General features: G+C 66.8%; 58 protein-coding genes and 1 tRNA gene (2 of these 59 cut by a window edge). 31 read left to right on the top strand and 28 right to left on the bottom strand.

All coding sequences use genetic code 11. The features are described from left to right. Positions 1 to 369: the 3' end of a bifunctional demethylmenaquinone methyltransferase/2-methoxy-6-polyprenyl-1,4-benzoquinol methylase UbiE gene (ubiE, locus tag ACWCOP_RS02395; protein WP_478249626.1), read on the top strand. Its footprint begins 390 nt before the window's first position; 369 of the gene's 759 nt are visible here — the last part of the coding sequence; its start codon lies beyond the left edge, outside the window; its stop codon occupies positions 367 to 369. A 248-nt stretch (positions 370 to 617) separates the two neighbouring features. Here the strand turns inward: ubiE and ACWCOP_RS02390 are convergent, their stop codons facing one another. Further along, positions 618 to 1,688 carry a 5-(carboxyamino)imidazole ribonucleotide synthase gene (locus ACWCOP_RS02390; protein WP_478249625.1) on the bottom strand — a complete coding sequence of 357 codons (1,071 nt, stop codon included), beginning with the start codon at positions 1,686 to 1,688 and terminating at the stop codon, positions 618 to 620. Beyond that, the gene (gene purE / locus ACWCOP_RS02385) at positions 1,689 to 2,195 is read right to left on the bottom strand and encodes a 5-(carboxyamino)imidazole ribonucleotide mutase (protein ID WP_478249624.1); all 507 of its coding nucleotides are present in this window, start codon (positions 2,193 to 2,195) and stop codon (positions 1,689 to 1,691) included. A gap of 208 nt (positions 2,196 to 2,403) precedes the next feature. Here purE and ACWCOP_RS02380 point away from each other — a divergent pair, with 208 nt between their 5' ends. Continuing rightward, a complete protein-coding gene (locus tag ACWCOP_RS02380; protein WP_478249623.1) occupies positions 2,404 to 3,126 on the top strand; it encodes a GGDEF domain-containing protein in 723 nt (240 codons plus the stop codon). 15 nt (positions 3,127 to 3,141) lie between these two features. After that, the gene (locus tag ACWCOP_RS02375) at positions 3,142 to 3,756 is read left to right on the top strand and encodes a pyroglutamyl-peptidase I (RefSeq protein ID WP_478249622.1); all 615 of its coding nucleotides are present in this window, start codon (positions 3,142 to 3,144) and stop codon (positions 3,754 to 3,756) included. Positions 3,757 to 3,766: 10 nt separating this feature from the next. Here ACWCOP_RS02375 and ACWCOP_RS02370 read toward each other — a convergent pair whose 3' ends face one another. The 3 genes from ACWCOP_RS02370 to ACWCOP_RS02360 all read right to left on the bottom strand — a co-directional run bounded on the left by ACWCOP_RS02370 (position 3,767) and on the right by ACWCOP_RS02360 (position 5,271). After that, the gene (locus ACWCOP_RS02370; protein WP_478249621.1) at positions 3,767 to 3,976 is read right to left on the bottom strand and encodes a YdcH family protein; all 210 of its coding nucleotides are present in this window, start codon (positions 3,974 to 3,976) and stop codon (positions 3,767 to 3,769) included. Positions 3,977 to 4,114: 138 nt separating this feature from the next. Next, entirely contained in the window at positions 4,115 to 4,639 is a 525-nt protein-coding gene (locus ACWCOP_RS02365) for a TIGR02444 family protein (protein ID WP_478249620.1), read from the bottom strand. Continuing rightward, positions 4,636 to 5,271: a UbiX family flavin prenyltransferase gene (locus ACWCOP_RS02360; RefSeq protein ID WP_478249619.1), complete on the bottom strand. Its 636-nt coding sequence runs from the start codon at positions 5,269 to 5,271 to the stop codon at positions 4,636 to 4,638. Before ACWCOP_RS02360 ends, ACWCOP_RS02365 begins: the two co-directional genes overlap by 4 nt. A 110-nt stretch (positions 5,272 to 5,381) precedes the next feature. Between ACWCOP_RS02360 and ACWCOP_RS02355 the strand changes: the two genes are divergently transcribed. The 3 genes from ACWCOP_RS02355 to ACWCOP_RS02345 all read left to right on the top strand — a co-directional run bounded on the left by ACWCOP_RS02355 (position 5,382) and on the right by ACWCOP_RS02345 (position 7,483). Next, entirely contained in the window at positions 5,382 to 5,552 is a 171-nt protein-coding gene (locus tag ACWCOP_RS02355; protein ID WP_478249618.1) for a YdcH family protein, read from the top strand. Positions 5,553 to 5,692: 140 nt separating this feature from the next. Further along, positions 5,693 to 6,562, top strand: coding sequence for a tetratricopeptide repeat protein (locus ACWCOP_RS02350; protein WP_478249617.1), 870 nt, complete (start codon positions 5,693 to 5,695; stop codon positions 6,560 to 6,562). Positions 6,563 to 6,664: 102 nt separating this feature from the next. Next, entirely contained in the window at positions 6,665 to 7,483 is an 819-nt protein-coding gene (locus tag ACWCOP_RS02345; RefSeq protein WP_478249616.1) for an SDR family NAD(P)-dependent oxidoreductase, read from the top strand. Here the strand turns inward: ACWCOP_RS02345 and ACWCOP_RS02340 are convergent. The 5 genes from ACWCOP_RS02340 to ACWCOP_RS02320 form a co-directional block, all read right to left on the bottom strand. Next, entirely contained in the window at positions 7,480 to 7,665 is a 186-nt protein-coding gene (locus ACWCOP_RS02340; protein ID WP_478249615.1) for a hypothetical protein, read from the bottom strand. The genes ACWCOP_RS02345 and ACWCOP_RS02340 overlap by 4 nt on opposite strands. Then, the gene (locus ACWCOP_RS02335; protein ID WP_478249614.1) at positions 7,662 to 8,798 is read right to left on the bottom strand and encodes a PepSY-associated TM helix domain-containing protein; all 1,137 of its coding nucleotides are present in this window, start codon (positions 8,796 to 8,798) and stop codon (positions 7,662 to 7,664) included. Before ACWCOP_RS02335 ends, ACWCOP_RS02340 begins: the two co-directional genes overlap by 4 nt. An 11-nt stretch (positions 8,799 to 8,809) precedes the next feature. After that, positions 8,810 to 10,981, bottom strand: a complete 2,172-nt coding sequence (locus ACWCOP_RS02330) for a TonB-dependent receptor (RefSeq protein WP_478249613.1) — start codon at positions 10,979 to 10,981, stop codon at positions 8,810 to 8,812. A gap of 193 nt (positions 10,982 to 11,174) precedes the next feature. Beyond that, a complete protein-coding gene (locus tag ACWCOP_RS02325) occupies positions 11,175 to 11,819 on the bottom strand; it encodes a DUF1013 domain-containing protein (protein ID WP_478249611.1) in 645 nt (214 codons plus the stop codon). A gap of 184 nt (positions 11,820 to 12,003) precedes the next feature. Then, positions 12,004 to 12,981 carry an NAD(P)H-quinone oxidoreductase gene (locus ACWCOP_RS02320; protein ID WP_478249610.1) on the bottom strand — a complete coding sequence of 326 codons (978 nt, stop codon included), beginning with the start codon at positions 12,979 to 12,981 and terminating at the stop codon, positions 12,004 to 12,006. A 70-nt stretch (positions 12,982 to 13,051) separates the two neighbouring features. On the opposite strand from ACWCOP_RS02320, the gene ACWCOP_RS02315 reads away from it, so the two are divergent. Beyond that, positions 13,052 to 13,243: a DUF1192 family protein gene (locus tag ACWCOP_RS02315; protein ID WP_478249609.1), complete on the top strand. Its 192-nt coding sequence runs from the start codon at positions 13,052 to 13,054 to the stop codon at positions 13,241 to 13,243. A gap of 107 nt (positions 13,244 to 13,350) precedes the next feature. Further along, positions 13,351 to 13,875: a protease adaptor protein RcdA gene (gene rcdA, locus ACWCOP_RS02310; protein WP_478249608.1), complete on the top strand. Its 525-nt coding sequence runs from the start codon at positions 13,351 to 13,353 to the stop codon at positions 13,873 to 13,875. Between the two features lie 322 nt (positions 13,876 to 14,197). Here rcdA and rpmE read toward each other — a convergent pair whose 3' ends face one another. Next, complete coding sequence (gene rpmE, locus ACWCOP_RS02305; RefSeq protein ID WP_478249607.1) at positions 14,198 to 14,419, bottom strand: 50S ribosomal protein L31; 222 nt, start codon at positions 14,417 to 14,419, stop codon at positions 14,198 to 14,200. 291 nt (positions 14,420 to 14,710) lie between these two features. On the opposite strand from rpmE, the gene ACWCOP_RS02300 reads away from it, so the two are divergent. The 3 genes from ACWCOP_RS02300 to ACWCOP_RS02290 all read left to right on the top strand — a co-directional run bounded on the left by ACWCOP_RS02300 (position 14,711) and on the right by ACWCOP_RS02290 (position 16,727). Continuing rightward, positions 14,711 to 15,214, top strand: coding sequence for a glycoside hydrolase family 108 protein (locus ACWCOP_RS02300; protein WP_478249606.1), 504 nt, complete (start codon positions 14,711 to 14,713; stop codon positions 15,212 to 15,214). 152 nt (positions 15,215 to 15,366) lie between these two features. Next, positions 15,367 to 15,933, top strand: a complete 567-nt coding sequence (efp, locus tag ACWCOP_RS02295; RefSeq protein ID WP_478249605.1) for an elongation factor P — start codon at positions 15,367 to 15,369, stop codon at positions 15,931 to 15,933. A 20-nt stretch (positions 15,934 to 15,953) separates the two neighbouring features. Next, complete coding sequence (locus tag ACWCOP_RS02290) at positions 15,954 to 16,727, top strand: inositol monophosphatase family protein (RefSeq protein WP_478250639.1); 774 nt, start codon at positions 15,954 to 15,956, stop codon at positions 16,725 to 16,727. A gap of 90 nt (positions 16,728 to 16,817) precedes the next feature. Here ACWCOP_RS02290 and ACWCOP_RS02285 read toward each other — a convergent pair whose 3' ends face one another. The 3 genes from ACWCOP_RS02285 to ACWCOP_RS02275 form a co-directional block, all read right to left on the bottom strand. Beyond that, positions 16,818 to 17,291 carry a pseudoazurin gene (locus ACWCOP_RS02285; protein ID WP_478249604.1) on the bottom strand — a complete coding sequence of 158 codons (474 nt, stop codon included), beginning with the start codon at positions 17,289 to 17,291 and terminating at the stop codon, positions 16,818 to 16,820. 149 nt (positions 17,292 to 17,440) lie between these two features. Beyond that, positions 17,441 to 18,247 carry a hypothetical protein gene (locus tag ACWCOP_RS02280; RefSeq protein ID WP_478249603.1) on the bottom strand — a complete coding sequence of 269 codons (807 nt, stop codon included), beginning with the start codon at positions 18,245 to 18,247 and terminating at the stop codon, positions 17,441 to 17,443. Positions 18,248 to 18,258: 11 nt separating this feature from the next. Continuing rightward, on the bottom strand, positions 18,259 to 19,134 hold the full coding sequence (locus ACWCOP_RS02275) for a class I SAM-dependent methyltransferase (protein WP_478249602.1): 876 nt from the start codon (positions 19,132 to 19,134) through the stop codon (positions 18,259 to 18,261). Between the two features lie 160 nt (positions 19,135 to 19,294). Here ACWCOP_RS02275 and ACWCOP_RS02270 point away from each other — a divergent pair, with 160 nt between their 5' ends. Together ACWCOP_RS02270 and ACWCOP_RS02265 are read left to right on the top strand one after the other, a co-directional pair. Continuing rightward, a complete protein-coding gene (locus ACWCOP_RS02270) occupies positions 19,295 to 20,347 on the top strand; it encodes a hypothetical protein (RefSeq protein WP_478249601.1) in 1,053 nt (350 codons plus the stop codon). 3 nt (positions 20,348 to 20,350) lie between these two features. Then, on the top strand, positions 20,351 to 21,367 hold the full coding sequence (locus tag ACWCOP_RS02265) for a peptidoglycan -binding protein (protein ID WP_478249600.1): 1,017 nt from the start codon (positions 20,351 to 20,353) through the stop codon (positions 21,365 to 21,367). A 287-nt stretch (positions 21,368 to 21,654) separates the two neighbouring features. Here ACWCOP_RS02265 and rpmB read toward each other — a convergent pair whose 3' ends face one another. Next, a complete protein-coding gene (gene rpmB, locus ACWCOP_RS02260; protein ID WP_478249599.1) occupies positions 21,655 to 21,948 on the bottom strand; it encodes a 50S ribosomal protein L28 in 294 nt (97 codons plus the stop codon). A gap of 246 nt (positions 21,949 to 22,194) precedes the next feature. Between rpmB and ACWCOP_RS02255 the strand changes: the two genes are divergently transcribed. From ACWCOP_RS02255 to ACWCOP_RS02220, 8 genes are all read left to right on the top strand, one after another. Then, a complete protein-coding gene (locus ACWCOP_RS02255) occupies positions 22,195 to 23,091 on the top strand; it encodes a DUF3108 domain-containing protein (RefSeq protein ID WP_478249598.1) in 897 nt (298 codons plus the stop codon). Between the two features lie 77 nt (positions 23,092 to 23,168). Next, the gene (locus ACWCOP_RS02250) at positions 23,169 to 25,940 is read left to right on the top strand and encodes a helicase-related protein (RefSeq protein ID WP_478249597.1); all 2,772 of its coding nucleotides are present in this window, start codon (positions 23,169 to 23,171) and stop codon (positions 25,938 to 25,940) included. Continuing rightward, positions 25,937 to 26,254, top strand: coding sequence for an RNA-binding S4 domain-containing protein (locus tag ACWCOP_RS02245; protein ID WP_478249596.1), 318 nt, complete (start codon positions 25,937 to 25,939; stop codon positions 26,252 to 26,254). Before ACWCOP_RS02250 ends, ACWCOP_RS02245 begins: the two co-directional genes overlap by 4 nt. Positions 26,255 to 26,271: 17 nt before the next feature. Continuing rightward, the gene (locus ACWCOP_RS02240) at positions 26,272 to 26,724 is read left to right on the top strand and encodes a tellurite resistance TerB family protein (RefSeq protein WP_478249595.1); all 453 of its coding nucleotides are present in this window, start codon (positions 26,272 to 26,274) and stop codon (positions 26,722 to 26,724) included. 63 nt (positions 26,725 to 26,787) lie between these two features. Continuing rightward, a complete protein-coding gene (locus ACWCOP_RS02235; RefSeq protein ID WP_478249594.1) occupies positions 26,788 to 27,738 on the top strand; it encodes an alpha/beta hydrolase in 951 nt (316 codons plus the stop codon). A 34-nt stretch (positions 27,739 to 27,772) separates the two neighbouring features. Further along, positions 27,773 to 29,215 (top strand): protein adenylyltransferase SelO family protein, encoded by a 1,443-nt coding sequence (locus ACWCOP_RS02230; protein ID WP_478249593.1) that lies wholly within the window; start codon positions 27,773 to 27,775, stop codon positions 29,213 to 29,215. After that, complete coding sequence (gene pgeF, locus ACWCOP_RS02225) at positions 29,212 to 30,000, top strand: peptidoglycan editing factor PgeF (protein ID WP_478249592.1); 789 nt, start codon at positions 29,212 to 29,214, stop codon at positions 29,998 to 30,000. The genes ACWCOP_RS02230 and pgeF overlap by 4 nt, the downstream gene beginning before the upstream one ends. A gap of 59 nt (positions 30,001 to 30,059) precedes the next feature. Further along, entirely contained in the window at positions 30,060 to 31,637 is a 1,578-nt protein-coding gene (locus ACWCOP_RS02220; protein WP_478249591.1) for an EAL domain-containing protein, read from the top strand. A 27-nt stretch (positions 31,638 to 31,664) separates the two neighbouring features. On the opposite strand, the gene ACWCOP_RS02215 is transcribed toward ACWCOP_RS02220, so the two are convergent. From ACWCOP_RS02215 to ACWCOP_RS02200, 4 genes are all read right to left on the bottom strand, one after another. Further along, the gene (locus ACWCOP_RS02215; RefSeq protein WP_478249590.1) at positions 31,665 to 32,816 is read right to left on the bottom strand and encodes an acetate/propionate family kinase; all 1,152 of its coding nucleotides are present in this window, start codon (positions 32,814 to 32,816) and stop codon (positions 31,665 to 31,667) included. A 10-nt stretch (positions 32,817 to 32,826) separates the two neighbouring features. Beyond that, positions 32,827 to 34,245: a bifunctional enoyl-CoA hydratase/phosphate acetyltransferase gene (locus ACWCOP_RS02210; RefSeq protein WP_478249589.1), complete on the bottom strand. Its 1,419-nt coding sequence runs from the start codon at positions 34,243 to 34,245 to the stop codon at positions 32,827 to 32,829. A gap of 24 nt (positions 34,246 to 34,269) precedes the next feature. Then, the gene (locus ACWCOP_RS02205) at positions 34,270 to 35,064 is read right to left on the bottom strand and encodes an SDR family NAD(P)-dependent oxidoreductase (RefSeq protein ID WP_478249588.1); all 795 of its coding nucleotides are present in this window, start codon (positions 35,062 to 35,064) and stop codon (positions 34,270 to 34,272) included. Between the two features lie 100 nt (positions 35,065 to 35,164). Then, complete coding sequence (locus tag ACWCOP_RS02200; protein WP_478249587.1) at positions 35,165 to 35,584, bottom strand: response regulator; 420 nt, start codon at positions 35,582 to 35,584, stop codon at positions 35,165 to 35,167. A gap of 153 nt (positions 35,585 to 35,737) precedes the next feature. Between ACWCOP_RS02200 and ACWCOP_RS02195 the strand changes: the two genes are divergently transcribed. Then, positions 35,738 to 35,814: transfer RNA gene (locus tag ACWCOP_RS02195), tRNA-Arg, on the top strand. A 282-nt stretch (positions 35,815 to 36,096) separates the two neighbouring features. Here the strand turns inward: ACWCOP_RS02195 and ACWCOP_RS02190 are convergent. Then, positions 36,097 to 37,146, bottom strand: a complete 1,050-nt coding sequence (locus ACWCOP_RS02190) for a phytase (protein WP_478249586.1) — start codon at positions 37,144 to 37,146, stop codon at positions 36,097 to 36,099. Positions 37,147 to 37,238: 92 nt separating this feature from the next. Then, positions 37,239 to 39,536 (bottom strand): TonB-dependent receptor plug domain-containing protein, encoded by a 2,298-nt coding sequence (locus ACWCOP_RS02185; RefSeq protein ID WP_478249585.1) that lies wholly within the window; start codon positions 39,534 to 39,536, stop codon positions 37,239 to 37,241. Positions 39,537 to 39,709: 173 nt separating this feature from the next. On the opposite strand from ACWCOP_RS02185, the gene ACWCOP_RS02180 reads away from it, so the two are divergent. The 6 genes from ACWCOP_RS02180 to ACWCOP_RS02155 all read left to right on the top strand — a co-directional run bounded on the left by ACWCOP_RS02180 (position 39,710) and on the right by ACWCOP_RS02155 (position 43,774). Then, positions 39,710 to 40,099: a hypothetical protein gene (locus ACWCOP_RS02180; protein WP_478249584.1), complete on the top strand. Its 390-nt coding sequence runs from the start codon at positions 39,710 to 39,712 to the stop codon at positions 40,097 to 40,099. 38 nt (positions 40,100 to 40,137) lie between these two features. Then, positions 40,138 to 40,776 carry a hypothetical protein gene (locus ACWCOP_RS02175; protein ID WP_478249583.1) on the top strand — a complete coding sequence of 213 codons (639 nt, stop codon included), beginning with the start codon at positions 40,138 to 40,140 and terminating at the stop codon, positions 40,774 to 40,776. A 20-nt stretch (positions 40,777 to 40,796) separates the two neighbouring features. Beyond that, positions 40,797 to 41,243, top strand: coding sequence for a heavy-metal-associated domain-containing protein (locus tag ACWCOP_RS02170; protein ID WP_478249582.1), 447 nt, complete (start codon positions 40,797 to 40,799; stop codon positions 41,241 to 41,243). Then, on the top strand, positions 41,244 to 41,624 hold the full coding sequence (locus ACWCOP_RS02165) for a hypothetical protein (protein WP_478249581.1): 381 nt from the start codon (positions 41,244 to 41,246) through the stop codon (positions 41,622 to 41,624). It begins immediately after the preceding gene. Positions 41,625 to 41,770: 146 nt separating this feature from the next. Further along, positions 41,771 to 42,724, top strand: a complete 954-nt coding sequence (locus ACWCOP_RS02160) for an SUMF1/EgtB/PvdO family nonheme iron enzyme (protein ID WP_478249580.1) — start codon at positions 41,771 to 41,773, stop codon at positions 42,722 to 42,724. A gap of 213 nt (positions 42,725 to 42,937) precedes the next feature. Beyond that, positions 42,938 to 43,774 (top strand): thermonuclease family protein, encoded by an 837-nt coding sequence (locus tag ACWCOP_RS02155; RefSeq protein ID WP_478249579.1) that lies wholly within the window; start codon positions 42,938 to 42,940, stop codon positions 43,772 to 43,774. Between the two features lie 4 nt (positions 43,775 to 43,778). Here the strand turns inward: ACWCOP_RS02155 and ACWCOP_RS02150 are convergent, their stop codons facing one another. The 6 genes from ACWCOP_RS02150 to ACWCOP_RS02125 form a co-directional block, all read right to left on the bottom strand. Then, positions 43,779 to 44,672 carry an RNA polymerase factor sigma-32 gene (locus tag ACWCOP_RS02150; protein ID WP_478249578.1) on the bottom strand — a complete coding sequence of 298 codons (894 nt, stop codon included), beginning with the start codon at positions 44,670 to 44,672 and terminating at the stop codon, positions 43,779 to 43,781. Between the two features lie 174 nt (positions 44,673 to 44,846). Then, the gene (locus ACWCOP_RS02145) at positions 44,847 to 45,365 is read right to left on the bottom strand and encodes a CarD family transcriptional regulator (RefSeq protein ID WP_478249577.1); all 519 of its coding nucleotides are present in this window, start codon (positions 45,363 to 45,365) and stop codon (positions 44,847 to 44,849) included. A gap of 338 nt (positions 45,366 to 45,703) precedes the next feature. After that, positions 45,704 to 46,036, bottom strand: a complete 333-nt coding sequence (gene fdxA, locus ACWCOP_RS02140; RefSeq protein WP_478249576.1) for a ferredoxin FdxA — start codon at positions 46,034 to 46,036, stop codon at positions 45,704 to 45,706. 79 nt (positions 46,037 to 46,115) lie between these two features. Then, positions 46,116 to 46,346 carry a hypothetical protein gene (locus ACWCOP_RS02135; RefSeq protein ID WP_478249575.1) on the bottom strand — a complete coding sequence of 77 codons (231 nt, stop codon included), beginning with the start codon at positions 46,344 to 46,346 and terminating at the stop codon, positions 46,116 to 46,118. Positions 46,347 to 46,456: 110 nt separating this feature from the next. After that, on the bottom strand, positions 46,457 to 47,050 hold the full coding sequence (locus ACWCOP_RS02130; protein WP_478249574.1) for a DUF924 family protein: 594 nt from the start codon (positions 47,048 to 47,050) through the stop codon (positions 46,457 to 46,459). Then, complete coding sequence (locus tag ACWCOP_RS02125) at positions 47,047 to 48,864, bottom strand: long-chain-acyl-CoA synthetase (protein ID WP_478249573.1); 1,818 nt, start codon at positions 48,862 to 48,864, stop codon at positions 47,047 to 47,049. The genes ACWCOP_RS02130 and ACWCOP_RS02125 overlap by 4 nt, the downstream gene beginning before the upstream one ends. A gap of 238 nt (positions 48,865 to 49,102) precedes the next feature. Between ACWCOP_RS02125 and ACWCOP_RS02120 the strand changes: the two genes are divergently transcribed. The 3 genes from ACWCOP_RS02120 (at position 49,103) to cydC (ending at position 53,326) form a co-directional block, all read left to right on the top strand. Beyond that, positions 49,103 to 49,735 (top strand): helix-turn-helix transcriptional regulator, encoded by a 633-nt coding sequence (locus ACWCOP_RS02120; protein ID WP_478249572.1) that lies wholly within the window; start codon positions 49,103 to 49,105, stop codon positions 49,733 to 49,735. A 160-nt stretch (positions 49,736 to 49,895) separates the two neighbouring features. After that, positions 49,896 to 51,584, top strand: a complete 1,689-nt coding sequence (gene cydD / locus ACWCOP_RS02115) for a thiol reductant ABC exporter subunit CydD (protein ID WP_478249571.1) — start codon at positions 49,896 to 49,898, stop codon at positions 51,582 to 51,584. Next, a complete protein-coding gene (cydC, locus tag ACWCOP_RS02110) occupies positions 51,581 to 53,326 on the top strand; it encodes a thiol reductant ABC exporter subunit CydC (RefSeq protein WP_478249570.1) in 1,746 nt (581 codons plus the stop codon). Before cydD ends, cydC begins: the two co-directional genes overlap by 4 nt. Here the strand turns inward: cydC and ACWCOP_RS02105 are convergent. Further along, on the bottom strand, positions 53,323 to 53,529 hold the 3' portion of the coding sequence (locus ACWCOP_RS02105; protein WP_478249569.1) for a hypothetical protein. Its footprint extends 12 nt past the window's final position; only the last 207 of its 219 coding nucleotides appear in the window; its start codon lies beyond the right edge, outside the window; its stop codon occupies positions 53,323 to 53,325. The genes cydC and ACWCOP_RS02105 overlap by 4 nt on opposite strands.

Genomic DNA, 53,529 nt, shown 5'->3' with positions numbered 1-53,529 from the left:
GACGACGCAAGCGCGGACGCAGTCACCATCGGCTTCGGCATCCGCAACGTCACCGACCGGGTGAAAGCACTAGGCGAAATGCGCCGGGTGCTGAAACGCGGCGGGCGCTTCGTGTGCCTGGAATTCTCCCGGCCCACCACGCGGATGCTGGAAAAGATCTACGACGCCTGGTCGTTCAACGCGATCCCGGTGCTCGGCGAGAAGATCGCCAAGGATCGAGACAGTTATCAGTATCTGGTGGAGTCCATCCGCCGCTTCCCGCACCAGTCGGCCTTCGCCGCCGAACTGGAAGAGGCCGGGTTCAAGCAGGTGAAGGTGGACAATCTTTCCGGCGGGATCGCCGCGATCCACACCGGCTGGAAGCTTTAGACCCGCCGGTTTGCTGCAGCTTCTCAGCGCGACGCCCGCGCCTTTTCAGGTGAAAATTCTGCAGTTTTTCAGGCGCAGCATTTCTCTGCGATGTAGATTAAAAATTCATGGTTTCCAAATAGCTGGATGACGCTTGATGGCGCACGCCTGAAGCGGCTCTCCAGCTTCGGTTCTACGAAAAATGCTGCAGGCCTCAAAGCCGGTTTCGTGGGCGCAGCAAAGCTGGCGCCCGCACGCCGACGATCGCCCTAGCCGCGCTCGATGATGTTCACATGGCCCATCTTGCGGCCGTCGCGCGTCTCGCGCTTGGCGTAGAGATGGAGCACGGCTCCGGGCTCGGTGAGCCAGCGCTCCCAGTCGTCGGCGTCCGACCCGATCAGATTGATCATGCGCGCCGGCGCCAGGGGCGCGGGATCGCCCAGCGGCCAGCCGGCCACTGCGCGCATGTGCTGCTCGAACTGATCGGTGAGGCAGGAATCCTGGGTCCAGTGCCCGGTATTGTGCACGCGCGGTGCGATCTCGTTGACCAGAAGCCGGCCGTCCTCCAGCGCGAAGAGCTCCACCGCCAGCACGCCCACATAATCGAGCGCCTTCAGAAGCGCGTTCACGATGCGCAGCGCCTCGGCGCGAAGCGCGTCATCGGCTTCGGCCGGCGCGATCGTCTCACGAAGGATGCCGTCGGCGTGCCGGTTCTCGCTCAAAGGAAAGGCTTCAATCACGCCGTCCACCGAGCGGGCCGCGAGGATGGACAGCTCGCGCTCGAACGGGGCGAAAGCCTCCAGGATCGCGGCGCGCGCGCCAATGGCCTCAAAGGCGGCTTCGGCGTCTTCCACGCGGCGCACCACCTGCTGGCCTTTGCCGTCATAGCCAAAGCGGCGGGTCTTCAGGATGGAGGGCACGCCCAGCGCCAGGACCGCCGCGCGCGCGTCGGCGGGGGTGTTCACGGCGCGAAACGCAACGGTGGGCGCGCCGTGATCGTTAAGGAAGGTCTTTTCGGTGAGCCGGTCCTGCGCCGCCTGCAGCGCGTTGGCGCCGGGCCGCAGCGGCGCGTACCGAGCTGCTTCCAGGGCGGTCTCCAGCGGCACGTTTTCAAACTCGTAGGTGACCGCGTCGACGCTCTCTGCAAACCGCGCCACGGCGGCGAGATCGTCATAATCAGCGGTGATGGTTTCAGCCGCGACCCGGCTCGCCGGGCAGTCGGGCTCGGGGTCAAAGATCACCACGTCCAGGCCCAGGCGCGCGCCAGCGAGCGCCAGCATGCGCCCCAGCTGTCCGCCGCCGAGAACACCGATACGCGAGCAGGGCGTCAGGCGGGTCATCTAGTCCTCGACGGTGTCGGGAACGGACTCCGTGAGCGCGGCGCGATAGGCTCTCACCCGCTCCATCAGCGCAGGATCGCTCAGTCCGAGGATAGAGGCGGCCAGGATCGCGGCGTTCTTCGCGCCGGCCTCGCCGATGGCCAGCGTGCCCACCGGAACGCCGCCGGGCATCTGGACGATGGAGAGGAGGCTGTCGAGGCCGGAGAGCGCCTTTGACTGAACCGGGACGCCCAGCACGGGCAGATGGGTCATGGAGGCGACCATGCCGGGAAGGTGCGCCGCACCGCCGGCCCCCGCGATGATCACCTGCACGCCGCGAGCAGCGGCTGCCTTTGAGAACTCCACCAGCCGGTCGGGGGTGCGGTGGGCGCTCACCACACGCGTCTCATAGCCCGCGCCGAGCTGATCAAGCAGATCGGCGGCGTGCTTCATGGTGGGCCAGTCGGACCTGGAGCCCATGACGATGGCGACAGGCTCGGCGGCGATGAGGTTGGCGCTTTCAGCCATGGGTCTGACACCCCTCCGGCGCTGGAAAGCGCGGCACATTACGCGCGGCGGGCGCGGCGTCAAGAAAAAGCAGTGTTTGCGCCACTGTTTGCAGGCCGCGCCCGAGCGCCGCCTGAAGGCTAGAGGCCCGGGCCGGCCGCCTGAACCCTTCTTTAACCCCCGCGCGCCATGGTTAGCGGAGCGTTCACCATGGCGAAGGAGACGCCCCATGCGCATTCGGTCCGGCGATCCGGTCGGCGCGGCGGCACGGCGCGAGCCGGCCGGGCGTGCAAACGACGCGGGCTCGGCCTCCGCCGCGTCGAAGGCCGGCGCCCCGCGCGACACCGCCTCCATCATGGGCGTGCCGGAATCAGAACTGACGCCGAACGTGCAGCGCGCCCTTCTCACCTTGATGGGAGAAGTGGATCAGATGCGCAAGGAGACAGAGTCCCTGCGCGCGAAAATCCGCGATCTTGAAACCCTGGCCGACCGTGACGTCTTCCTGCCCGTGCTTAATCGCCGCGCCTTCCTGCGCGAGGTGTCCAAGGCGCTGTCGCTGGCCGAACGCCACGATGCGCCGAGCGCGCTGGTGTATTTCGACCTCAACGGCTTTAAACAGATCAACGACACCCACGGCCACGCGGCAGGCGATGCAGCGCTTGAGAAAGTCGCCGAGCTTCTGGTCGCCCATGTGCGCGAAACCGACGCCGTGGGCCGTCTGGGCGGCGACGAGTTCGGCGTCGTGCTCACCCTGACACCCGCCTACGCCGCCGAGCACAAGGCCGCCGAACTCGCTCAAGCCATCGCCGATACGCCGATCCTCTACGAGGGCGAGGCGCTGCGCCTTGGCGCGGCCTGGGGCGTGCGGGCGCTGGAACGCGGCCTAGCCGTGGAGACCGCCATGGCCGAGGCCGACAAGGCCATGTACGCGCGCAAAATCCGCGCCGCATAAGTGCCCGGCGCCCTATTGACCGGCTTTGGCCCGTTTCCCGGCGCACCGGTCAATCCCACTGAAGCCGTCATCGCCAAGGCCGCCGCGCCGGACCGGATGCGAACCCTTGTGCTGAGCACGCAGTACGACGCCGTGCCGGGCGCTCTGGATGCTGCGGCGCGGGACAAGCCGGATGTGGTGGTGATGACGGGTCTCGCCGCAGCCGCCGAGCGGGTGCGCATCGAGCTTCTGGCCCGCAATCAAGTCCCACCCGGACGCCCCGATGCGTCAGGCGAGGCCTTTGACGGCGGCGTGATCGAGCACGGCGGGCCGCAGGCGCTTGAAACCACCGCTGACCTACCCGCCCTCTTCGCCGCATTGGCGCGGGCGGACGTGGAGTATGAGATCAGCCGGGATGCAGGCGGCTATGTCTGCAATTTTGCTTACTTCCACGCCCTGAGGCGGTTTGCGGCGGCCCGAATTGTCTTCGTCCACCTGCCGCTCACCGAGACCGCGTTCGCAGCCTCCATACGCGCCGGACCTGGCTACGGACTTGGCGATGGGCCGGCGCAACAGCGCATCCTACCCGAAGCCGAAGCGGTGCGGGCGGTGAGCGCGATTCTGTCTTCCCAGCTGGGCCAGCCGGGCTAGCCGAGCGAATCTATGCAATGATGTCGGGGTTCAGCATGTCTTCCAGCTGGAAGATCTGATCCTTCAGGACCAGCTTGCGCCGCTTCAGGCGCATCACCTTGAGCTGATCGACGACGCCGCACATGGTCAGAGCGCCGACCTCGTCATCGAGGGAGCGGTGTTCACGCTGCAGCTCTTCCAAGCGGCGCTTGAGCGCCGTTTCGTCGAATTGACCGTCCATGGGCCGTTTCGCCTCCAACCGTCTGCAGCGCTCGCCGCCTCGCCGTCAGGGCGGAAGAGCGCGCACGATATCAGATACAAATACACACGCCGGCTGCGTGTCGCGACGGCGCGCAGAACCAGCTTTCCGGTGGGGATATTACACGTTTTCCACGGCCGAGAAAACGGTCTCGATAAAGTCACCTACCGGCGCGTCCGGCCCGCACCGTGACGCGTAGGCGTCCAGGCGGCTTCGGCACAGGCTGGCCACATCGCCGCCGGACAGCGGCGGACAGGCCGGAGACAGGTCCGCCAGCGCCAGCTGCTGGAGGCGTTCGCCCTCCAGTTCGGCGGCGAGCACTTGTTTGCGAAACGCTGCGGCGGCGTCCGGCGCGATGAAGTCCGGCGCCGGCTTCAGCCCGTCTCGCGCCTCGCGCAGGGGCTGGACGACGCGGGCGCGCCACAGGGCGCCCAGTTCAATCGCCTGGCCCAGCGCCGCGCCGGGATCGCGTCCGGTGATCACCGTCCAGACAATCCAGAGCGCAATGTTCACGTCCAGGCCAGCCTCCTGCAGCGCGAGGCAGGCGTCCTTCACGCCTGGGCGCGAATAGAGCGCGGTGGAGAAGCTCCAGAAGCCGGGCTTGGCGCCGCGATCGGCGGTGTCGGTGCGCGCGGGCGGGCTCATTCGTTACGCTCGCGCTTGGCGCCGCGCGCCGCACCGGGGCGCCGGCCCAGCTCCAGATCCTCGCCCCAGCGCCGCGTCGGCGTCCAGTCCAGCCCGAAAAGGTCCAGCGCGCGCCCCACGCTCTGATCCACCATCTCTTCAAGGCTTTTCGGGCGGGCGTAGAACGCCGGCAGGGGCGGCATGATGATCGCCCCCATCTCGGTGAGCTGGGTCATGGTGCGCAAATGGCCCAGATGGAACGGGGTCTCGCGCACCATCAGCACCAGGCGCCGGCGCTCCTTCAGGCAGACATCGGCGGCGCGGGTGAGCAGCGAGCCGGTCACGCCGGTGGCGATCTCGCTCATGGTGCGCACCGAGCACGGCGCCACCAGCATGCCCAGCGTCCGAAAGCTCCCCGACGCGATGGGCGCGCCCACATCGGGCATCTTGTAGGCGAATTCGGCGCGGCTGGAGAGCTCGGACGGTTTCAGCCCGGTCTCATAGGACAGGGTCATCTCCGCGGCCTTGGACGCCACGAGGTGGCGTTCCACCCCCAGCTCGGCCAGCGCGTCCAGGACGCGCAGCGCATAGACCGAGCCGGACGCTCCCGACACCCCGACGATTAGCCGAGCCGGTTCAACCGCTTCTCTCATATCGTGTTCACGATGAGTCAAAATAGTCCGTACTCCGGATCGTTTTGTGAATTTACAGGCGCCCGCAAGTGGTGGTTCAATCCTAGGCCCATTCAACAAGGGAGGCACATATGGCCGCTGAAGCACGCATTCGTGAGCTAGACGCCCGTCACCAGGCCCTGGACGTTCAAATCTCAGACGCGATGAAATCGCCCGCTTCAGACACGCTTCAAGTGGCCAGCCTCAAAAAACAAAAGCTCAGGCTTAAAGAGCAGATAGATCAGTTGCGGCGACGACAATAAGCCCGCGATCAATCCGGCGGAAGGCGGGCGCATGTGCGCCCGCCTTTTTCGTTTTGGGAACCCTCTCGCGGTTCGCACCATTGCCGAACACGGTGCGACGCACCATCGTTAGCGACCTGACCCACCGCCTGGAGCCCGACATGGCGCTTGCCCGCATTCTTGTACGCTTCGCCGCCCTCGCCGGTCTGGCCGCGCTCGCCCTTGGCGGCCCGGCGCAGGCCCAGCCCCAGCGCCTGTGCCCCGACGGCTACGCCGCGCTGCAGGCGGGCGAACCGGAGGCCGCCGTCACCGCATTCGAGGCCTGCCTCTCCCGGCAGCTCTATGACTGGCCGGTGGAGGCCGAACTGCGCGCCCGGCTCGGCGCGGCGCAGCTGGCCCTGGGCGAAGGTGAGGCGGCGCTTCTGAGCTATAATCAGGTCTTCGCCCTGGTGCAGAGCAATGGCGGCGATGGGGATAATCCCCTCATACGCCGCAACCGGGCGATGGCCTACATGCAGCTGGATCGGGCGCAGGAGGCGCTGGAAGACATTGAAAGCGCGCTGAGAGCGGCGCCGGATGACTCCTTCACCCAGCTTCTGGCCGGCTCCGCCTATCTTGATCTGGACCGTCCCGAGGAGGCTGTCGCCGCCTTCGACACCGCGCTGCGCAGCGAGCCCGAATATCTCTCGGCCTGGATCGGGCGGTCAGCCGCTTTTGTGGAAATGGGCCTCGACGACCAGGCCGTGTCCGACGGCCGCGAGGCGGTATCCATCGCGCCGGAGGACGGCGGGGCCCTCAACGCCCTGTGCTGGGCGCTGGTGCAGGCGGGCCGCGCTGCGGACGGGCTGGAGATCTGCGACGCGGCGGTGGAGGCGGAACCGGAATCGGGACCCATCGTCCATTCGCGCGCCGCAGCGCTGGAGCAACTCGGCCGCAATGAAGAGGCCGCGCAGCTTTACGCCCGCGCCCATGAGCTCGCCCCGGACGATCCGGAGATCACCGCCGATTACGAGCGCGTCCACGGCGGCTGAGCAAGCCGAGCCAGCTTTCCACCATCAAGAACGGTTCTCCCGTTTACATGGGCGGCCGCGAAGCGTTTGATCGCGACCCGACAACCGGCAGCGGAGACCCTCATGCCGTCATCTGATCGCGTCGCCATCATCACTGGGGGAGCCCGGGGCATCGGCGCCGCCTGCGCGCGCCGTTTCGTGGAGGAAGGCCTTCGCGTCGTCATCGCCGACAAGAACGAGAAGGTCGGCGAAGCGCTGGCCAAGGATCTCGACGGCGGCAAGGATCGGGTCTTTTTTGTTCAGTGCGACATCTCCGACAAGCTGGCCGTCGCCAATCTCATGGCCGAAACCCGCTCGGCCTTCGACCGCGTGGACGTGCTGGTCAACAACGCCGCCGTGCTCGCCAAGGGCGACATCCTTGATTTGTCGGTGGATGATTTCGACCAGGTCCTCGCCGTCAATCTGCGCGGCGCCTTTCTGGTGGCCCGCGCCTGCGCCAAGCAGATGGTCGAGCAGATCGAGGCCGAAGGCTCGCGCGCAGAGGAATGCCGCAAGCGCTACGCCATCGTGAACATGAGCTCGGTCAACGCCGTGGTCTCCATCCCTGACCAGCTCGCCTATTCGGCCAGCAAGGGCGCGCTCAATCAGATGACCAAGGCCATGGCCCTCGCCCTGGCGCCCTGGGGCGTGCGCGTGAACGCGGTGGGCCCCGGCTCCATCAACACCGATATCCTGAAATCCATCGCCGACGACAAGGCGGCCATGAAGCGCATCCTGTCGCGCACGCCGCTGGCGCGCCTGGGCGATCCCGATGAGATCGCCGGCGTCACCTGGTTTCTCGCCTCCTCCGACGCGAGCTACGTCACCGGCGAATGCATCTACGCCGACGGCGGCCGCCTGGCTCTGAACTATGTAATGAAGCCTGAGGATTACGAGGATTAGGTTCGGCGCAGGCGCGCCCAGACGACAGCCCCCACAGGGACCGCGAGAGCCAGCCAGCCCGCAATGTCCACGGCGCCGTCAGCGATCAACGCGATGATCAGTCCGAACAGGCTGATACCGGCGATGAGGCCCGGCCAGGCGAAGACGGCGCCGGCGCTGCGGCGATCGGTGCGGGCGCTCATGCGCGCACCCCAGACAGCTCGACCGAGCGGCGCCGCGCGGCGCCGAAGCGGCGCGCCGCCCAAAGATAGAGGCCGGTGACCAGCACCGCGATGGCGGCCAGGTCCAGCAGCGCCCAGAGGATCTTCAGGGGCAGGCCGGCGTAATCGCCAAAGTGAAGAGGCCGGGACAGGCCCAGCGCCTTCACATACCAGGGCATGGTGCGCAGCCCTGCGAAATCTCCGGTTCGCGCGTCCACCAGCACCGGCGTGATGAGATTTTCGGTCAGCGGCGTATCGCCGTGCAGGAAGATCGCATAATGGCGGCTGGTGGAGAAAGTCCCGCCTGGGAACGCCACGAATTGCAGCGTCATGTCCGGCGCTTCGGCGACAGCCCGGCGCACCGCGGCGTCCAGCGACGCCATTTCGCCCGGCGCCGGCGCAGGCCCGGCCTCCGCGCCGGACACCAGATCGGCCAGGGCGGTGTCGCGCCAATAGCCGAAAATCTGGTCGTCCAGCGTGTTGATCACCCCGGTTCCGCCCACCACCAGCACCCAGGCGAAGGTCACCGCGCCCAGCAGATTATGGTAGTCGAGGGTCTTGATCCGCGCCGATTTTTCAAGCCGCAGCACGCCGAAAGCGTGCTTGCGCATGAAGGGCAGGTAGAGCACGGCGCCGGAGATCACCGCGGCGATAAACACCACCCCCATGGCGCCCAGAAACAGCTTTCCGGGCATGCCCAGAAACATGTCGGTGTGCAGCTGCAGCAGGAAATCCATGATCCCGCCGGCGTCGTTCGGCGGCGAGACGATATCCCCGCTGGTGCGGTCGAAGCGTTCGAAATGCATCGCCCCGCCTGGCGCATCCGGCGCCGGCCCGGTGGTGACGTTCACCACCGGGCGGTCGGTGTCGAAGCTCATGAAGAGCGGAACCTCGCCCGGCCGGTTCTCCAGCGCGCGGTCCAGAATGGCGTCCAGATCGAGCATCGGCGCGCCGGGATTCGCCGGGGTGAATTCGGACGGGTTCAGCGCCGCCTCGAACTCGTCATGGAAGATGATCGGCAGACCGGTGACGCACAGCATCAAAAGGAAAAGCGTGCACACCAGGCTGGTCCAGGTGTGCACGCCGCTCCACAACTTGATCGCTCGGGTCTGCATCAAGCGCCCCCTTAGAAGTCCGTGGTGACCGACAGGCGCACCGAGCGCGGCTCGCCCTGGACCAGGTAATTGGCGCCGGGGAAGCCGCCGGTGGAGGCCCAGTATTCGTCGTTCAGCAGATTCTCCACCCGCGCGCGCAGGGTCACCGGCTGGCCGCTCGCCTCGAACCCGTAGCGCAGGCCGGCGTCAAAGCGGGTCCATGCGGGAAGTTCTCGGGTGTTGGCGGTGTTTATGTACTGCGCTCCGGTGTGCAGAACGCGGCCCTCCGCCGTCAGTCCGGCGATCCACGGCAGATCCCACTCGGCGTTCACATTGAGCTGGAATTCCGGCACGCCGATGGGCGCATTGCCTTCATCCACGCCGCCTTGCGTGCGGGCGAGTTCCGGCTCCAGCACGGTCGCCCCGCCGATCAGGCGAACGCCCTCGGCGGGTTCGCCGAACACGGTGAGCTCCAGACCGCGCACGCGCTGCTCGCCCGACGCGGTGAACACGTCTCCCACCACAATGGCGTTGGGTTTGGACAGCTCGAACACGCTGAGCGTGGCGCCGAATGCGCCGCCGTTATACTTCACGCCCGCTTCGATCTGGTCGCTGCGGAACGGGGCGAGGACATCGCCGGCATTGGCGATGGGCGTGCCGCCGGAATTGGCCGGCGCGATCTGGCCCGGCTGCAGGCTCTCGGCGTAGTTGGCGTAGACCGACACCGTCTCCGCCGCACGCCACACGAGGCCGAAGGCGGGCGTCACCGCCTCATCCTGATAGCCCGACAGCGCGGCGCCGGTGTTGTAATCAAAGCTGCGCGTCTCGATGGACTGATGGCGCAGGCCCGCGATCGCGATCACGGCGCCGTCCAGGAAGGTCATCTGGTCGGCGATGGCGAAGCTGGAATTGTCCACCTCTTCGGTGGTCAGCGGATCGGACAGATCGCCGCCCACGAAGAAGTCCGCCGCCGGCGGCGTCACCGCGAACGGATCGTAGAGATCGCCTGCGAACCCGGCGAAGCTGGAGAAAGCGTAGGCGTTCTTCGACTCAAGGCTGATCGCCGAAGCCGAGACGATCAGCCGGTGATCCACCGCGCCGGTGGCGAAGTCTGCGCGCAGACCGGCGTCGGCGCTGATCACCGTGTCCTCACGCGTATTGTCGAATCGGTAGGCGCTGGTAGTCCCGTCCAGGGCGGCGGTGGGGTTGGCGAGCACGTTCGCCTCCTCGCCCGCGCGGCCGCCCACGGCGACCCAGCCGGAGACCGTGTCGGTCACGTCCATCTCGGCGCGCACAACGCCGAACAGCTGCTCCTCGTCGGTGAAGGTCCACGGCTGGGCGTAATTGGTCTCAGGCTCCGGCACGGCGGGCACGCCGGCGCCAGGCGTCACCTGGGGCCGCGGTTGGTCGATGCGGTGATCCTGATAGCCGAGATCGGCGGAGAAGCGCACGCGCTCACCGTCGTAATCGGTCCCCAGTGAAACGAGGCCAAGCGAGCGGTCCTGATCATTGATGGCGGTCTCGCCGTCGCGCAGGGCGGCGTTGGCCCGCGCGCCGAACGCGTCATCGGCGCCGAAGCGGCGCGCCATATCCAGCGCGGCGTAGCCATGGCCAGTGGATTCATAGCCCAGCGTGAGGCGGTTCAGATCGTCCTGCGGCGCGCGCTTGGGAACGAGGTTGAAGGCGCCGCCGACGCCGCTGCCGCCCGGCGCCGCGCCGTTGAGGAAGGCGTTGGCGCCGCGGAACACCTCCACGCGTTCGATGAGCTCTGCAGACACGTACTGGCGCGGCAGGATGCCGTAGACGCCGTTATAGGTCATGTCGTCGGAATAGACCGGGAAGCCGCGCACCACATAGAGCTCCTGGAAATTCCCGAAGCCCTTGGCCAGGCGCACCTGAGGGTCGTTGGCCAGCACGTCGCCCACGCTGCGGGCCTGCTGATCCGCGATCAGCTGCGCGGTGTAGGCCGTCCCCGCGAACGGCGAGTCCATCATGTCGATATTTCCGAACAGGCCGGTGCGCGCGCCCCGCGCCACCTGGCCGCCCGCATACGCGCCGGCGAGGTCCACCTGCGACCCGGTGACGACGATCACGTCGGAAACGCCGGCGCCGGCCGTCTCCTCCGACGCGTCCTGGGCGATCGCCGGCGCGCCGGCGAGCAGCGCCGCCAGTCCGGCGGTGAGGGTGAGAGCGGCCTTGGTCATGATGTCCTCGCAAAATACGGCGGCGCAACACGCCGCTTGAGACTGAGGTTGCGAGCTATTCGCATAAAGGGCCGCAGACCGCAATGGGCGATGGCGCCGCAGGTTCGCCCCGCGCCCGCGCGCCCGGGCCATAAAAAAAGCCCGGCTGAGACAGCCGGGCTTTTCACAGTCGCCGAACGCCCGAAGGCGAAGCCTAGTCCTTCTTGCCGAACAGCTCGTCCAGCGTGGTGGGCGCGTTGGAGGTTTCGCGATCCTCGGCGGGCTTCAGCGTATCCACTTCCTTCTCGATGGCGCCGTCGTCCTCCATTTGCTTGCGGCGCTCGGAGGCTTTGGAGACCAGAGCGTCCAGATCGACCTGGGTGCACAGGCCCAGCGAGACCGGGTCGGTCGGCTTGATGTTCTGCGCGTTCCAGTGGCTGCGCTCGCGCACGGCCTGGATCGTGGTCTTGGTGGTGCCCACCAGCTTGGAGATCTGCGCGTCGGTCAGCTCGGGGTGATTGCGCACCAGCCAGGCGATGGCGTCCGGGCGGTTCTGACGGCGCGACAGCGGGGTGTAGCGCGGACCCTTTCGCTTGGTCTCCTGGAACTCGGCGTATTTCGGCTTGGAGGCTTCCATGCGGTAGGCGGCGCTTTTCTCCGCCTTGTCCAGCTCCTCACGGGCCAGCTGCCCGGAGGCCACCGGATCGGATCCGCGCACGCCGGCCGCCACGTCGCCGTCGGCGATGCCCTTGATCTCCAGATGGTGCAGACCGGTGAAGTCGGCGATCTGCTCAAAGGTCAGAGCGGTGTTGTCCACCAGCCAGACCGCAGTCGCCTTCGGCATCAGAATTTCGGCCATGATCCATTCCTCGTCACAAAATAAGAAAAGCCCGGCGCGGTCGCCGGGCTTGTCCGTGGAACCGACCCTTGCCTCACCATCGGTTCAGCAAAGGATTTCACGTTCTGTATACATGTATGGCCTCGCGCTGGAAATACCCGCCGGGCTCTGACGGCAGCGCCGGGCGGCCCTGACCGTCGGAGCCTCAGGGCGTCAGCAGGATCTTGCCGGAATGGACCATGGAGTCCATGCGCTCATGGGCTTTGACGACCTCGTCCAGGGTGAAGCGCGAATCGATCACCGGACGCACGGCGCCGGCGTTTATCCACGGCCAGACCTTGCTCTTCACCGCGTCGGCGATGGCGGCTTTATCCGCGTCGGAGCGCGGGCGCAGGGTGGAGCCGGTAAGGGTCTGGCGCTTGACCATGAGCATCGTCAGATCGACCTCCACCCGCGCGCCCTTGAGGAAAGCGATCGTGGAAATGCGCCCGTCGGTCCTGAGCACGTTCAGGTTCTTCTGCACATATTCGCCCGCCACCATGTCGAGGATCACGTCCGCGCCGCCGGCCGCTTTCACCTCGGCCTCCCAGTCGCCGGTCTTGTAGTTCACCGCCAGATCCGCACCGAGCGCGCGGGCCAGCGCGCATTTCTCGTCGGTCCCGGCGGTGGTCATCACCATCGCGCCATGGGCCTTGGCCATCTGGATCGCCGTGGTTCCGATTCCGCTGGTTCCGCCATGGACGAGAAAGTGCTCGCCCGGCGCGAGACGCGCGCGGTCAAACACGTTCACCCACACCGTGAAGACGGTTTCGGGAAGCCCGCCCGCATCCACAAGATCGACCCCTTCAGGCGCGGCGATCACCGAGCCGGCCTGCGCCCGCGCAATGTCGGCGTAGCCGCCTCCGGCCACCAGGGCGACGACCTTTTCTCCGGCCCTGAACGGCGCGCCTTCGCCGGCTTCGCGCACCGTGCCGGAGACTTCAAGGCCCAGGCCCTCCGGCGCACCCTTGGGCGGCGGATAGAACCCCATGCGCTCAAAGACGTCAGGCCGATTCACCCCCGCCGCGGCGACGTCGATGAGCACTTCGCCCGGCCCCGCCGGAGCCAGGGTGCGCTCCTCGATGCGCAAAGCGTCCGGACCGCCGGGCTGCGGCGCGGTCACGATTCGGGTGCGATGGGCCATGGGTGGGGGACTCCTTGAAGCATATGGTTTATCGTGAACCTCTTGTGCCATGAGAGACGAGGCGAAGGCCATGTTTCACGACGAACCGATGCGCAAACCCGACGCTGTGATCACGCCCGGCGAGGATTTGTCCCTTATGGGGATCGAGCAACTGGCCGAGCGCCGGCGCGTTCTGGAGCATGAAATCGAGCGCATCGACGCCTTGACCGAGCAGAAAAAGGCCGGGCTCGCCTCGGCGGAGAGCATCTTCAAGAAACCCTGACCGTGTGGCCCCTTGCTTGCACCCGCCCGGTGCGACCCGTCCGCATCCGGGACAATCTCCGGGGCGGACGGCCTGAAACAAGAAACCGATATAGAACGGATGACGCGATGAGCCCGGTGAACCCGATAAAAGGCACGCCCGATATCGAAACCCGCGTGGCCGATTTTGCGGGCTCGGAAATGTTCCGCCGCCTGTTTCGCGAAGGCATGGATCTTGTGGAGGAGACCGCGACCTATCTTGACGGTCCCGGCCGCGACGACGCCAAGCGGCTTGGCCGCACCGGCGCCTTGTCCTACGCCGCCGACTCCATGGCGTTGACCACACAGCTCATGCAGTGCGCCAGCTGGCTTTTGACCCAGCGCGCGGTGTCTGAAGGCGACATGAAGCCGGGCGAAGCCGCAGAGGCGCGCTACCGGCTCACCGCCCCGAAACTCAAGGACGCCGTCTGGCCGGCCGGCGACGATCCCTGCCCGCCGCGCCTGGGTGATCTGGCGCTGCGCGCACGCACGCTTCACGAGCGCCTGTCCCGGCTCGACCGCTCGCTGTTCGAAGCCGAGACCGAATCCGCCCGGCCGCCGGAAAACCCCGTCGCCGGACAGCTCGACCGCCTGAATCAGGCGTTTGGCGGCTAGCCGCCTTCAGCTTTCTTCTGGCGTCGTCCGGTAAGGCTGTCATGGGGCGCAGAGGATCATTGGCATAGAGACCAGACGCAGGCTTGCAGCCCGGCTCACGCCGGAGCTGTTCTGGGAAATCTCCGGCTCAGGGCATCTGATGCAGGATGACGGCTCCGAAGCGATCATGGCCGCGCTGGCGCATCCCCGACCGCTTGCTGTCTGACATGCAAACCCCCGGAATGAAAAACGCCCGCAGTCGAGGGGAGACTGCGGGCGTTCCTCTAAAGGCTTCGACGGAGCTGGGCTCTCGCCGTTCGATCGAGGGGGGATCGAACGGTTTTTAAACGCCGAAACCTTTGAACTTGTCTTTGAAGCGCGACACGCGGCCGGCGCGGTCGAGCAGGGTCTGCGTTCCGCCGGTCCAGGCGGGGTGGGTGCGCGGGTCGATGTCCAGATTGATGACATCGCCTTCCTTGCCGTGGGTCGAGCGCGTCTTGAAACGGCTGCCGTCGGTCATCACCACTTCGATGAAGTGATAGTCCGGGTGGATGTCCTGTCGCATGGCGCGTCGCCCTCTTGAACGTCTGCGGGCGGCTGCTGTGGCGGACCGCCCGCTGAAGTAATCCTGCCTAATTTGAGGCGCGGTGTATACACGCGCGTGATCGCCGGTTCAAGCCGGGATTCACACCCTGAGACTCTTCAACATGTTAGCCCCTGAGCGGCGGCCTGAATCCTGTGGATATCCTGCGCAGACGCCGCGTCCGCACGCTCACGCCCGCGAAGATCTCCTCACCATCCTGCATGTGGGGTATGCTGATATTCGTCTCTGGCGCGAGCAAGAAGGAGCCCTGCCATGCTGGACCGCGCGCTCAAGACCGTCCTCAAATGGGAGGGCGGCTATGTGAACCACCCCCAGGATCCCGGCGGGGCCACCAATATGGGGATCACCCTGAAGACCCTGGAGGGCTGGCGGGGCGCGCCGGTCACGCCTGAAGACGTGAAGGCCCTCACCCATGACGAGGCCGAAGCGATCTACAAGGCGCGCTACTGGGCTTCATGCCGGTGCGAGGCCTTCGAGTTTCCGGTGGCGCTGATGGTGTTCGACGCCGCGGTCAATCACGGGGCGGGCCGGGCCGCCAAATTGTTGCAGGAGGCGCTGGGCGTGACGGTGGACGGAGCGATCGGCCCGGTGACCCTGGGCGCGGCGCAGGCCAAGAACCCTGCGGCGCTGGCCACCGAGATCGCGGCGCGCCGCATGGTGCTTTACGGCTCTCTCAAGACGTTTCGGACGTTCGGCCTGGGCTGGTCGCGCCGCCTGATGGACGTGCTCGGCGAGGCGCTGACGCCGGAACGCTAGACTTTCCGGGCAAGGGGGCCGCCGGGGCGGCTCGCGCGCAGCCCCGCTTGCCGTTGGGCGGAGGCGCTGTTACATGGGCGCGAAACTCCCCGGCGCCCCGGATTGCAAGGGCGCGCCCGGCGCCGCGCGCGCCGCTTCAAGGACATCATTCGATGAAGATCAACGGCAACGAGATCAAGCCGGGCAACGTGATCAAGCACCAGGAGACGCTCTGGGTCGCGGTCAAGGCCGACCACGTCAAGCCGGGCAAGGGCGGCGCCTTTGCTCAGGTGGAGCTGAAAAACCTGCTGGACGGGCGCAAGCTCAACGAACGCTTCCGCTCCGCCGACAAGGTGGAGAAGGTGCGCCTGGAGCAGAAGGACTTCCAGTATCTCTACCCCGAGGGCGAGATGCTGGTCTTCATGGACACCGAGACCTACGAGCAGATCTCGCTGCAGACCGAGTTCGTCGGGGCCGAGCGCGCCGCATATCTCAATGACGGCATGATGGTCACGCTCGAGTTTTATGAAGAAAAGCCCATCGGCATCGACCTGCCCACCTATGTCGAGCTTGAAGTGATCGAGACCGAGCCGGTGGTGAAAGGTCAGACCGCCGCCAACTCCTACAAGCCGGCCCTGCTGTCTGGAAATATCCGCTCCTCGGTGCCGCCCTTCGTGGGCGTCGGCGAGCGGGTGGTGGTGGCCACCGAGGACGGCGCATACGTGCGACGGGCTGAATAGTGGCTCAGGTTTCCGCCCTGATGCAGGTGATGACCGCCGCGGCCCGCAAGGCCGGGCGCAAGCTGGCGCGTGATTTCAACGAAATCGAAAATCTGCAGGTCTCGCGCAAAGGCCCCGCCGACTTCGTCACCAACGCCGACATGAAGGCTGAAGAGACCGTCTTTGAAGAGCTGTCCAAGGCGCGTCCGGGCTATGGCTTCCTCATGGAGGAGCGCGGCGTGGTGGAGGGCACCGACAAGTCCCACCGCTGGATCGTCGACCCGCTGGACGGCACGCTGAACTTCATGCACGCCCAGCCCCATTTCGCGGTCTCCATCGCCCTGGAGCGCGAAGGCGAGCTGATCGCCGGCGTCACCTATAACCCGGCCACCGACGAGCTGTTCCACGCCGAAAAGGGCCGCGGCGCCTATGTCAACGACCGCCGGCTGCGCGTATCGGAACGGCGCAGCTTCCAGGAGGCCGTGATCGGTTGCGGCGCGCCGTTCTTCGGCAAGAAGGGCCATGCACGCTTTCTGAAGGAATTGCACCAGGTGATGCCCATGTGCGCGGGCATCCGTCGCAACGGGTCTGCGGCGCTGGATCTCGCCTATGTGGCGGCCGGCCGCTTTGACGGGTTCTGGGAACGCGATCTGAAATCCTGGGACATCGCCGCGGGCATCGTCATGGTGCGCGAAGCTGGAGGGTTCGCCGGGTCCATCGAGAACACTGGCGACGTGCTGGAGACCGGCGATATCGCCGCCGGCAACGAACACATTCTCGCAGAACTGAAAACCAGACTCGCCAAGGCGGCTTAGGCCTCCAAGGCGGACACGCAGGGTTTGTGAACCGGGGCGAGCGGGCTTGGACCGCCCGTCCCGGTTCGACACCGCATCAGCGGCTGGGCGCTAGCGGCTGGCGTCGTCGCCGCCGGACTGATCGGCTGCGGCCTGCTCCAACAGCGCTTCGAACCGGTCGCGGGCGCGGCCCGGATGACGCACCGAGCGCGCCTCGTCCAGATTGGCCGCCTCGCCGTCCCCGACCTTGATCAGGGCCACCATGCCGGCGCCGTAGTGCGGCATGCATTTCACACCGTAGACGCCCTCCTCGGTGACGGTGAAGCTGACATCCTGGTTCATGCGGCCCGCAAAGCCTTCAACGCCTTCAGGCAGCATGCCGTCGATGGACTGGGCGTTATGGGCGCCCATGGCGTTCACGAAGGTGACGGTATCGCCGGGCTGAACTTCCAGATAGGCCGGTTCGAAGACCATGGGCTGGCCGTCCGAGCCGGCGTTGAGCATCTGAATTTCATGGTCCTCGGCAAAGGCGGCCGGGGTGAGCGCAAGCACGCCAAGCGCAGCGGAAAGAAGTAGATTTTTCATGGGACTATCCTGTTTGCTCCAGACGCAGGCCCGATCCGGACCGCGTCGTTCATGGACAGGGACATAGCCGCAGCGCGCCGCACTTCACTGCGTCAAAACGGCTGCGGCGAGCTGTCTCACCGGGGGCTGTCCGGCCGCACCCCGCTCGGTCAGCGCAGCCAGTATTCCTTGACCGGCAACGCCGTCTCGGGGTGGCCGTACTCCAGTTTCAGAAGTACGGCGGCCGGCCCGGAGCGTTTGGCGAAACGCCGCCAGCGATTTCTCAGGAACTGCGCCGCCGCGTACGTGCCTGACGCATGAACGCCGGCCAGGATATAGATATAGCCGGTGCGATCCTGGCTGAAGTGGTTGTTCAGGCGCATTACAAGCGCGTACTCGACATCATAATCGGAGCGGTATTCGACCCCGTCCGCTGCATCGCGAAACAGGATCCGGCCCTTGGTGTCTTCGTTCTCCTCTTGGAGGACCGTTTCGATCAGAAGCTCGTCGGGATGAGCGGAACGAAAAACCTTCATCAGGCTGGCCACATGGAAATTCGCCGTCTGCGCGCCCACCAGGATGCCGGTTCGTCCTTCCCAGTTGATCTTCTCATCATCGGGAACGACCTGAAGCGGGCGTTTGAAAAACCGCGCCAGCAGGTCGGAAATCAGCATGCCGCCCAGTATGTCCTCCTTGGCGAAGGTCTCGTCGGGCCCGTACAGCTCCGTGGTCTCGCCAGCGGGGCTGCGCCGCGCGAAGCGGGCCACAGCGCGGTCGCACGGTTTACAGCTCCAGAGAGGGACGCTGATGAAAAACCGCTCCGGCTTGGTGACGTTGCGCCCGAAGGCGCGTTTCAGCGTTCGGAACACCAGGAAGCGCCGCGCGAAGGTCCAGCTGGCTGCGAGCAGCGTCGTTGCAATCCAGAACCCGGATTCGCGCAGCATCCCAAGCAGGAGATCTTCGATATGCAGCACCATGCCCCCCCGGCCTAGGCGTGGATGACGTGCAGCACATCGGCCATGGCCGGTCGCCCGTCCTGGTAAACGTGGACGCTGTACACCAGACTGTCCACCTCCACGCCATCGGGGAGCCCGTCCAGAACGGGTTGGTCAAGGTCGCGAAGCACCGCCGGAAGTGACGTAAAATCCGCGCCGGGCGGTTGGGACATGAGAAAGCTCCTGACCGGCAAGACGCCGGTGCGCGGAGCGTTGGCGGCCTCGTCGAACGCGTGGGGGGCGAGATGGGTGCGAAACCGGTCATGCGTGGGCGGCAGGCCCGGCCGGACCTCGTGAAAGAGATCGCTCTCGCCGTCCCAGGACCTTGCGAACGGCAGGCTGCGCGCGGCGGGAAACGCCACCGGTACGGCGACCGCCAGGCGCCCGCCCGGCGAAAGGCGCTTGTAGAGGCTGGACACGATTGCGCGGGCCCGGTCACGCGCCACATGCCCCAGGACCTGGCAGGCCAGGATCACGTCGAAGGTCATGGCCGGCGGCGCGGCGTCGATCAGATCGACGCCGCCTGCGCTGACACGGGTTCGAAGCCGCTCCGGCGCCCGGGCGCGGGCGGCGGCCGCCCGGTCGGGATCCGGATCCAGAGCGGCGAGCACCGCATCCTGGGCTCCCGCAGGGCATTCGGCGAACAGATCGAAATTCGCCCCGACGCCGCACCCGAAGTCGAGCGCGGTGCGCCAAGGGCGGTCGATGGCGGCGGCGATGACGGCGCGCTCCCGATCCCGCTTGCCGGGGTCCTGCTTGTGTTCGGACGGTTCGGTGATCAGCTCCGACAGGGGATAGGCGTAACGTCCCGGAGCCGCAGCTTGAGTGAAATACCGGTCGATCACATCTGTTGCGTCCCTGGCGGCCATGCCCGCGATCCCTTAAGTCGGTGACGCTGCGCAGGCTACCATAGCGGCGCGAAGAGGCCAGAGCCTCCTGCCTCATTCCGGCCAACACCCTTGCGTTTGATGGCGTCAGAGGCCAAGCCTTGGGGCTTGCACGCTCACACATCTCAAGGGGATTTGCGCCATGACCGGTAACGACGCCGACGCGCCACGCGCCCGAAAGACGCGCTTCACCGGGCCCGGCCAGTATATCCTGTGGATGGGCGTCTTCCTGGGCGCCGTGACCCTCATGGCGGCGCTGCTGAACCAGCCCCTGATTGCGGCGTTCGAGGCCAACCCGGCGATCAACGGCGTGATTCTGGGCGTCCTCTTGATCGGCATCGTCTACACCTTCGCCCAGGCCCTCGCGATCGGGCCCAGCGCGCGCTGGCTGGTGCGCCTGCATGACGCCGAGCATCCCGGCGCGCTGCCCACCCCGCCCTCGCTCATCGCCCCCATGGCGGCGCTGCTCACCGATGCGGCGGACGGGCGTTCGCGCCTGTCGGCGGCGTCGGCGCGGGTAGTGCTGGACTCCGTCGCTGCGCGCATGGCCGAGAGCGGCGCCTTCACACGCTATTTCGGTCGGCTGCTGATCTTCCTGGGGCTGCTGGGCACGTTCTACGGCCTGCTTCTGGTGGTGTCGGATGTGGGCGACGCGGTGCGCGCGGTGTCCGACAGCGCGTCGGGCTCCGGCGAGGAGCAGGCCACCGCTCTGATGAGCGCCATCGAGCAGCCGATCTCCGGCATGGGCACCGCCTTCGCCTCCTCGCTCTTCGGTCTGGCCGGATCGCTGATCATCGGCTTTCTGGAGCTGCAGGCGAGCCGGGCGCAGAACCGCTTCTACAACGAGGTGGAGGAATGGCTCTCCACGATCTCGCGCCTCACCGCCGCCGGCCCCGCCGGCGCGGCGTCCAGCGATGACGGCGCCGGCGGCGCCTATGTGGGCGCGCTGTTGGAGCAGAGCGCCGAGGCGCTGGACCGGCTCTCCCACAATCTGGAGCGCCATACCCGCCAGCTTGAAACCATCATGACGCGGTTCGCCGACGAAGCCTCGGAGAGCCAGCGCGAAAGCGCGCGCATGCTCAGAGACGAGATCAAGGTTCTGGTGCGCGCCCTGGAGGCCCAGGCGCGCCTCAATCGCGAGCGCGGGGACCGGCCGGACAATTCCGGGCCGCCGCCCCCGGGCCGGGAGCGCTAGGCCATGGCGCTGCCTCGCCACCTCGCCTTCTCCCAGAGCGATTCCGGCGATTACTGGCCGGGCTTCGTGGATGCGCTCGCGACGCTCCTGCTGGTGATCGTGTTCCTGCTGGCGGTGTTCACGGCGGGCCAGTTCGCCCTGTCCCAGGCCCTCACTGGCCGTGACGAGCAGCTGGCGGCCCTGAACGCCCAGCTGGCGACGCTGGCCGAAGAGCTGAACCTCGCCCAGAGCGAAAACCAGACCCTGTCGCTGCGCGTGGACGGGCTGGAAAGCCAAAACGCCGCGCTCACCGAGCAGAATGACGCACTTTCAAGCCAAATCGCAGGCCTTGAAGCGGGCCTCGCCGCCGCCCAGGCGAGCCTCACTGAAGAAGAGACCCTCAACGAGGAAGCCCAGGCGACGATCGCGCTTTTGAACAATCAGATGGCGGCTTTGCGCGAGGAACTCGCCCGGCTGAACGAAACCCTAAACGCCAGCGAGGCGCGTGAGGCGGAGCTGGAGGCCGAAGTGGTCAATCTCGGCCGGCGCCTGAACGCCGCGCTCGCCAGCGAAGTGGCGCGCCTAGCGCGCTATCGCTCGGAGTTTTTCGGCCGCCTGCTGGAGATCTTGGGCGATCGGTCCGGCGTGCGCGTGGTGGGCGACCGCTTCGTGTTCGAAACCGACGTGCTGTTCGGCTCCGGCTCGGCGACCCTGTCGGACAGCGGCCGCAGCTCGCTGGATCCCATCGCCGACGCCATCATCCAGCTGACCGAAGAAATTCCCGCCGATATCGACTGGGTGCTGCGCGTGGACGGCCATACCGACCCGGTGCCGCCGGGGCCGAGCCTCCCCTTCGCCTCCAATTGGGAGCTGTCCACCGCGCGCGCGCTCTCGGTGATCGAATACCTCATCGACCGCGGCGTGCCGCCCCGGCGCCTTCTGGCGGCCGGCTTCGGCGACAACTACCCCATCGCCGAGGGCCGCACCGCCGACGCCAACGCCCGCAACCGCCGGATCGAGTTGAAGCTGACGGATCGGTAGAGCGGTGGCGTATGTGATCGCCTTGGCCGGTTTCTTCACCGCTGGATGAGCGCCGGCCAGAATCTCGGCGGTCTGTCCTCCCCCTTGATGGGGGAGGTGTCCGGCGCAGGCGGACGGAGGGGGGACGCGGCCACCGCCGAGCTTCCCGGGGCCTGCCGGCCCGTTCGCTTCGCTTCAATCGATCCCCCGGATCGATTGATCTGCTGCGCAGACCGCTGCTCAGCCCCCAACGAAAAAGGCCCGCCGTTTCCGGCGGGCGCGTTCGTGTTCCGATCCGGAAGCGACGCTTACGCGGCGGCTTCGGCCTGGGCTTTCTTCAGCTCACGCTTCACCTTGAGCGCCGCCGCGGAAAGATTGTCGTCGCGCGCTTTCAGCAGGAAGGGATCGAGCCCACCCACATGATCGACGCTGCGCAGCGCCTTGGCGGCGACGCGGAATTTGAAGGCGCGGCCCAGCGTTTCCGACGCCAGGGTGACCTGGCACAGATTCGGCAGGAAGCGGCGCTTCGTCTTGTTATTGGCGTGGGAAACATTGTTTCCCGAGACCGGGCCCGTGCCCGTAAGTTCGCAGCGGCGCGACATGGCTTCCACCTTGATTCTGTCAGTCGTAAAAACCGGTGAGCGGCCGCGCGTCGGGCGAACCCTGGCGGCGCAAGAGCGGGCGATATACCCGAGCGGCGCACCCCCGTCAAGGCGCCGCGCCCTTATCCGGCCATATCCAGCTGCAAGAAGTCGCGCCCGGGACAGCATGAATCCAGAGCGTTCATCTTGCAGCCAGATGCGTTCGTGTCCCATATCGGTATGGTGTGCAAACGGGAAACCCCGCTTATGACGTTGAACGCTTTTCTTCGCGCCGGTGCGCTCGGCGCCGGCCTCGCCGCCCTGGCGCTGACGCTGGCGCAAGGCGCGAGCGCCCAGCCCGCGCCCGATGGTCCGGTCACGTCCAATGGCCCGGCAGCGCAGATCGAGCCGCCTGCCGAGCTGTTCGTGGAATATACCGGCGCGGTGTATTTCCTGTCGGTCGCCAACATCTCGCTGTCGGCGCGATTTTCCGAAGTGGACTATTCCGCCGCCGCCACCTTCCAGAGCGCGGGCCTGCTGCGCTGGTTTGACGACACCAATATCGAGGCCAACGCCATCGGCTATCGCGGCGAAGCCGGGCTCATCCCCTATCGCTACGAGCATATCAACTACGCCAGCGACAAGGGCCGCCTGGTGGGCATTGATTTTACCGATAATGTCGCCATGCCCGACGTGAACCCGCCCTTCGGCTCCATGGGCCAGCCCCCGGCCACCGACGCGGAGCGCGCCGGCGCGCTGGATCCCATCACGGTGATGCTGGGCCTGACGCTGGCCATGCCCGGCGACCGGGATACGCCGTGCACCGGAACCCTGCCGGTCTTCGACGGCAAGTCACGCTATGATCTGCGCTTTGAGAACGCCGGTATGGAGCAGGTGCGCACCCGCGCCTGGCGCGGCGAGGCGGTGCGGTGCCGGGCCTATGTGGAGCCGGTCTCCGGCTATGATCCCGGCGATCGCCCCACCGAGGAAGAAATCGCGCGGCCGGCCCATATCTGGCTGGCGCCCATCAACGACGTCTATGTGCCGGTGCGCTTTCGCGCCGCCACCCAGATCGGCGACATCAACGTCACCGCCACGCGCATCACGGTGGGCGGGCCCGCGTCCGGCGCTTCTCCCGCTGGCGCCGACTCCTCGAACGACTGAGTCTTTCACCGCGCAAGTCTTATAAGCGCGGCGGTTTCGGCCTATCTTGGATGAAATTCCAGGCGAGGGCCTGAGCCATGACCAGACCCAGCGCCGGGCGCGTCATCGCCGTGCTCGGCCCGACAAACACTGGCAAGACCCATCTGGCGCTTGAGCGCATGATGGCGCGCGCCTCCGGTGTGATGGGCCTGCCGCTGCGGCTGCTGGCGCGCGAGCTTTACGACAAGGTGGTCAAGGCCAAGGGCGTCCATGCGGTCGCGCTGATCACCGGCGAGGAAAAGATCCGCCCGCCAAGCGCGCGCTATTTCCTGTGCACGGTGGAGGCGATGCCCATGGAGCTGCGCCCCGCCTTTCTGGCGGTGGACGAGATCCAACTGGCTTCAGATCCCGACCGCGGCCACATCTTCACCGACCGGCTGCTCCATGCGCGCGGAACCGAAGAAACCATGTTCATGGGCGCGGGCACCATGCGCCCGCTTTTGCGCCGCCTGGTTCCCGAAGCCGAGATCGACGAGCGCGAGCGGTTTTCCGTGCTCACCTACGCCGGCTCGAAAAAGCTCTCCAAGCTGCCGCGGCGCTCGGCCGTCGTGGCGTTCTCGGCCGAGGACGTCTACTCCATCGCCGAGCTGGTGCGCCGCCAGCGCGGCGGCGCCGCCGTGGTGATGGGCGCCCTGTCGCCCCGCACCCGCAATTCCCAGGTCGAGCTCTACCAGTCCGGCGAGGTGGATTTCCTCATCGCCACCGACGCCATCGGCATGGGCTTGAACATGGATGTGGACCATGTGGCCTTCGCCGCGCTGAACAAGTTCGACGGCCGTAAACGCCGCAAGCTCTTCCCCCACGAGATCGGCCAGATCGCGGGGCGCGCGGGGCGCTTCCGGTCCGACGGCACGTTCGGCGAAACCGCCGACGCCAAGCCCATCGAGGCCGACGTGATCGACCGGGTGGAGAACCATGAGTTCGCACCGGTGGACCGGCTGACCTGGCGCAATAGCGAACTGGATCTCTCCAGCCTTCACAATCTGCGCATCACCCTGAACATGCCCTCGCCCGATCCGGTTCTGGAGCGGGTGCGCTACGCCATCGACGAGGAGGTGCTCGACATCGTCGCGCGCGACGCCGAGTTGAAGGAGCGCATCAAGTCCAGGGCCGGGCTGACCCGCCTGTGGGACGTGTGCCGCACGCCGGACTTTCGAAAAACCACGATCGACGACCACGCAAGGCTGATCAAGACCGTGTTCGGCCATCTCACCTCCGGCGACGGCTTTCTGCCCGACAGCTGGCTGGACGCCCAGATCACGCGGCTCGCCAAGACGTCCGGCGATGTGGACGCGCTGTCCCAGCGCCTCGCCCATGTGCGCACCTGGGCCTATGCCGCCCATCGCAGCGATTGGACCAAAGAGCCGGAATACTGGCAGGACCGCACCCGCGAGGTGGAGGACCAGCTCTCCGACGCCCTGCACGAGCGGCTCACCGCGCGCTTCATCGACCGGCGCACCAGCGCCCTGATGAAAGGTCTGCGCGAGCAGGCCGACATGGAGGCGGGGCTCGCCGCCAACGGCGAGGTGACCGTGGAGGGTCATTTCGTGGGCCGGCTGTCCGGCTTCACCTTCAAGGCCGACACAGAAGGCGGGCCGCTGGCGCGCCGGGCGGTGGCCAACGCCGCGCTGAAAGCGGTACGCCCGGAGGTGAACCGGCGCCTGGGCCGGCTTGCAAAGGCGGAGGACGCCGAGCTCACGCTGGCCGATGACGGCGCGATCTTCTGGTCCGACGACAAAATCGCCTACATGGAGGCGGGCCCGGACCCGTTCGCGCCGGGCGCCCGCCTTATCGGCGGCGAGCTGGGCGCAGGCGAGGCCGTGGCGCGCGCCGAGCGGCGGCTGGAGCGCTTCATCGCCCAGGAGGCCGAGACCGCGCTGAAACCGCTGCTGACGCTGCGGCGCAAGGTCAATGGCGCGAAAGGCCTTGATGGTCTGGCGCGCGGGATCGGCTACCGCCTGGTGGAGGGCTTCGGCGCCGCGCCGCGCAGCGCCCTGGCCCAGGACATCGCCCAACTCTCCGTGGCCGAGCGCCGCCAGCTGAAGAGCGCCGGCGTGCGCATCGGCGAGCATTCGGTGTTTCTACCCGCCCTGGTGAAGCCGCGCCCGGCGCGCCTCTCCTCTTTGTTGAAAGCCGCCCATGCCGGCGCGGTGGACACCGCCCTGCTGCCTGAACCCGGCCTCACCAGTCTTGAGGTCGAGCCGGGGCGCACCGAAGCCGATTACGGCTCGGCGGGCTTTCAGCGCTGCGGACCGCGGGCGGTGCGCCTGGACATGCTGGAACGCCTGGCCGATCTCATCCGCGAAGCCCGTGACCCGGCGCAAAAACACGCCTTTGCGCCCTCCAAAGCCATGATGAGCCTTCTCGGCTGCTCGGAGGAGGAGCTGAAAGCCGTCCTGCGGGCGCTGGGATACAAGCGCGTGCGCAAGGCCGCCGGTCCTGGAGACGGCGCTGGAGACGGCGCCGGAACCGACGCCCAGGCCGAGCTGTGGGGCGGGCGGGCGCGGTCGCTGAAACCCCAAAGCGCGCCAACCCCGGCGGCGGCGCCTGTCGACACGCCGTTTGCGATCCTCGCCCACCTTCCCGTGGCGCGCCCCGCGCCGGCGTCACAGACCGCCAAAGCGCCCGGCCGCGCCCGGCGCCGCACGCAAGGTCAGTCGCAGACCCCCGCGGCTGCGACCCCGGCGACGCAGACCAGCCCGACGCCCGATCCCGCAAAAGCGGACGCCGCGTCCGGTCCGGCCCGCAAAAAGCAGCGCCGGCGCCGGCGCAGAAGCAAAGGCTCCACGCCGTCCGGAGACGTCTCTTGAAGCGGCGCGAGCCCGAACCCCCGCAATCGGAAAGCCAGCGCTGTGATCTCTGGCTGTTTCGCACGCGCCTGTTCAAGACACGCTCCGGCGCGGGCGCTTTCATCGAGGGCGGCAAGGTGCGCCTGGAGCGCGGCGGTCAGGTTCTGCGTTTGAAAAAGGCGAGCGCGCTGGTGCGCCCGGGCGACCGTCTGGTCTATATCCGGTTCGAGACGCTGGTGCGCGTCACTGTCGAGGGCCTGGGCGAACGCCGCGGGCCGCCGGCGGAGGCGCGCACGCTCTATAGGATGGAAGACGCCGCTTCAAAGGCGCAATGAAAGGACGAACCCCGCCCATGTTCGATGCGATCAAGAAGATGTTCTCCGGCGACAAAGGAGAGGCGGGCGGCTCCGCCGATCCGAGTCCGGAAGTCGCCGCCGCCGTGCTGATGGTTCAGGCCGCCCTCGCCGACCGCGATTTTTCAAAGGCCGAGCGCGAAAAGATCGGCCTCATCCTTCGTGAAGGCTTCCGCCTGGAGCCGGCCCGCGCCGAGGCGGTTCTGGCCGAGGCCGAAGAGATCGCCGAAACCGCCGTGGGCCATCACCGCTACACCAATGTCGTGAAATCGCTGTCGCTGGAGAAGCGCAAGGTCTTCATGACCTATCTCTGGATGGTGGCGCTGGCTGACGGAAAGAAGGACGACACCGAGGATTCGCTGCTGCGCCGTCTGTCGCCCCTGCTGGCGCTGTCAGACCGCGACCGGACCGATGCGCGTGATGACGCCGAGCGTCTGGCGGCGAACGAGTGAAATTTCTGCGGCGCGTGCGGCTGCGCGCTTGCGAAGCGGCGCGCGGCGCATGATCTTGGCGCCATGAGTGATCAAACCAATCCCTTCGACCAATGGTTCAAGTCCTCCGGCCTCGCCGATCTGTTCGACGCCGCCAAGACGACGCCGAGCCTGCGCGACGCAGTGGGCAAGGCGCGTGACCTGGTGGAGGCGCCCGCCGTGCCGGTGGAGGGGCGCATCGACATCCATATCGCAGGCGGCGAAGGGCCGATTCCGGCGCGCATCTATGTGCCCTACGGCGCCGATCCTGCGCCGGCGCCGGGGCTGATTTTCTACCATGGCGGCGGGTTCACCATCGGCTCGCTGGACACCTATGATCCGCTCTGCCAGCGCCTGGCGGCGGTGTCGGGCGTGCGCATCTGCTCGGTGGGCTACCGCCTGGCGCCCGAGCACCCCTACCCGGCCGCCGTCGATGACGCCATCGCAAGCTTCGATGCGGCGCTGGGCGGCGCGCTCACCAGCTACGGCTTCGACAAGACACGCCTGGCCGTGGGCGGAGACAGCGCCGGCGGCAATCTGGCGGCCACCCTTGCGCGCGAACGCCGCGATCAGGTGATCTTCCAGCTTCTGCTCTATCCGGTGCTGCAGCTGGTGCAGGTGAAGAAGGACCGGCCGCGCTGGCAGGAAGGGCCCATGCTCTCCACCGCCACGCTGGAGGAGATCAAGAAGCGCTACCTCAAGGGCGCCGATCCCAGCGATGTGCGGGTTTCGCCCTTGCTGGCCGGCGATCTGAAGGGCCTGCCGCCGGCCTTCATGCTGGCCGCCGAGTTTGATCCGCTGCTGGAGGAGGGCGAGGCCTACGCCTCCAAGCTCGCTGCGTTCGGCGTGCCGGTGGAGCGCAAGGTCTACTCCGCCGCACCCCACGGCTTTTTGAACCTGTCGCGGATCATGCCCCAGTGCATCACCGCGCTTGAAGACGCCGCCAGGGCCCTGGCCAAAGGCGTCACCCGCCCCGCACGATCAACGCCGGCCTGACCGGCCCGCCCCCCGCTTCATGGAAAGGGACGCCATGACCGCGCCCTATCGCCCCGATCCGCAATTTTCAAAGCTTGGCGACACGTTCTCAACGCCAGTGGACCCGGCCGATTTTCCTACCGCCGGACCAGTCTGGTGGAATGAACGCTGGGCGCGCGAGGTGGGGCTGGAGCTCGATGAAACCGCGCGTCAGACGCATTTTCATCGCTTTGATCCGCTTGCCGGCAATCAGGCCCGACCGCGCGCGGTGAAGTATCACGGCCACCAGTTCCGGGTGTATAATCCCGAGATCGGCGACGGGCGCGGCTTCCTGTTCGGTCAAGTACGCGACAGCCATGACCGCTTGCTGGATTTCGGCACCAAGGGTTCGGGCCAGACCCCGTTCTCGCGCGCCGGAGACGGCCGGCTGACCTTGAAGGGCGCCGTGCGCGAAATCCTCGCCGCTGAAATGCTGGAGGCGCTGGGCGTCTATACCAGCAAGATTTTCTCGATCTTTGAAACCGGTGAGCAGCTCCATCGCGGCGACGAGCCCTCGCCCACAAGGTCGGCCGTGATGACCCGGCTGCAGCACTCCCACATGCGCTTCGGCGTGTTTCAGCGCCACGCCTATCACGACGACGCGGACGCCCTTGAAACGCTCATCGATTACAGCCTGGAACACCTTCTGCCTGAAGCCGATCACGGAAACGGCGACAAGGCCGCCGCGCTGCTGGACGCGGTGGCGCGCAACTCGGCGCGCCTGTCCGCGCAATGGATGGCGGCGGGCTTCGTACACGGTGTTCTGAATACGGACAATCTGGTGGTCACCGGCGAAAGCTTTGATTACGGCCCCTGGCGCTTCCTGCCCCATTTCGAGCCGGGCTTCACCGCCGCCTATTTTGATCATAGCGGGCTCTACGCCTATGCCCGCCAGCCCGAGGCGGTGTTCTGGGCGCTGCAGCAGCTGGCTGGCGCGCTGTCGGTGGTGGGCGACAAAGAGGCGCTGATCGAGGCGCTGTCGGCCTATCCAGACCACTACAAGCGCGAAATCCGCACCGCCTTCCTGGCGCGTCTGGGCGTCGCCGAGACCGACGAGGAGGCGGACGGCGCGCTGGTGACCCAGCTTCTCGATTTCATGAAGGCGAGCGAGATCCCGTTTGAAGCCTTGTTCTTCGACTGGTTCTGCGGCCCGGCCTCGGCCACGCGCGCCGACGCCAGCGCCCGCGCGGCGTTTTATCAGCGCGAGGATTTCGCGCCGGTGCGCCGGGCGCTGGAGGCGCGAGACCCGATCCGTCCGGAACGCCTCGCCCATCCCTATTTCGCTGAACCCGATCCGGTGCATCTAACCATCGAGGTGGTGGAAGGCCTGTGGGAGCCCATCGCCGGAGACAATGAATGGTCGGCGTTTCACGCCGTCACCGGCCGCATCGCCGAGGCGCGCGCCGCTTATGATCTGGGCCGCGGCCGCGTGGGCTTCCTGCCCGAGACCGGCGCATGAGCGATCTCGACTTCCTCACCGCGCCAGGCTTCGGTGACGGGCGTATCCGCCACGCCTTCACCACCCGCACCGGCGGGGTGAGCGACGGTCCCTATGAGAGCCTGAACCTCTCCTGGTCGCGCGGCGACGACAAGGCGCGGGTCGAGGAAAATCGCCGCCGGGCCGCGCGGGCGCTGGGCGGGGTTGATCTGGTGTTCATGAACCAGGTCCATGGCGCGACCGTGCTGAAGGTGGACGACAAACCGGAGGGACGCTGGTCGTCGGGGGAAGCCGACGCGCATATGACCGATGTTCCCGGCCTCGCCCTCGCCGCCCAGACCGCCGACTGCGTGCCCGTCCTGCTGTTTGATCCGGTCAGGCCGGCGGTGGCTGCAATCCATTCAGGCTGGCGCGGCACGGTGAAGGGCGTCATCGCCGAAACGCTGGCGGCGATGACCGCAGCCTACCAGACCCGGCCCGGCGAAGTTCACGCCGCCATCGGCCCGGCGATCAGTCCGGCCCATTACCGGGTCGGCCCCGAAGTGCTCGTACAGTTCGAGGCGCTGTTTGGTGATCTTGATGCAGGGCTCGCCGGACCGCGCGACGCTGAAGGCGGCGCCGGGCTCGACGTGGCTGAAGCCTGCCGGCGCCAGCTGATCGCCGCGGGCGTGCCCGAGCCCGCAATCACGCGGCTGGAGCACTGCACGTTTGCGCAGGCCGATCGCTTCTTCTCCTGCCGCCGCGCGGCGAAGGACGGCCATCCCGGCGCCTTTGGCGGACAGGCGGGGATCATCGCATTAGGCTAACCGGGTCTTTACCCATACACGGACAAAGTGCACGCCCTTTGGTGGCTCCCGGATCCGAAATGCCCGACGCAGCGCTTAAACGGTTTGTCGCGTTCGCGTTTTCCGCCGCCGACATCCTTATTGAGACCGATCTGGACGGCCGCGTGTCCTTCAGCGCTGGAGCGACGAGCACGTTCAAGACGCTCGCAAGCGGCCGGGAGAACCTGAGGCTGGAAACATGTTTCGCCACGGTGTCCCAGCGCGTGATCCGGACCTTCATCGAAACCGCACCCGAAGAGGGCCGCGCAGGTCCGGTGCGGGTGTGGTGCGAAGACCGGCCGATCGACCTGTCGCTCTGGCGCATGAAGGGCGCCGGGAGCCTGCAATGGACGCTGCGACTGGTGAAGGATGAAGCCCTCGTTGGCCAGTGCGCCTTTCCTATGTCGGCGCGCGAGGTTCTCGATGATGCGCTCCTGGGCGGCCGCTCCCTTGATCTGGCCTTGGTCTGGCTGGACGGCGGAGCGGATATCCGGTCAACGCTGGGCGACCGTGAGGCGGATCAATTCTTCACCAGCCTGACCGAAATCGCAAAGCTTCACGCCAAGGACAACGCTGCGGGCCGGATCCCCGGATCCGGCGACCTGATCGGTCTCGTGCCCGCCGACGACGACGCCCTAGACCAACTCGAAGCCGAGATCGACGAGATCGCAAAAGCCGGAGGCCTTGAGCGGGTGTCAGCCCGCACGCGCCGAATGCCCACGGGCGAAGGCTCCGTGGAGGACGCGCTGGAAATCTTCATGGAAGCGGCCACACGGTTTGACGAAACGGGCGTGCCGCCTCAGTACGATCTGCTCGCCGCCGCGGTGGAGAAGGCGCATCGCATCGCCCAGGCGCGGACCGACGCGGTGACGCTGACGGTCCGCAAAAAACTGTTCGAGCCGCATGTGCAACCGATCGCCGATGCGAAAACTCTCGACACGGTCGACTACGAGATGCTGATCCGGCTTCCGGGCGGCCGTTCTTTCGTGCCGGGCCTCATGGTGGCGGAGAAGGCGGGTCTCACCGAGGACCTCGACCTGGCCATGACCAAGGCGGCCCTCGATTTCCTGAAAGTCTGTCCCGACCGCCCGGATCTCAGCGTCAACCTGTCGGGCGCCTCGATTGTCACCGACGGCTTCGGCGCGCGCCTGAAGACGCTGCTGGACACCGCCCGCATCGGCCCGTCCCGGCTCTGCTTCGAGATCACCGAGACCCACGCCATCAAGGATTTCGAGCGCGCCCGGGCCGTGACCGAGGGCTTGCGCAAGCTCGGGCACACGATCGCGCTCGACGATTTCGGGTCCGGGTCTGCAGGTCTCGAATATCTGCTAAAACTACCCGTGGACCGGGTGAAGATCGACGGCGCGCTTATGCCCAGGACCAATCCCGGCGAATGGGAGCGCCAGAGATTCCAGCACTTGGCCGGCTTCGCCAAAGGCGTGAACGCGCAGCTCGTGGCCGAGTTTGTCGAACACCGCTGGCAGGCCCTGTTGCTCGCCGACGCCGGCTTCGACTTGTTGCAAGGCCATCTCATCGGGAAGGCCGAGCCGCTCAGCGATCTGGCGCGGCGCCATCCGCCCCGCACCCGGCGCGAAATGGCGACGGAGGCCTTCGGCTGACCTGTCTGCGGTGCGCGCAGCGCAGGCCTACAGCTCAGCCGCCGCAGCGCGCGCGATCACCTGTTCTTCATCGGTGGGGATCATCCAGACCCGAACGGCGGAGTCCGGCGCGCTGATCAGCGCAGGCTCGCCCCCGGCGCGCACGTTGGCGTCGGCGTCCAGTTTCACGCCGAGCCAGCCCAGCCCCTGGCAGATCGCGGCGCGCACGCCCGGCGAACGCTCGCCGATCCCGGCGGAGAAGACCAGCGCGTCCAGCCCTTCCAGCGGCGCGCACAGGGCCACGATCTCGCGCCGGCAGCGCGCGATGAAATAGGCGTAGGCGTCGCGCGTCGCCGCCGTGTCGCCGGTCTCCACCTCGCGCATGTCGCCGCTGGTCCCGCTGAGGCCTTTAAGTCCGCTCTCCTTGTAGAGAAGCCGGGTGAGAGCTTTCGCATCCAGGCCCTCTTCGGCCATGAGATACAGCAAGACGCCGGGATCGATCTGGCCGCAGCGCGTCGCCATGGGAAGTCCGTCCAGCGCTGAAAATCCCATGCTGGTGTCGCAGCTCACGCCGTCCTTCACCGCGCACAGCGAGGCGCCCGAACCCAGATGGGCGAGCACCGCCCTTTGCGGCGCGCCGCCCTCCAGCCCGGTCAGGCGCTGCGTGAGGTACTCATAGGACAGACCGTGAAACCCATAGCGGCGCACGCCCGCCTCGTAATAGCGGAGCGGCAGGGCGAAGGCGTCGGCGGTGAAGGGGTGGCTGCGGTGAAAGGCCGTGTCGAAGCAGGCGACTTGAACCGCGTCCGGCCAGGCTTTGCGCGCCGCGCGCAGGGCCGCCAGATTATGAGGCTGATGCAGGGGCGCCAGGGGCGACAGCGCCTCGATCCGGCGTTCAGTCGGCATATCCACCACAACCGGCCGGTCAAACTCGGCGCCGCCATGGACGATGCGATGGCCCACCGCGGCTATTCGCTCGTCCTCCACCGCGTCGAACGCCGCGAGGAGCGCGGCGGCGTGATCGCCCGCCTCCACCGGCATCCTGCGCTCGCTCTCGCCGTCCTTGAGGGTCAGCTCGGCCTGCGCGCCATCCACGCCCACACCCTCGATCTCGCCGGAGAGGCGGCGCGTGCGGCCCGCGTCATCAAAGACCGCAAATTTCAGCGAGCTGGAGCCGGCGTTCAGGGTGAGCAGCGCCATGGCGGCTTCCTCAATCCTCGTCGTGCGACAGGCCGGGCGCCGGCTCACCGTTCTTCAGCCAGCAGGCGTGCAGCGCGGCCACGGCGCAGGAGACAAGCCTTGAAAACGCGCTGTCGGCCCGGCTGGTGAGGATCACCGGCGCACGCGCCCCCAGCACGATCCCCGCGGTCTCGGCCCGCGCCAGAAAGGTCAACTCCTTGGCCAGCATGTTGCCGGCCTCCAGGTTCGGCGCCACCAGAATATCGGCGCGCCCGGCCACCGGGCCGGTGAGCTTCTTGATCTGAGCCGCCTCGCGGTCCACCGCATTGTCCATGGCCAGCGGTCCGTCCACCAGCCCGTGCACGATCTGGCCGCGATCAGCCATTTTCGACAGGGCCGCTGCGTCCAGGGTGGACGGCAGAGCCGGGTTCACCGTCTCAACCGCCGAAAGGATTGCCGCCCTCGGTAGTTTGAGCCCCAGCGCGCAGGCGAGATCTATGGTGTTCTGAACAATATCGGCCTTGGCCGAGAGATCCGGCGTGATATTCACCGCCGCGTCGGTGACGAACAGCAGGCCGTCCCGGCCCGGAACATCCAGAATGAAGGCGTGGGAAATACGCCGGTCGCCGCGCAGGCCATGGCTGCGGCTCAGTACGGCGCGCAGCAGCGTGTCGGTATGCAGATGACCTTTCATGACGCTGTCCGCTTCGCCGTCGGCCACCATGCGACAGGCCTTGGCGGCGGCGGCTTCGGCGTCCTCGGCCTCAACGATTTCGAAGCCGGAGAGGTCCGCATCCAGCGCCTTGGCTGCCGCCTCGATCTCTGCGCGTTTGCCAACAAGGACCGGGGTGATGAGCCCGCGCGCGGCCGCTTTCAGCGCGCCGTCCAGCGCATCCTCGCTATGGGGCTGAACCACGGCGGTGCGCGCCGGATCTATGCCGTCGCACGCTTTGAGAAGGCGATCAAAATGGGGGTGGCGACGGACCAGGAGATCCGGCAATTCATAGGCGTCAAAGCTGCGGGGGTGCTCGGGCGGGGCCACGGTGATCTCTGCGCTGAGCGCCACGCCGCCGGGTCCCTCCACACGTCCCTTCAAGGTCAGAAGGCCGTCTGACTTGGCGACGACCTCGATGCGCGCGCGCGCCGTTTCGCCCATCTTCAGGGGCGCGCCGGCCTTGCCCTTGAAGTCGGTCGCCCGCGAGCCCGGCCCCGGCAGGGTGTTTCCCACCAGCGCCGAGAGCAGGCCGGCCATGTAGGCGGTGGGGGCGTAGGCCTCGGCCACGCCGTCGCCGTCGCCGTCCAGCTCAGGCAGGTGGAGCGGATTGAGATCGCCGCTGGCGTGAGAATAGAAGACGAGGTCGTTCGCGGTCACCGTGCGGGTGAGCTCGGCGTGCTCGCCGACCTTGATCGCATCATAGCCGCGCGCCTTGGCGGTGGGGGTCTGTGTCATGACCTACCTAACGCACAGCAGCGCCTAAAGCGGGCGCCCGCCATTGGCCTCCACCAGCATGCGGCGCAGTTTGCGCATGCCGCCCACCCATTTGTCGCGTTCAGAACCCTTCATGGCGGCGTATTGCGCCGTGTTTTCATGGGTGGTCACCAGAAAGCGCCGCTCGTCCATGGCGGCGAGAAGCTTTTCGGCCACCACGCTGGCTTCGATATAGCCGGAGAGCCCTTGCGCACCGCCCTCGATGCCTTCCACCAGGGGCGTCTTCACCCCTTCCGGACACAGGCAATGGACCTGCAGACCCGCGTCGCCATGGGCGATGGCGAGATTTTCAGCAAACGACACCGCAGCCGCCTTGGTGGCCGAATAGGGCGCGTCACCGATCTGGGCGAGAAGGCCGGCGGCCGAAGCGGTGACCACGAAGATCCCGCCGCGCGTCGCCATGGATTTGGCCAGATGGCGCGCCGCATAGACGCTGGCCATGACATTGACGTCCCAGCACGCCTGCCAGGCGGCGTTGGGCGCGTCGCCCGCGCCCCAGCCCGGCCCGTCGCTGACGCCGATCCCGGCGTTGGAGATGTACACGTCCACCGGGCCCAGCGTGCGTTCGATCTTGTTGATGAAGCGCGTGAGGGCGTGTTCATCGGTGACGTCGACACGCTCACCGAACCCGCCGCAGGCCGCGCCCACACTCGCCGCGCCGTCCGCATTCATGTCGGCGACAGCAACCTTCGCGCCGGCGGCGTGGAGCGCCTGCGCCACCGCCTTGCCAATGCCGCTGGCGCCGCCTGTGACGATCGCCGTCTTGCCGGAAAAATCCATATCCGCCTCCCGCTATCAGAGCGTTTTCATACAGTGTTTGCATTCTGTAAAACTGTTTGGAGGCGAGCCTAGCGGGCGAGGCCCGAGGCGCAAGCGCCGTTCAGCGCTCGCCCAGCGCCGCCTGCAGCGTGGCGGCGACGATGGTCAGTGCGGTGCGGTATTGCTCCAGCGTCTCCGGCTTGCGAACCGACGAGACCACATTGGGAAATTCAGAGCACGCGCGCTGTATCCGAGTCGTGTCGCCGGAAAACACGATCACGGGGATTCGCGCCAGCTCTTCATTATCCAGAAGCCGGTCCAGGAGCCAGAGACCATCCTCTCCCGAGAGACGCAGATCCAGCACGATGCAATCGGGCGCAGACGCCTCGTCCTTGACCGCATCATAAGCGCCTCGGCCTTCAACGGCGCGAACAATATCCGTGGCGCCGGCCTCCTCCCGCAGCATCTTCTCAAAGAGAAACGCGTCCTGATCGTCGTCCTCGACAAGAAGGATGCGTGTTTGCGTCGGCGCGTCGGTCATGAATTCGCCCTGTAGACTGAATGCCGTCACCCAGACGCTAAACGGCCTTGCCCCCCGGCGCCAGCCCGGCCGCCATTCGAAGATGATTATTCGCATCGACCGCAGGCTGGGGCTGTGCCTCGGCGCGCCATGCTGGTATGAGCAAAACGGTGTGTCCCCGTAGCTCAGATGGATAGAGCACGGGATTCCTAATCCCGGGGCCACTGGTTCGAATCCAGTCGGGGACACCATTTTTTCTGAGCGCTCGCCTTGCTCGCGTTCGGCCCGGAAGGGCCGGCGGGCGGTCGCCCTTGCGGGCGCTGAAGCGCCCGGATTGCTTTGGCTCGCCTTGCTCGCGTTCGGCCCGGAAGGGCCGGCGGGCGGTCGCCCTTGCGGGCGCTGAAGCGCCCGGATTGCTTTGGCTCGCCTTGCTCGCGTTCGGCCCGGAAGGGCCGGCGGGCGGTCGCCCTTGCGGGCGCTGAAGCGCCCGGGGGTTCTGGAGATTCGTCAGCCCGGCCGCGACCGCGTTCCGCCTAGTCCGCGGGACGTTCCCAGCTTTCAAGGGCGGTGCGAATGGCGCCGAGGTCTGCAATCTTGAAGTTCTGGCCGCCAGTGTCCTCTTCATCGTCCTGAGCGATGAAAATTCCGTCGGGGAAGCCCGGCAGAGCCTGCGCGTGCACCGCGATCCCGTCGGTTTCGGTGGTGCGGTCGATATCGCCGCCATTGATCTCGAACCGGCCGATCAGCGCGCCGGTGTCGAGGGCGTAGACCGCATAGGCGCTGTCGCCCTGGCTGGAGACCACCAATTTGTCGCCGTGCTCTCCATCGCGCCAGATCGCCACGCCCTCGGCGTCGGCGACCAGCGCCTCGCCGTCCACCGGAGCGAACATTTCGCGCGAATCGCCGCCATCGGGCGAGGCGTCATAGGTCCAGACCCCGACATTCTCCTCGGCGATGTAGAGCGTTCCGGTTTCGTCATCGACATCGCAGCCCTCGGTGATGGTCCCGAGCGTAAAGGCGCGCACCTCTTCGGCGCGCATGGCGCCGTCCTCGAAGGTCAGGCGCTGCTGGGAGAGCCGGCCGGTGTCGTCCTCGGTGACGAAGGCGTAAAGCGCGTCGCTCGCCTGATAGAGGCAGAGGCCGTAGGGATCGTCGAAATACAGCGGCAGCACGCCGCCAGGCGCCGGCGCCACCTCGCCGGCGTCTGGATCGATGAAGAACACCGACAGAGCGATATTGGTTCGGTCGCTGGCCACGGCGATGTCCACCGTGCGCCCGCCGGCGTCGAAGCCGGTGCGAATGTCCACATTATTCATGTTGCCGGCCTGCAGGTACTGCGCGATCGAGCCGTCGAGGCGGTAGACATAGAGCCCGCTTTTCTTGTCCGTGCCAAGGATCAGCGAGTTCGCCGCGTCGTCCGCGCGCCACAGCGCCGGATCGTCCGCAGCATCGCCGGCGCCGGCCACCGCCTCGGTCTCCACGCTGGCGGGCACGCTCACCGGCGGAAAGCCCGGCGGCGGAGCCGGCTCGTCGCAGGCGGCGGCGAAAAGCAGAAGGGCGGGAGCAAAGCGGATCGGCGACATGGGCGGAACGTCCTTTTGACAGGCCGGATAAAGGGCGGGCGGCGCACCAAGGCGCGCCGCCCGCCAGGCAATGTAAACGGACCGGAGCGGCCTTAGAAGGCGGCGCGGACCACAAGCTGGAACACCGGACCGGCGGATTCGGTCTCGAGCTCGTACTCGTCGAAATCGCGGGCGATTTGATCGGCCTGATTGTCGAACTTGTTGAACACCTCGTCCTTGGAGGCGTCCAGCAGGTTCTGGCCCACAAGGCGCACGGTCAGGCGGTCGTTGAAGCTCTTCTCCACGAAGATCTCCAGATCGGCGCCGTAGCTCGTGAAGACCTCTTCGGCCACCACGCGCTCGAACGCATCGCCCTGTTCGCGGTAGGTGACGCCGAAGGCGGCGTCAAATTGCGGCAGGGACTGGATGAAGCCCACGTTAAACACATAATCCGATTGGCTGTTGAAGCGGCGGTCGCCGAGGAAATCGGTGACCTCGGAGTCCAGCCAGGAATAGTTGGCGAACACGCCGGTGTTCTCCAGTCCGATCGTCGCCAACGAGGTGGAGAGATCGAACTCGATCCCGTAGACGTCGCCGTCGCCCACGTTCTGCGGCTGATACACGAAGGTTCCAGGGCCTTCAGAGCCCTCAATTCCGGTATTGGCCAGCTCGATCAGCTCCTCCACGGCCCGGTAGAAAACGTTGACGCCGAACACGCCGGTGGTTCCAAGGCGACGCTCATAACCCAGATCGAGGCCCCAGGCGCGTTCCGGGTTGAGGTTCGGATTGCCCAGGAAATCGTCGTCTTCGATCTCCTCTTCCAGAAGGGCCGGATTGAGGTTGGTGAAGCTCGGCCGGCGCACGGTGCGAGCGACCGAGGCGTAGACCCGGTCCACGTCGGTCAGCTCGTAGCGCAGGTGCGCGCTGGGCAGCAGGAAGGAGAAATTGTTCTCCACCGTCTGCGGCGTCACCGAGTCGGTGATGTCGGCATAGGTGTTCTCATATCGCAGGCCGGCCTCCCAGGAGAGCGGGCCGTCCTCGCCGTTGAACACGAAATACGCATCAAGGCGCTGTTCTTCGATGGTGGAGATCGAACCGTCAAAGCTGTCCACGTCCGGGGTGGAGGTGCGAAGATCGAACGGCGATTGGGAGAACTGGTTCCAGCCTCCGGCGAAGGCGACGTCCTGATCGCCGGCGAGGATTTCCGTGTCGCGCTGCTTGTTCTGGGCGTACAGGCCCATCTCGAACTCGACGCCCGAACGGAGTTCCCAGGTCTGGCTGATCTCGAAGGTCAGTTCCTGGTCCTCGACGCTGGTCAGTTCGCGCTCCTGACCGATCTCGCCGTCCTCGAAATCGATCTCGTCCTCATTATTGGTGTTTTCGCCGTCAAAGATCGAGAAGCCGAGGCGCACATCCAGCTCGCCGCCGAAGGCCGGCGTCTCGTACTCGGTGTCGATCGTGTAGTTGATCTGCTCGATCTGCTGGAGCTGCTGGTTGTCGGTCAGCAGGGCGCCGCCCGGAACCGGTCCACTGATCGCGGTGGGGTCGTCATACTCGAAGGAGCGCTCGGCTTCCTCGCGGTCGGTATAGGTCAGATAGCCGCCGATTTCGAACTCGGCGCCGTTGGCCAGATCCACCGTGTAGCGGCCGTTGAACGAATAGTCGGTGCCGTCGCGCGTATCGGTCTGGTCTTCGCGATTGTCGAACTCGGTCGTGGCGTAGTTCGGATCGTTCTCCGGGCTGTCGCCGTAGCGCAGGGAGAATTTCTCCTTCGGGTTATAACGGCCCTGCAGGTTCGCGCCGAGCAGGATCCGGCCCGCGCCCAGCTCGCCGCCGTACACCGCGCCCAGCGACGGCTTCACTTCACCGTCGTCGAAGCGCAGGGCGCCGGCGCGCACATAGCCGCCGTCCAGGTCATAGCCGTCGCGCAGCACGATGTTCAGGGCGCCCGCCACCGCGTCGCCGGTACGGCGCGCCGAGGAGGAGCGCACGATCTCGACGCGCTCGATGAGTTCGGCCGGGATGCGGTCCATGAAGAAGGAGCGGTCGCTTTCCCCGCCGGGCACGCGCTCGCCGTCGATGAGGATCTGGGTGTAGGACGGAGACAGGCCGCGGAAGCGCGGGCCGTCGCTTTCCAGCACATCGGAGAGGAAGGTCACCGACGGCACGCGGCGCAGGGCGTCGCCGGCGGTCAGCGGTTCAAAGCGCTGGAAATACTCACTGTCATACTCAAGGACCGGCTCGGTCTCGTCGGAGCGGTTGCGGAAGCGGATGGCCTGGCCCAGCACCACGATGGTGTCGGCGGTGGCGATCGTGTCGTCGTCTTCGGGCTCCTGGGCGGCGGCGAGCGGCGCGCTGGCGATCACGGCGACTGCGGCGGCGCCGACGAGCAGAAAATCTTTGAATGACATGAGAGCCCCCTTTGGCTGTTATCAGCCCGGGGATACTCTTCAAGCGTGACGAAGCCGCGAAGCCTGCGTGACGGATGGGTGAAGCGCCTGGCCGCACACCAGACCCGTCCCCGCCCGGACACAGGACGATGCGGTGCTGGCGAGCAACGATGAGATCGGGTATGTCTTAAATCGTGAACTGGTTGCTTTCCATCCTGGCCGTCCTGGTCCTCGTCGAGGCCGGGATAGGTGTCTGCCCGTCCGCCCATGCGGCCGCGCCCTTCGCCATGACTGATGACGAGCCGGCCATGGCGCAATCAGCGCACGCGGGTCATTCGAGCGCCCCCATGCAATCGGGTGAGCCCTGCGCCGATCATGAGCCGACCCTTATCTCCCAGGATCAGGCCTGCTGTGACGGCGGCGCCGCGTGCGGCGACTGCGCACTTCTCAGCGTGATCTTCGCGGACACGTCAGGCCAGCTCGCTATGGAGCGGCCCGCGCTCGTGCGGGTGTTCGCGCCGGTCACCGCCCCGCAACCGCCTTTCACCTTCGAGCCTCCGCCTCCGAGATCCGCGCGCGCCTGACATCGCCCGCGTAAATTTCTCGAAGCGAAGGACTTCCCATGCGCACATTCGCGCTGGCCGCGTCATGCGCCCTTCTGGGCGTCGCGGCGGCCGACGCCCGTCCGGTCTCATATGAGGGCGGCTGGACGGTGATCGGCGAAAGCGACCGCGAAAGCACGTCGCTGCTCACCCACTACACCCCCCACCATGAATGGTCGGTGGGCCTGAAGGCTGAATGGATGCGCGATAGCGACGTCCTGTTCACCGGCGTTCAGGCGACCCACCTGGTCAAGCGCTGGTTCGCGCCTGACAGCCAGGCCAATCTCTACGCCTTCGCCGGCGCCGGGATCGCGGAAGGCATCGACGCCAATCGAATGGACGCCGAAGCCGCCGGCCTTGTGGGCGTCATGGCCGACTGGGAAACCCGGCGCTGGTTCGTCTCCTACGAGGCGCGCGCCGCCGATTTCGGTTCCGGGGTCGACGCCATGCAGGCCGCCCGTGTGGGCGTCGCGCCCTATGTGGGTGATTTCGGCGATCTGCACACCTGGCTGATGCTTGAAATCGACCAGCGCCCCGAGCGTGACGAGCCGGTCACGGTGACCCCGCTCGTGCGCTTTTTCAAAGGCTCGTTCCTGCTCGAGCTCGGCTACACGCCCGCCGTCAACGAGCCCTACGCCAGCTTCACCTACCGCTTCTAGCTCTTAAAGGAGAGCCCATCATGATCCGTATGCTTTTCACCGCCTCCGCCCTCGCCCCGGCCCTCGCCTTCGCCGGGTTCAGCGCAGTCCACGCCCAGCCCGCCGGCCATGACGGCCACGGCGATTCCCATGGCCAGCAACACGGCCAAGATCAGGGGGACGATCACGCCCACCAGGGCGAAACCCTGCAGCCGACCCTGCACGAAGACATCGAGGCGGCGCTGGCCGCAGGCGGCTCTCTGGTGGTCGCCGAGGTCAACGGCATGGTCTGTGATTTCTGCGCCACCGCCATGACCCGCACCTTCGGGCGCCGCGACGAGATCGGCGCGGTTCATGTGGACCTCGACACCAAGACGCTGCAGCTGGTGATCCGCGAGGGTCTGGCCATGGACGACGCCACGATCACCGATCTGGTGACGCGGTCGGGCTATCAGCTCGCCTCGATCCGCCGCGGCACGGGGGCGTAGATGCGTCTCGCAATCCGCGAAACCGCCGCGCCGGCCCTGGCCCTCTTCGCCAGCGCCTCGACGCTGATCTGCTGCGCCCTGCCGGCGCTGCTGGTCACCATCGGGGCCGGAGCGGTGATGGCGGGACTCGCCAGCACGGTACCGGGCCTCGTGTTCCTCTCCGCCCACAAGAGCTGGGTGTTCACCCTGGCCGGGCTGATGCTGGCCGGCGCCTGGTACGCCCGCTGGGCCACCCGCAACGCCCCCTGCCCGGCCGATCCGGAAAAGGCGAAAGCCTGCGCCCGGATGCGGACCTTTGGCGGGGCGGTGCTGTGGTTCGCCTCGATCCTACTGGCGGTGGGGGCGTTCTTCGCCTTCTTCGCCGCAGACCTGCTGCTCTAGACGGCCCACCGCGTCGACGCCGTACGCCCTGTGGCGGCGTGCGTGCGGCGCGGATACAATCGCCCGGCGGCGAGGCCGGTCCTGACAAACCTCGCCAACACCGTCGCTGCAGCCGGCTGGAGACCGCTTTGAAATCGAATTGTCTGATGGGGAGACTCAGCCCGGCGCTTCTGGCGGCCGCCATGCTTGCCGGATGCAGCGCAGAGGACGCCGCCAGAAGCGACACCGGACGCAGCGTGGGCGGCGCGGAAATCGCCGCGTGCCTGGCGCCGGCGCCGGACGCCGTACAGATCAGCGCGGGCGCCTATGGAATCGGCGCCAATCCGCGCAATCGCGAGGAAGGCCCGCCGCGCACGGTGGAGACGCCGGGCTTCACCATGGACGCCGCTGAGGTCACCAACGCCCAGTTCGCCCGCTTCGTGGCGGAGACGGGCTATGTAACCGTGGCTGAACGCACGCCCGCCCCGGCCGATCACCCCGGCATCGATCCAAGCCTGCTCGTGCCGGGCTCGGCGGTGTTCGGCGTCGATCCGGCGCGTGGCGGCTTCTGGTGGAGTTTTGTTCCCGGCGCGTCCTGGAAAGCGCCCCACGGGCCGGGCAGCGATATTGACGGGCTCGGCCCCCTGCCGGTGGTTCATGTGGCCTATGAGGACGCCGCCGCCTACGCCGGCTGGGCCGGCGGGCGGCTGCCGCTGGAAGCCGAGTGGGAAATCGCGGCGCGGGGCGGCCTTGAGGGCGCGGAGTTTGTCTGGGGCGATGACTTTCGCCCCGACGGGACCTGGCGGGCGAACACCTGGCAGGGACCCTTCCCGGTGATCGATACCGGCGATGACGGATATCAGGGCCTGGCGCCGGTGGGCTGTTACGAGCCAAACGGCTACGGGCTCTACGATATGGCCGGCAATGTCTGGGAGTGGACGTCGAGCCCGTTCGACGCGTCGCAGGCCACCGGCACGATCCGTGGCGGATCCTTTCTGTGCGCGCCAAACTATTGCGCCCGCTTTCGCCCTGCCGCCCGCCAGCCCCAGGAATGGGATTTCTCGGCCAGCCATGTGGGCTTTCGCGTCGTCTACGACACCCGTAGACGCCGCTTGCGTTGATCGCGCCGGTCTCTGCTTGCTCCCGGCCGAGACAACACCCTGCCCGCGATGACGTGACTGACCCGAACGCAACCCCCTGACCGCCGGACGCCGCCGCGGGGGTTCAAAAGGCGAGTCTGGCGGTTGCAGGAGACGCCGTTAAGATAGCGCGGACACACCCTGATCTGCAATCCGGGCGTGTTCGCGCCACGATGTGAGGCAGGACAGGACGCTTTGGCCGGACAGCTCGATACAGACAGCCATGGCCTGGCGCGCTTGAAGCCGCTGGTGATCGCCGCGCTGGCTCTGGCCTGCGCCTGCTCGCCGCGCGCCGCCGAGCCGCAAATCGAGGCTCGGGCCGAGCAGGTCTGGTCGGGCCACGCCTTTGAGATTGAAACCGCCGACGGCGGGCGCGAAAGCGTGGTGCTCGCCGGCGTCAGCGCGCCCAATGGCGAGCTTTATCCGGCGGCCATGGACGCGGCGCGGCAGGCGCTCACGGCACGGCTTGAGGCCGGTGGGGCCTCGGTGGGCCTGACAGCCGTCGCCGAGCCGGAGCGTGATCGTTATGACCGGCTCATCGCCACGGCGGAGACCCTGGACGGTGATCTCGCCGAGGCTCTGGTGCGGGGCGGCCATCTCATGGTGTGGCCGCGCGCCGGTGAAAGTCTGGATTTCACCGCCCTTTACACCGCCGAGGCCGCAGCGCGCGCGGAAAACTCCGGCGCGTGGAGCAGCGGCGCGTTTTCGGTTCTGGGGCCGGATCCCAACGCACTGTCCCAGCGCCTGGACGGGCCGGTGATCGTGGAGGGCCGGGTCGTGGACACCGGCGAAGCGCGCGACCGGCGCGTCTTCGTCAATTTCGGCCTGGACTGGCGCAGCGATTTCACCGCCACGGCGGATCGGCGTTCCCGCGAGGTGTTCTCAGAAGCCGGTATCGATCTCATGGCGCTGGAAGGCGCGCAGATCCGGGTGCGCGGCTGGCTCTACGAAACCAACGGGCCGGCGGTGAGTCTCACCCATCCGGCCCAACTGGAGATCGTCGACGCGCCGCAGGCCCGCACGCTGCGGTGAACGCCTAGAGTTTCGGGATCAGCCCGGACTCTTCAGGGTCGCCGACGGCCTCGGTGAGGGCCTTTTTCAGCTTGCCCAGCGCCTGATGCTCAATCTGGCGGACGCGCTCCTTGGAGATGCCAAGGTGTTCGCCGAGCTTCTCCAGCGTCACCGAGTCCTCGCGCAGGCGGCGCTCACGAATGATCAGTTGCTCGCGGTCGGTGAGCGCCTGCATCGCGTCACCCAGCCATTCGGTGCGCTTGGACGTGTCGCGCTCGCCCATCACCACGCTTTCTGGGTCCGGGTTCTCGTCAGCAAGCAGATCCTGCCATTCGCCGTCGCCGTCCTCGGTGAAGGGCGCGTTGAGCGAGCGGTCGACAGCCGCGAGGCGCGAGGCCATCTGCTCCACATCATCTTCGCCCACACGCAGAGCCGACGCCACATAGGCGCGGTTCTCAGGGCTTAACGCGCCTGATCCCACATCTTTGATGAGGGCGCGCAGGCGCCGAAGATTGAAGAAGAGCGATTTCTGCGCCGCCGTCGTGCCGGTGCGCACGATGGACCAGTTGCGCAGCACATAGTCCTGGATCGCCGAGCGGATCCACCAGCTGGCGTAGGTGGAGAACCGCACGCCGCGTTCCGGCTCGAAACGCGCGGCGGCCTGCATCAGGCCGATATTGCCTTCGCTGACAAGATCGGGAAACGGCAGGCCGTAATGGCGAAACTTCGCCGCCACTGCGACCACGAGGCGCATATAGGCGGTGGTCAGCTCGTGGAGAGCCTTTTCATCGCCCTTTTCGCGCCACGCGGTGGCGAGTTCCAGCTCATGGTCACGCTCCAGCAAGGGGGCGTCCATCGCCCGCTTCATGAAGCGGCGATCGGGGTCGGCGGTGCGGGCGGGCGCGGTGCGTACGGCCATGAGCGACTCTCTTTGGATGTCTGCGCTGTTTTGGGAGTGTTTACGCACCGGCGTCCGATCCGGTTCACACCGTCGCCGCATTTTGTTCATCCCACGGTCAGAACGCCGCCATGAAAAAGCCCCGCCCGGCACGGCCGGACGGGGCTGATCAGACAGTGACGAAGCGCGTGCGGGTTAAGCCGCTTTCTTCGTCAGCGTTGTGGTCAGCATCTCGAGCGCCTTGTCGCGGTCGAGCTTCTCCACCGCGGCGACTTCGCGCACCATGCGGTCCAGCGCGGATTCATACAGCTGGCGCTCCGAGTAGGACGGCTCGGGCTGATCTTCCTGGCGGTGCAGATCGCGCACGACCTCCGCGATGGAGATCAGGTCGCCGGAATTGATCTTGGCTTCGTACTCCTGGGCGCGGCGCGACCACATGGTGCGCTTGACCTTGGGCTTGCCCTTCAGCGTGTTCAGGGCGTCCTTGAGAATCTTGTCGCTCGCCAACGGACGCATGCCGGCCGATTCCGCCTTGGCGGTCGGGACGCGCAGCGTCATCTTGTCCTGCTCGAAGGAGACGACATAGACCTCGATATCGAAGCCCGCGACGGTCTCTTTCTCCACACCGGTCACCCGGCCCACACCGTGAGCGGGATAGACGATGTGATCGCCTTTTTTGAATGACTTGTTATCGTTGGCGGTTTTCTTGGTCATGGATGCTCTCTTGTTATCGACCGCGGGCGCGACGCCCGGGCGAGCCTGTCCGATGCGCGCCGCACAGATCAAACGCACGAGCCCACATGGATCCAGACACGCAAAGCACCCGCACCGATCCATTCGAAGTCGGCGAAGCGGATGCTTTGTCAGTGGGTCAGATCAAGGTGTTCCTGCGTCCTGAGCTTTACGGTCAACGCATAACCGAAGACAGTAAGCTATCACAAAATTTGCCAAAAAGCAATTTGCTGCGTGGGCGAAGACTGTCCGGGCCCGGAGCGGCCTTAAGAAAAGCTTAACATCCTGTGAATGCTGCAATTCCAGCGGCGCCGAGGTCCCTAGCCCGGCTGCGGAGAGAAATATTTCTCCAGCTTTCCGGTCTCGGTCTCGAACTGCTCCGCGTCGGCGGGCGCATCCTTCTTAACCGTGATATTGGGCCATTTGGAAGCGTATTCCGAGTTCAGCGCCAGCCACTTGCCGTCCTTGTCGTCCTCGGTGTCCGGCTTGATGGCCTCCACCGGGCATTCCGGCTCGCACACGCCGCAATCGATGCACTCGTCGGGATGAATGACGAGCATGTTCTCGCCCTCATAGAAGCAGTCCACGGGACACACTTCCACGCAGTCGGTGAACTTGCAGCGTATGCAGGCGTCGGTGACGATGTAGGTCATCGAAAGGGCGACCTCGGATCATTACAGGAGGGGGCGGATTTGGCCGCTGGGGCGACGTTTGTCAATGCGACCGGCGCGCCTAATGCACGCTGACCCCGACGCCCCGCTCGATCCGGCCGCTGAGCGCGTCCTCGATCTCGCTGCGCAGAGCCCGCCAGGCGTCCGCGCTATCGCGCTCGCCCTTCTCGTCCATCTCCCACACCGCCTGGTCGGCATAGCCCAGCGCTTTGGCGCCGTGACGGTCCACAAGCGTGAAGGCGATGAGGCGAATATCGTCAGGCGTGATGCGCGAGGCGCGGGCGGCGGGCATGTCAGGTCCTCTCAGACAGAAATAGAACCTGCTCAGAGCAAGCTCCGGACCAAGAGCAAACCATTTGATATCAATGACTTGATATCAAATGCAGGCGGCGCGTACTGCCGTCAGGACGATTTTGCCGGGCGTTTCGCGCCGGGCGCATAGCCGCCGCCGCTCAGAAACTCGATCTCCGCCGCGGTGCTCGCCCGGCCAAGCGCCTCATTGCGGTGGGGAAAGCGTCCAAACCGTATGATCAGCTCGCGATGGGCGCGCGCATGGCCGGCGGTGCCGCTGTCGGCGCCCAGACGCTCCTCGCACAGCGCGACGCATAGGGCCTGATCCTCGAGATCCTCGCTGTGCATCAGCGGCATGTAGACGAAGGCGCGCCGGTCCTCGGCAAGCGCCCAGTCAAAGCCGCCCGCGAGCATTTCGGCGGCCGCCTGGCGCGCCAGCGGATCGAGACTGAAAGCGGCGTTGGAGCCGCGCCAGACATTGCGCGGCGCCTGATCGGTGAGGATGAGCAGCGCCAGAGCGCTGTCCGGCTCCACCAGCCAGGGATGGCCCGCCACCGTGGAGAGCCGCCGCAGCGCGTGACACGCCGGGCCGAAGCGGCGGCGCATCTCGGCGTCGAAAACCGGATCAACGCTGAACCATCGTTTCGGTCCCGCTCGCTCGAACCAGAACTCGAGGACGGATTCAGGATCGGGCGGCCGGCTCAAACCCGCTTCTCGCCGGACAGGATTTGCGCACGCAGCTCCGGCGTCAGCTCCACATAGGCGCCGGCGTCCGGATCATCGAGATAGAGCGGCTCGCTCACCTTCTCGGGATCCCAGCCTTCCTTCACAAGATCGGTCTTCTTCAGCTTGAAGGTGCCGGTGGTGTGCTCGCTGGGCGCATCGGTGTGCAGGCGCAGAAAAAGCGGGCGCGCAAAATGCGGCAACTCGCGGTGCACGTGGGCGCGCAAGGCCTTAAGGTCCAGCACCGCCTCGTCCACGATCAGGGCGGCCATGCCGGCCTTGCCCGAATAATCGCCGACCTCCACGCCGTAGATATTGGCCTGGATGACGCCGTCGAAGACGCCCAGCGCCTCGGCCACCTCGTTGGTGGAGACGTTCTCCGACTTCCAGCGGAAGGTGTCGCCGATCCGGTCGACGAAGTAGAAATACCCCTGGGCGTCGCGCTTCATCAGGTCGCCGGTGCGAAAATACACGTCGCCGTCTGCGAACACGCCAGTAAGGATCTTCTTCTTGGTCGCCTCTTCATCCTGATAACCGTCGAAGCGATAGCGCGCGTCATCGGTGCGGATCTCGCCGATGGCTTCGCCGACCTCGCCGGGCTTGCACTCGATACAGCGGCCCTTGTCGTCGCGCAGCACTTCTTCCTTCTCGGTGTCGAAGGCCACCAGCTTGATGTTGAAGCGCTTGGCCAGGTGCGGCGGCACGCGGCCGATGGCGCCGGGCTTTGAATCCAGATTGATCAGGCCGACATTGCCCTCGGTGGCGCCGTAGAACTCGATGATCTTTTCAATGCCGGACCGCTCGGCGAATCGCGGCCAGACATCGGGGCGCAGCCCGTTGCCGATGGCGGCGCGGATCTTGTGCTTCTTCTCGTTCGGATCGGGGTCGGCGGCCACCAAAAAGCGGCACAATTCGCCCACATACATGAACATGGTCGCCCCGGTCTCCACCGAGTCCGCCCAGAAGCGCGATGCCGAAAACCGCCGGCGCACGATGAGCGTGCCGCCGAACGACAGCGCGGCGCCGACCCCGCACAGCCCGCCGGTGGCGTGGTAGAGCGGCAGCACCATCATCATCTTGTCGGTCTTGTCGGCGTGGGCGGCGACGCCGAACACCTGCAGATAGTAGAGCGCGCGTGTATGAGCGACGATCGCCGCCTTGGGCAGGCCCGTGGTGCCGGAGGTGTACATCTTCATGCACGCGTCCTTGGCGCGCAGATGCTCACGTTTCCCACGCCCAGGACGCTTGGCCGAGGCTTCCATCAGCGCGGCGTCGAAATCGCGCACGTCTGGAATATCGGCCTGGACGCCATCGGTGATCCAGACCTGGACGCCGTCCTTGATCTGGCCCAGCGCACTGGAATAGTCGGCGGCCAGCTCGCCCTCGACGATGGCGTGGCGCGCTTCGGCGATATTTACTGTGTGGGCCAGCGACTGGCCGGTGATCTGATTGTTCACCAGGGCGGCGAGCACACCCACCTTCGACAGGCCGAACCAGGTGGCCACATACTCCCAGCGATTGCCCATGTAGAGCACCACCGTGTCGCCGGGCTCGATTCCCTGATCGACCGCCCAGTTGGCGATTCGATTCGCATGGTCGTCGAACGCCTTGTAACTGACCGCCTCGTTTTCTTCGGTGAGGAAGGCCGTACGCTTTTTGTAGGCGTCGACGCTGCGCTCCAGAAGGTCAGGGGTCAGATCAGCCGAATCCGGCGTGATCTGTTTCAGCTTGCCCAGAAGCCTTGCAAGCTCGGTGGTGTAAAACACTTCGCGCTTGATCGCCCGAAACAGCCCCATTTGCGTATTCCTCCCTCATCTCACGCCTTGTTCGACGGTTTCCGGCGACACTACGGACCGGGCTTGCAGGGTCAAGGAACGCCCGCTGCTCGGTCTGCGTTTCGACCAGGTGCAGCGCTTCTTGCAGCCGATTCACCGGTTTTGGTTCGCTTGGGCAAATTTTGAAGTGACATTTTCAGTTGCCCCCAAAACCCAAGTGCTGATGGTGTGCGGCCCCAGCAGTCAGAGTGAACGAAACATGGAATGGGGTGAAGAGCTTAAAGCTTTCCGCCAACGCAGCGGACTGAAGCAGGAATCGGCCGCCCACCTCCTCGGGGTCAGCCAGGCCTATGTCTCGCGCCTTGAGAACGGCGCCGCCACACCCTCCGCCGAACTGGCGGCACGCCTGAGCCGCCTGCTCACCGAACCGGCGCACCGGCCGCTTTATGATCATGTGCGCGCCCTGGTGACCTACTCGCCGTATTTCGTGTCGCTGATCAGCGCGCGCAACGGCCATGTGTTGGTCGAGGCCGCCAGCCGCGCCCTCACCGCGCAGCCGCCTTTAAAGGGACTGCAGGTGGGCGACGTCCTGAACATTGATCTGGGCGGTGAGGCCAACGGCATCCTCAATGGCCTGATCGAGACCGGCGCGTTTTCCGGCGAAGTCGCTTTCGCCGAAGTGGTCTGGACCTGGCCTGGCGCCGGATCGGACGCCCCCAGCCACTGGAAAACCATCCAGGTGCCGCTGCGCAAGGATGGAGGCGACTGGGTGCTGCACGCCAGCAATATCGAGATCAGCGAGGCGGAAAAAGCCCAGCTCATCAGGGACTGGGGCGGCAAGCAGATGCGCACCGTCAGCTTTGATGAAGCGCCCGCACCGCCGCTGATCTAGACGTCGCGCCCGCCGTTAATGAACTTACACCCCGGCGCGTCGCTCCGGGGTGTTTGTCTGCGACACCAGGTCAAAGCCGTCCCGCCGCTGCTGCCGGAAAGCTGCGCGATGAGACGAGGCGCCGCAGACAAGACGGGGGTAAACCGTGTATGCGGACGCAATGACGACGCCCGCCACCTCCAATCCCACCGCGAAAGACGCGTCCAAAGCCGCCAAGGCCCGCCTCGCCAGCCTTCTGAAAGACTGGGGGAAAGCGGGCGTGCGTGCAGAGCGCGGCGCCAGCGCGCTCGGGGTCCTGCAAGCGGTCTTTTTCATCGCCTTCGCCTGGGGCGCGGCCGGCGCCGTAGGCGCGCTGGTAAACAGCGAGACGCCCTGGCCGCACCTGGTGCTCGCCCTCATTGGCGCGGGCCTTCGCGCCGCCGCGCAGGCCGGCGAGACGCGGCTGGGCTTTGAGGCAGGGGCCCTGGTGCGCGGCCATGTGCGCCGCACCGCCGCCGAGCGCCTGGCGCGGCGCGGACCCGCCCTGTCAGAGCGCTCCGACAGCGGCGAAACCGCAAGCGCATTGATCGACGCGGTGGAGAAGCTCGACGGTTATTTTGCGCGCTACCGCCCGCTCATGCCGGTGGTGCTGGTTGCGCCGTTGATCATGCTGGCGGCGGCCTATTCCCAGTCCTGGGTGGTGGGCACCATCTTTCTGGTGAGCGCGCCGGCGCTGATCTTCTTCACCGCCCTTGTGGGCGCGGGCGCAGCCGCCGCCAGCCGCAACCAGCTGGCGACGCTGCGCCGGCTGGCGGGCCGGTTCAACGACCGGCTCCAGGCGCTGGAGACCCTGAACGCCTTTAACGCCGCGGGCCGCGAACGCGACGGCTTGGCCCACGCCAGCGAGGATTTTCGTAAAGGCACCATGAAGGTTTTGGCGCTGGCTTTTCTATCCTCGGCGGTCCTTGAGCTTTTCTCCGCCCTCGCGGTGGCGGGCACGGCGATCTATGTGGGATTTTCGCTGCTGGGGGCGCTGCCGTTCGATCCCGGCGAGACGCTGGATATCCGCACCGGTTTGTTCCTGCTGATCCTCGCGCCGGAATACTACGTGCCCCTTCGGCGAATGTCGGCGGCCTATCACGATCAGGCCGACGCCGAAGCCGGCGCCGAAGCTCTTGCGCCTTTCTTCGAGGGGGAGGCGCGCGAAGGCCCCGCCGCCAAACCGCTGAGCGCGGCGCCCCATGTGCGCTTCATCGACGCCGGCGCTGTCTACGCCGACGGACGGCGCGGTCTTGAAGGGCTCGATTTCGCAGCTGAAGCCGGCCAGATCACCGCGCTCTGGGGCGCCTCGGGCGCGGGCAAGTCCACCGCGCTCAAATTGTTGATGGGCTACGCCCCGCTCACCGACGGGACCATCGAGATCGACGGGCAGGCCCTCACCGCGCCGCTGATCGGACAGGCCGCCTGGATCGCCCAGCGCAGCCGCACCTTCCATGGCTCGCTGAAAGACAACATCACCCTGTTCGACGATACGATTCCCGCCGAGACCGTCCAGGCCGCCGCCGAAGCCGCGGGCGTGATGGATTTCGCCGCCAGCCTGCCCGACGGCCTCGACACGGCGCTGGGCGAGCGCGGCCACGGCGTGTCGGGCGGTCAGGCCCAGCGCGTCGCCCTGGCGCGCGCTCTGGCGGTGGACATGAAGCTTCTGCTGCTGGACGAGCCCACCGCCCATCTGGACGGCGAGGCCGAGGGCCGCTTTCTGGACGCGCTGAAACACGCCGCAAAGGGCCGCACCGTGATCATCGCCACCCACAGCCCGGCCGTGCGCCGCATCTGCGACGCGGTGGTGGAGATGGAGCAACATCCGTGAGCGATCTTCGCTTCTTCCTGGCCCTGGCCCATCCCGACCGCTGGTGGCTTCGACTGGGCGCGGCGCTGGCTGCGCTTACGCTTCTGTCCGGGATCGGGCTCCTGTCTCTTTCGGGCTGGTTCATCACCGCCAGTGCGGCCGCCGGGCTCGTCGCGGCGGGGCGCGGCTTCAACGCCCTGTCCGCCTCCGGCGGTGTGCGCGCCTTTGCGGTGACCCGCACGGTGGGCCGCTACGCCGAGCGCATGGCCACCCACGAAGCCACGTTCCGGGTTCTCTCCCGCTTGCGCCTGTGGGTGTTCGATCAGGCCGCGCCCCTGGCGCCGGGCCGATTGTCCCAGATGCGCAGCGGCGACGTTTTAAGCCGCGTCACCCAGGATGTGGACGCGCTGGACAATCTTTATCTGCGCGTGGTCACGCCCATGTTCGCCGCCGCCTGCGGCGCGCTGGCCGCAGCCATCATCCTGGCGGTGTTCGCTCCCGCCGCCCTCTTGCCGGTGCTGGCGACCTTCATCCTGGCCAGCATCGTCCTGCCGCTGGTCGCTGCAAGACGCGGCGCGGCGGATGGCCGAATCGCGGTGCAGGAGTCGGCTATGGCGCGCGCCGAGGCCGGCGATCTCGCCGGCGGCCTGGCCGAGCTGAAAGCCTATGGCGGGGATGCCCGCGTGATCGAGCGCCTGGACCAGGCGAGCCGGGGATGGATCGGCGCCCAGCGCAGCCTGGCGCGCCTGTCGCTTCTGAACGCAGCGCTGTTATCGCTGGCGGCGCCGGCGACCTTCGTGATCGGATTCGGCTCGGCGACCATTTCCGGCGCGCCCCCGGCGCTGGCGGCGCTGGCGGGCTTCATCGCCTTCGCGTTGTTCGAGGCCGCCGCCCCGCTGGTCACCGCCGCTGAGCAGTATGGGCGCACCTTGAGCGCGGCCCGGCGCCTGCGCGAGTTATCCGAAATCACGCCCGCGATCACCGAACCGGCGAACCCGGCCGAGAGTCCCATCGGCAGCGGCGTGACCCTCACCGATGTCTGCTTCACCTATCCCGGCGCGCCGGAAGCGGCGCTGAACCGCGTCTCGCTCGACCTACCCGAGGGCGGCCGGCTGGCGCTGGTGGGCGCGTCTGGCTCGGGCAAGTCCAGCCTGATCAAGCTCTTGATGCGCTTTTATCAGGCCGAGACCGGCGAGATCACGCTGGGCGGCGCGCCGATCTCCACCCTGAGCGCCAGCGATGTGCGGGCAAGGTTCGCCCTGGTGGATCAACGCGCCGAGCTCCTGTCGACCACCGTGCGCGAGAATCTGCGCCTCGCCGATCCGGGCGCCGGCGAGGACCGGATCTGGGCGGCGTTGGAGCGAGCGCGCGCCGCCGATTTCGTGCGCGCCATGCCCGAGGGGCTCGAAACATGGATCGGCGAGCAGGGCGGGCTGGTTTCCGGCGGCCAGGCCCGGCGCATCGCGCTTGCGCGCGCCTTCCTGAAAGGCGCGCCGGTGCTTCTGCTGGACGAACCCACCGAGGGCCTGGACGAAGACACCGAGCGGGAGTTTCTCGACGCGCTGGACGCCTGGCTGGACGAGGACACACGGCGCTCGGTGCTCATCGTCACCCACCGGGCGAGCCTGTTGGAGCGGGCCCGCACCGGTGTCTTGCTGGAACGCGGCCGGGTCGCAGAGGCCGGGCCGGTGTCAGCGCTCGCCGGCGCCGGCGGCGCCTTCGACCGCCTGTTTCCCGCCTTCCACAAGGACGGCGCGGCCTAAGTCCAGAACCGCCACCACGGATCATCCTCGGGCTGATGAATGCCGAGCCACTCGCGCACCTGCGCGATGACCGGATCAAGGCGCTCCCAGACCGGCAGATGCTGCTGGATGAACGCGTCTCCGCCCGGCCAGGCGACAGACACGATGAACGCACTGGCCAGCACCGTCACCAGGATGGTCAGAATCGGTTTGAAGATGTCCCC

Source organism: Apolloniradiicaulis salifontis, assembly GCF_053756655.1.
This window is presented reverse-complemented; position numbering and strand designations above follow the sequence as displayed.

Excerpts from the sequence above, each read along its gene's own strand:
- ACWCOP_RS02390 (WP_478249625.1), bottom strand. The coding sequence starts at position 1,688 with ATGACCCGCCTGACGCCCTGCTCGCGTATCGGTGTTCTCGGCGGCGGA.
- cydD (WP_478249571.1), top strand. The coding sequence starts at position 49,896 with ATGACGACGCCCGCCACCTCCAATCCCACCGCGAAAGACGCGTCCAAA.
- ACWCOP_RS02325 (WP_478249611.1), bottom strand. The coding sequence starts at position 11,819 with ATGGCCGAAATTCTGATGCCGAAGGCGACTGCGGTCTGGCTGGTGGAC.
- rpmE (WP_478249607.1), bottom strand. The coding sequence starts at position 14,419 with ATGCGACAGGACATCCACCCGGACTATCACTTCATCGAAGTGGTGATG.
- efp (WP_478249605.1), top strand. The coding sequence starts at position 15,367 with ATGAAGATCAACGGCAACGAGATCAAGCCGGGCAACGTGATCAAGCAC.
- ACWCOP_RS02330 (WP_478249613.1), bottom strand. The coding sequence starts at position 10,981 with ATGACCAAGGCCGCTCTCACCCTCACCGCCGGACTGGCGGCGCTGCTC.
- ACWCOP_RS02340 (WP_478249615.1), bottom strand. The coding sequence starts at position 7,665 with ATGAGCGCCCGCACCGATCGCCGCAGCGCCGGCGCCGTCTTCGCCTGG.
- ACWCOP_RS02220 (WP_478249591.1), top strand. The coding sequence starts at position 30,060 with ATGCCCGACGCAGCGCTTAAACGGTTTGTCGCGTTCGCGTTTTCCGCC.
- ACWCOP_RS02320 (WP_478249610.1), bottom strand. The coding sequence starts at position 12,981 with ATGGCCCATCGCACCCGAATCGTGACCGCGCCGCAGCCCGGCGGTCCG.
- ACWCOP_RS02315 (WP_478249609.1), top strand. The coding sequence starts at position 13,052 with ATGTTTCACGACGAACCGATGCGCAAACCCGACGCTGTGATCACGCCC.
- ACWCOP_RS02370 (WP_478249621.1), bottom strand. The coding sequence starts at position 3,976 with ATGGACGGTCAATTCGACGAAACGGCGCTCAAGCGCCGCTTGGAAGAG.
- ACWCOP_RS02210 (WP_478249589.1), bottom strand. The coding sequence starts at position 34,245 with ATGACACAGACCCCCACCGCCAAGGCGCGCGGCTATGATGCGATCAAG.
- ACWCOP_RS02165 (WP_478249581.1), top strand. The coding sequence starts at position 41,244 with ATGCGTCTCGCAATCCGCGAAACCGCCGCGCCGGCCCTGGCCCTCTTC.
- ACWCOP_RS02135 (WP_478249575.1), bottom strand. The coding sequence starts at position 46,346 with ATGCCCGCCGCCCGCGCCTCGCGCATCACGCCTGACGATATTCGCCTC.
- ACWCOP_RS02255 (WP_478249598.1), top strand. The coding sequence starts at position 22,195 with ATGACGTTGAACGCTTTTCTTCGCGCCGGTGCGCTCGGCGCCGGCCTC.
- ACWCOP_RS02265 (WP_478249600.1), top strand. The coding sequence starts at position 20,351 with ATGGCGCTGCCTCGCCACCTCGCCTTCTCCCAGAGCGATTCCGGCGAT.
- ACWCOP_RS02345 (WP_478249616.1), top strand. The coding sequence starts at position 6,665 with ATGCCGTCATCTGATCGCGTCGCCATCATCACTGGGGGAGCCCGGGGC.
- ACWCOP_RS02170 (WP_478249582.1), top strand. The coding sequence starts at position 40,797 with ATGATCCGTATGCTTTTCACCGCCTCCGCCCTCGCCCCGGCCCTCGCC.
- ACWCOP_RS02175 (WP_478249583.1), top strand. The coding sequence starts at position 40,138 with ATGCGCACATTCGCGCTGGCCGCGTCATGCGCCCTTCTGGGCGTCGCG.
- ACWCOP_RS02270 (WP_478249601.1), top strand. The coding sequence starts at position 19,295 with ATGACCGGTAACGACGCCGACGCGCCACGCGCCCGAAAGACGCGCTTC.
- ACWCOP_RS02160 (WP_478249580.1), top strand. The coding sequence starts at position 41,771 with ATGGGGAGACTCAGCCCGGCGCTTCTGGCGGCCGCCATGCTTGCCGGA.
- ACWCOP_RS02150 (WP_478249578.1), bottom strand. The coding sequence starts at position 44,672 with ATGGCCGTACGCACCGCGCCCGCCCGCACCGCCGACCCCGATCGCCGC.
- rpmB (WP_478249599.1), bottom strand. The coding sequence starts at position 21,948 with ATGTCGCGCCGCTGCGAACTTACGGGCACGGGCCCGGTCTCGGGAAAC.
- ACWCOP_RS02205 (WP_478249588.1), bottom strand. The coding sequence starts at position 35,064 with ATGGATTTTTCCGGCAAGACGGCGATCGTCACAGGCGGCGCCAGCGGC.
- ACWCOP_RS02380 (WP_478249623.1), top strand. The coding sequence starts at position 2,404 with ATGCGCATTCGGTCCGGCGATCCGGTCGGCGCGGCGGCACGGCGCGAG.
- rcdA (WP_478249608.1), top strand. The coding sequence starts at position 13,351 with ATGAGCCCGGTGAACCCGATAAAAGGCACGCCCGATATCGAAACCCGC.
- ACWCOP_RS02275 (WP_478249602.1), bottom strand. The coding sequence starts at position 19,134 with ATGGCCGCCAGGGACGCAACAGATGTGATCGACCGGTATTTCACTCAA.
- ACWCOP_RS02355 (WP_478249618.1), top strand. The coding sequence starts at position 5,382 with ATGGCCGCTGAAGCACGCATTCGTGAGCTAGACGCCCGTCACCAGGCC.
- ACWCOP_RS02250 (WP_478249597.1), top strand. The coding sequence starts at position 23,169 with ATGACCAGACCCAGCGCCGGGCGCGTCATCGCCGTGCTCGGCCCGACA.
- fdxA (WP_478249576.1), bottom strand. The coding sequence starts at position 46,036 with ATGACCTACATCGTCACCGACGCCTGCATACGCTGCAAGTTCACCGAC.
- ACWCOP_RS02185 (WP_478249585.1), bottom strand. The coding sequence starts at position 39,536 with ATGTCATTCAAAGATTTTCTGCTCGTCGGCGCCGCCGCAGTCGCCGTG.
- pgeF (WP_478249592.1), top strand. The coding sequence starts at position 29,212 with ATGAGCGATCTCGACTTCCTCACCGCGCCAGGCTTCGGTGACGGGCGT.
- ACWCOP_RS02230 (WP_478249593.1), top strand. The coding sequence starts at position 27,773 with ATGACCGCGCCCTATCGCCCCGATCCGCAATTTTCAAAGCTTGGCGAC.
- ACWCOP_RS02290 (WP_478250639.1), top strand. The coding sequence starts at position 15,954 with ATGCAGGTGATGACCGCCGCGGCCCGCAAGGCCGGGCGCAAGCTGGCG.
- ACWCOP_RS02335 (WP_478249614.1), bottom strand. The coding sequence starts at position 8,798 with ATGCAGACCCGAGCGATCAAGTTGTGGAGCGGCGTGCACACCTGGACC.
- ACWCOP_RS02190 (WP_478249586.1), bottom strand. The coding sequence starts at position 37,146 with ATGTCGCCGATCCGCTTTGCTCCCGCCCTTCTGCTTTTCGCCGCCGCC.
- ACWCOP_RS02350 (WP_478249617.1), top strand. The coding sequence starts at position 5,693 with ATGGCGCTTGCCCGCATTCTTGTACGCTTCGCCGCCCTCGCCGGTCTG.
- ACWCOP_RS02360 (WP_478249619.1), bottom strand. The coding sequence starts at position 5,271 with ATGAGAGAAGCGGTTGAACCGGCTCGGCTAATCGTCGGGGTGTCGGGA.
- ACWCOP_RS02120 (WP_478249572.1), top strand. The coding sequence starts at position 49,103 with ATGGAATGGGGTGAAGAGCTTAAAGCTTTCCGCCAACGCAGCGGACTG.
- ACWCOP_RS02200 (WP_478249587.1), bottom strand. The coding sequence starts at position 35,584 with ATGACCGACGCGCCGACGCAAACACGCATCCTTCTTGTCGAGGACGAC.
- ACWCOP_RS02280 (WP_478249603.1), bottom strand. The coding sequence starts at position 18,247 with ATGGTGCTGCATATCGAAGATCTCCTGCTTGGGATGCTGCGCGAATCC.
- ACWCOP_RS02145 (WP_478249577.1), bottom strand. The coding sequence starts at position 45,365 with ATGACCAAGAAAACCGCCAACGATAACAAGTCATTCAAAAAAGGCGAT.
- ACWCOP_RS02235 (WP_478249594.1), top strand. The coding sequence starts at position 26,788 with ATGAGTGATCAAACCAATCCCTTCGACCAATGGTTCAAGTCCTCCGGC.
- purE (WP_478249624.1), bottom strand. The coding sequence starts at position 2,195 with ATGGCTGAAAGCGCCAACCTCATCGCCGCCGAGCCTGTCGCCATCGTC.
- ACWCOP_RS02365 (WP_478249620.1), bottom strand. The coding sequence starts at position 4,639 with ATGAGCCCGCCCGCGCGCACCGACACCGCCGATCGCGGCGCCAAGCCC.
- ACWCOP_RS02300 (WP_478249606.1), top strand. The coding sequence starts at position 14,711 with ATGCTGGACCGCGCGCTCAAGACCGTCCTCAAATGGGAGGGCGGCTAT.
- ACWCOP_RS02125 (WP_478249573.1), bottom strand. The coding sequence starts at position 48,864 with ATGGGGCTGTTTCGGGCGATCAAGCGCGAAGTGTTTTACACCACCGAG.
- ACWCOP_RS02240 (WP_478249595.1), top strand. The coding sequence starts at position 26,272 with ATGTTCGATGCGATCAAGAAGATGTTCTCCGGCGACAAAGGAGAGGCG.
- ACWCOP_RS02285 (WP_478249604.1), bottom strand. The coding sequence starts at position 17,291 with ATGAAAAATCTACTTCTTTCCGCTGCGCTTGGCGTGCTTGCGCTCACC.
- ACWCOP_RS02215 (WP_478249590.1), bottom strand. The coding sequence starts at position 32,816 with ATGGCGCTGCTCACCCTGAACGCCGGCTCCAGCTCGCTGAAATTTGCG.